This is a genomic window from Actinomyces sp. HPA0247 (genome assembly GCA_000411415.1).
Lineage (GTDB): Bacteria > Actinomycetota > Actinomycetes > Actinomycetales > Actinomycetaceae > Pauljensenia.
Genome location: KE150452.1, coordinates 36,069 through 93,103, shown reverse-complemented (window position 1 = coordinate 93,103; position 57,035 = coordinate 36,069). Strand labels below are relative to the sequence as shown.

Sequence of the window (57,035 nt, the reverse complement as noted above, 5' to 3'; positions counted from 1 at the left end):
ACGGGGCGAGGCGCCCGAGGGAGGAATCCACCTGAGGCAGCGCCACGGAGCCCCAGGGAAAGCCCGACCAGGGCCACCGGGAGCGCGCGGCATCGACACCGGCCCACGTGAGGGCAAAGAGCAATGCCTGGATGATCGGACCACGCGCCCGTGCCCACAGCTGCGTCCACCTCGCGAAGAGCGCCCAGGCCATCAGGAACAGCGTCTGCACAAACGCAAGCACAAACCACGGGGGCGTCGTACCAACGGCGAGCGGAATCCAGTCGATGAGCGGAATCCAGAAACTCATACCGAACACAAACGTGACCGTCAACGCCCGTGGTGCCCTGGCCTCGTCGATGCGCGAGATGTACAGCGCCAGTGCGGGTACCGACAGCCACCACCATCCCACCGGCGCAAATGACGCGTACAGCGCGAGGCCCGCGACCGCAGCGATGAGCGAGTCACCGCACACGTGCGCAAACGAGGCGCGCTGCAAGATATCGTGATGCCCCACAAGCCCTCCAGCTCTCTAGATAGTCGACCAGGCCACGATACCGCGACCGATACGGTCCTTCGCAGCCTCGGCCTTGCGCGTCAGTTCGTTGCTCGACGCGGCGGACGCGATCTGCCCGAGACAATCCATGACCTGGCGCATCCAACGGACGAAATCGCCGGCCTGAATCGGCGTTGCATCGATCGCCGTGGCCAGCGTCGACCCGTGCGCCCAGGCGAGCGTCGCCGCCATGAGACCCGCGTCCAGGCTCGGGGTAAGCTCGCATCCGCATGCTTTCTCGACACGATGCACGCGCTCAAGGATCGCGAGGCTCTCGTGCCAAGCCTCCTGAAGGCGAATGCCAACCCCTGAGGGTGCGAGCTGCTGAGCATCGTCGTCGGAGCGAGAATCGTAGACAAGCGCGGACACCATTGAGGCAAGCTCTGCCTCATCGAGCTCGTTCCACGTGCCCTCATTCATCGACATGGCCACCACCAGGTCACGCTCGCCAAAAATCCGACGTAAGCGCTGGCCCGCATCGGTGACCTCGTCGCCAGTGAGGAAACCGAGGCGTTCGAGTACACCGCAGACGCGGTCAAACTGAGCTGCGACCGACCCTGTCTGGGAGTCGATGGACGAGCGGAGACGGTCAATCTCGCGCGCCACGCGTGCCCACTGGGCTCCCGCCCGAGCGTGTTCCTCACGATGCGGGCAGCGGTGGACCGGATGCTGGCGCATCGCAGCGCGCAGCGCGCTCACCGGATCAGAAGCATCCGGCGAACCGGTAGGGATCTCATAGAGTCCCTTGGACAACCCGGAACGCAGCTCACCGGCGATACGCGTACGTTCCTTCGTCCGGCGCAGCGCGGAGCCCCCCGGGATCGACATGTGGCCGACGACGACAATCGTCCCTCTCACGTCTTCGGGAGCAAGGGCGCGCCACGTGGAATCCTCACCGATGACGGATACTTCCACACGGCCCGAGGCGCTGGTGGCCTTCGCGCCGACAACGCACAGGCGGGACTTGCGCCCTCGCGTCAGGGCGAGAACATCTCCCGGGCGCACCCCGGACAGGACGCGTCGAGACTCGTCGCGCGCCTCGCGCTTGCGCGCTCGTGCCCCCGATTTTTCTGCCTGACCGAGCTGGTCACGCAGGGTGAGGTACTCGCGGACGTCACCGTGCGTGCACGACAGGTCCTCGACCATCGCGTCTCGCTGCGCCTCCAGCTCGGACAGCCGCGACGCGAGCGCAACGACGGCGGAATCCGCCTGATACTGCGCGAAAGACGACTCCAACACTCTGCGTGTTTGGGCGCGCGTTGAGCGTGCGAGCAGATTGACGACCATGTTGTAGGTCGGCGTGAACGCAGAAATCAGGGGGTACGTGCGCTTGGAAGCGAGGGCAGCGACTTCCTCAGGTGCCACTCCCCCGCGGTGCGAGACGACCGCGTGTCCTTCGGTGTCGATGCCGCGGCGGCCCGCACGTCCGGAGAGCTGCGTGTATTCACCGGCAGACAGGGAGACATGCGCCGAGCCGTTCCACTTCGTCAGCGATTCGATGACGACCGTTCGGGCGGGCATGTTGATGCCGAGCGCCAGCGTCTCAGTCGCGTACACCATTTTGACGAGGCCCCGCGAAAACAAATGTTCGACGGTCTCTTTCATGAGGGGCAGCATGCCGGCGTGGTGGGCTGCGATGCCACGCATCAGACCACGTTTCCAGGACTCGGCTCCCAGCACGATGGCATCCTCGGGCGGCAGCAACGCAATGACCTCGTCGACGTAGCTCTCTATCTCAGCTGCCTCGGAACGCGTGGTGAGGGTGATGCGGGTGGAGAGGATCTGGCGCACGGCATCCTCGCATCCCGCCCGCGAGAAGATGAACGTGATGGCGGGCAGCAGCTGCGCACGGTCGAGCGAAATCAGGGTCGAGGGGCGCGACTCGCGACGCACCCGGACCTCGCGGTTCCACGAGCGTGAGCCGCGCCCGCCGCGCATCCCGGAGTCTCGCGTTGCCGCCACGAGCTCGGGATTGAGCTTTCCTTTACCGGTGGGCGCGTACAGGTCAAAAATGTCCTCGCCGACGATCATGTGCTGGTAGAGCGGGACGGGGCGCTTCTCCGAGACGATGATCTCGCAGGTGGAGCGAACCTCACGGATCCACGCGCCGAACTCCTCGGCGTTCGACACCGTGGCCGACAGCGCGATGATCGCGACGTGAGCGGGCAGGTGGATGATCACTTCCTCCCACACCGGGCCGCGCATCTTATCCGCTAGATAGTGGACCTCGTCAAGGATGACGACGCCCAGGTCGGTGAGGGGCGTGCCCGCATAAATCATGTTGCGTAGCACCTCGGTTGTCATGACGACGATCGGCGCACTGGAGTTCACCGACGTATCACCAGTTGCGAGGCCGACGTTGTCCGCACCGTACAGGTCGCACAGCTCCAGGTACTTCTGGTTCGACAGCGCCTTGATGGGAGTCGTGTAGAACGCGCGCATGCCCCGCTCGAGGGCGACGTATGCACCGAACTGCCCGACGATGGTCTTGCCTGCACCGGTGGGTGCGGCGACGAGGACCGAATTGCCGGCTTCGACGGCATCCAATGCCTGAACCTGGAATGGATCAGGAGTGAAGCTGAGCGTCGACACCCATCGGGCACGCAGCGAGGCGGCCGCCTGAGCATCGGCTTTGTAGGCGGCGTAGCGCTGGGCTGCGCTGCCCACCCCCAGGCCGACTTCCTCCTCGCGCTGTGCCATGCTGTGCGTATCACGGGTACGGTGTCGACGTCGTTTCGGGCTCACGATGCATCCTCTCGGGTCCACTGCGACAAGACGGTGCGCGCGTACTGCGCGGCGGCCGAACGCATATCCGGCGTGACAGTGCGCAGGTGTGGGGCGATGTCAATGAGGAGACTCAGGCCCCACTGTTCATTCCAGACAGGCAGGGTGATGCGGGCTCCCCCACTGGTAAGCTCTGCCGTGATGCGACCGTCATATTCATCGGCGATCCAGCGTGCGTCGCGATCAACCTCGAGCGTCCAGGTCGGTGCTTCTTGACGCACACGACGAGGCTCCTCAACGCGTCGACCTTCCCCGCGCACGTCACTGATCGACGCGACAGCGAAGCTACGCGCCTGCCCAGCACGCGTACACCAGCCGCGCAAGAGCCATCCGGTCGCGGTCGCCTCGAGCGACCACGGATCCACGACGCGCCGCGTCTGGACGCCCGAGGCAGACACATAGGTGAAAGACACGCGTTCTTCGCGCATGAGCGCATCACGCAGGGTCTCCAAGCTCGCACTCGACGACGAGGGAGAGGAAATCGCTTCCAGGTATTGTTCCCCGTCCGATTCCTTCAATCCGCCCAGAGCACAGACAACGAGGGCGGCGTGAGGGACGTGGGCGGCAAGATCGGCACCCAACAACGGTGTCATCGCAGACAGACCGATCAGGAGAGCCTGTGCCTCAATCGCGGACAAGCGCAGCGGGGCTGAGGCACCCAATGTCGAGCGAAGCGTCACACGTTGTTCTCGCTCGTAGAGCTCCCAATCCACCTCAAAGGAAGCGCCGGGCAGCGAATCGCCGACGGAGGCGAGATACTCGACATCGCGACGCACCTGTCGGCGGGTGCGGTGGAAGTGCGCAGCGATCTCATCGACGGTCGAGCCGGAGTGCTCGCTCATCCAGGCCACCATCGACGCCAGACGGACGACTGCTAGCTGAACGTTCTCAGGCATGGTCGTCCCCCCACGCGGCGGCTGCGTGCAGGCGCGTGAAGACGGCCTCGCGCAGAATCTGTGGAGAAATGACCACGACGTCGGCAGCCAGTGGGAGAATCCGAGCGATCCACGTGCCCAGCTCGGCGCCTTCCAGGCAGACACACTCCCAGCCTCGCCGAGGCAAGCCCCCTTCCTCGGGCTCTCCCCCGGCCTCGTAGCCGTGAAGAATCGTCCGTGCGGGGCAGCCCGCGCGTACGTCGACGACGGGAGAGACGAACGAAGAGACACGAGGAGGGGTACGCCCCTCGGGAGGAAGCGATGCGTCCCCCGACTCCCCCACGAAGGACACCTGTGAGCGGATGCGTGAGACGCGGAACGTACGCTCGGCGTTGCGGTCGAGGTCCCAGCCCCACAGGTACAGTGCTCGGCCCTGAACCGACAGTGCCCACGGGTCCACCGAACGCTCCGTCAGCTCCCCAGACCCCGGGTACTCGAAGCACACCACTCGGCGTTCACGGATGGCCTGCGACAGAGTGGTCGCAGCTCCGAGGCCAGTGAGCCCAAGGCGAATCATGGGAGCGGAGACATCTTCGGAGGAAGCAGCAGCAGCTTTTGCGTCGATGGCGTCGGCGAAAAACTCGCTGCTATCCCACGCGCGCGCGGCCAGTGACATGAGAGCACGGTCGGCGCTCGTCACTTCAATTCCGGGCGCGAACGAGTCCCACGCAATGGAGTAGCGCTCCCCCGCGTGAATCGTCATGTGGGCGCCGGCGTCGCGCAGCGCATCCTTATCGCGCTGGAACTGGGTCTCAAACGCGTCGTCAGCAAGTCCCTGATAGCCCGGAAGGGCCCGCAGCTGTGTCTTGGTACGCCCGGGACGCGCGCCGAGGAGCTCCACGAAAAGCTCAAGGACGCGCACGTTGGCGTTGACGGCGGTACTCACCTGCCTACCCTACGTGACACGCGCGCGTCCCGAGCATACGGCGCACCGGTTAGGACTGAGGCGACGGTGAATCGTCGGCGCTCACGTAGTCGTTAGTCGCCAGGGCTGTCGCATCCACCGACCCCTCGAGCTCACCGAGGGAGGCAAGGAAGGACACCATCTGCGCCCACGTGGCGAGATCCTGCTTGCCCGTCGCGCGGCCGGTATCGCCCAGCCAGAGAGGAACGGTCGCGGTCAGAACAGCGTTGGCTGCGGACAACGTGGACTCATCGGTCAGCGAGGTGTCCCACGGCTTCGTCGCCTCGATGGCGATCTGTGGATCCGCGGCGATATCGTTCATCGCCTTGGTCGTCGCCGCAACGACTGCGCGAGCCTGATCCGGGTGCTCCTGCGCCCACTTGTGCGTCGTGATGAAGGAGGCGCTCACCAGCGGCGTCGACGTGGGATTTAACGTGATTTCGCGGATCTCGAGGCCAGCAAGACGCATCTGCACGGCGTCATTATTCGTAAAGCCCACAACCGCATCGACCTGGCCGGAAGCGAGGGCGGCCTGCTGCGTGTAGCCGATCGGCGAGATCGTCACGTCCGACTCACTGAGTCCAGCTTCCTGCATAGCGGCGCGCGTCGCGTAGTAGTTCGCGCCGTGCTCGCCCGGGATGCCCACCGTCTTACCCTTCAAATCAGCGAGAGAATTGATGTCGGAATCAGCCGGAACGATAACAGCGCCGGGATAAGACGCGTAATACTGGCCAATCGACACGATATCGAGGCCCTGCGAAGCGGCGACTGCTGCCTCGTCGCCCGAGGCGATGACGACGTCCTCCTCACCAGCTAGGAGCGCCGTGAAAAAGCCTTCGTGGGATCCGTGGTGACGAATCGTCGCACTGATACCGTTATCCGCGTACGTTCCCTGTGCGTCCGCAACGTACACGGGAGAGAACTGGATGTTGGGAATGTAGGTCAGGCCGATGGTGACGTCCGATTGACCAGACGTACCAGACTGGTTGGCCGACTCACCCTGCGTGCATGCCGCGAGGACAAGCGAGGCACACGCGCCGACGACCGCGGCACGAACAATGGTAGAAAGCTTCAAGAGATTCTCCTTCACTGCGTGATCTCATAACGCTTCGACCGCTCGATCCTGTACACGATCACGTACAGGAGAGTCGCCATCGAGCACAAAATAATAATGATGACGAACATGCCGGCGGTGTCTACGTTGTTTCTCATCTGAGTGAGTACCTGCCCGAGCCCGGAGCCACCCATGACCATCTCCCCGACAACAGCGCCCGTTACCGACAGGGCGAAGCCATTACGCAGACCACCCAGGATCGCAGGTGCCGCCAGGGGAAGCTCCATGTACACCGCCATCGTCCATCCCGTGGCCCCGTCCAGTGCAGCAGCTTCGAGAAGCTCACGATCGATATGGCGCAAGCCAACGACCGTCGAGACGAGGATCGGAAAGAAAACCATCAGAGCGCACAAGACGACGATGGACATGAATCCATAGCCGACCCACAGCACCAAGATGGGCGCGATAGCGATCGCGGGCAACGCCTGGGTCGCCCCGAGGAAAGGCTCGACGGCAGCGGCCAAAAGACGCGAACGATAGATCACATACGCGGAGGGCAAGGCGACAAGCGAACCGAGCAAACACCCGGCGACGGCCTCGGCACCCGTCACCGCGACCTTATGCCAGGTTGACGGAAGTGCCAGGATCACCGAACCCTTGGAGATGACAGACATGGGGTTTGGTAGGCGCCAGGCCTCGATGCCGGTCAGCGCGGTCGACAGCCACCACCCCGCCAGCAACAGGGCGAGGAAGATAATCGGTGCCGCGACGGTGAGAGTACCGCGAGGCTTGTTCCGAGTTGCCACGACTTACTTTCCGACACCGGGGGTACGCGCAGCACAGCAGACGCACGAATGCGCCTCATGCACTCCTCCCATCCGGACTTTCACCGTCGGTGCCGGAATTTCACCGGCTCAACCGTCCTCGTTCTGTGAGGGCGGGTCGCGGACTATCACCGCCGGTTCGGACTTTCACCGACCCCGGAGTACTCGTGTGTCATTGTGCCACCGCCGGGCGCACCGCGCGAGGCGTATCCGCTAGAGAAGAAAAGAGGCGGCCGGATGGGACCTCATCCCATCCGGCCGCACAGTGCTGTCGGTCAGTGGCTATGCGCGTTGGCGAGTTCACGCAGCACCTCAACCTCGTGGTGCGCGTCTTCCGCGCGGAACACTGCGGAGCCCGCGACGAAGTTGTCGGCACCGGCCTCGGCCGCTCGCTCAATGGTCGCGCGGGAAATGCCGCCGTCGACCTGGATCGAGACCTGAAGCCCTGCGGCATTAATCGCCGCACGCGTTCGCTCAATCTTCGGAATCATCTGTTCGATGAAGGACTGTCCGCCGAAACCAGGCTCAACCGTCATGATGAGAATCATGTCGAATTCGTTCAGGATGTCCACGAAAGGCGCGATATCGGTTGCTGGTTTCAGCGCAAGGCCGGCGCGCGCACCGATGCGGTGCAGCTCGCGCGCGAGGCGCAGTGGTGCCGCAGCTGCTTCAGCGTGGAAGGTGACGGACTCGCAGCCGACCTCCGCGTACTGCGGCGCCCAGCGATCCGGATCCTCGATCATGAGGTGTGCGTCAACAGGCAGGATGCCGGACTTTACGACGGCTTCCGCGACGGGCAGACCCCACGAGAGGTTGGGGACGAAATGGTTGTCCATGACGTCGACGTGAGCGATATCCGCTCCTGCGATCTTGGTGAGCTCACCGCGCAGATTGGCGATATCGCAGTTGAGGATCGACGGGCTAATTGTGGCGTTCATAACGCATATGCTAGCGCCTGCGCAGGCAAGCCACAAACATAAGATCCGTACCGAAACGGTGGTCCCACAGCTGCAGCGTACGGCCGTCGTAGCCCTTGATGATACCCGCAGAGGCCGGTACATCCAGCGCCTCGGGTGCGCATTCGTTAGCCAGCGCGACGGTGTCAAGCAGCTCGACCTCACCGCTTTCCAGTAGACGCGCGACCTGGTCACGTGTCTCGGCTGCATGGGGCGAGCACGTGATGTAGGTGAGGACGCCACCGGGGCGCGTCAGGGCGACTGCCCGGTCGAGCAGTTCGCGTTGGAGGACCGTTAGTTCTTCGACGTCTGCAGGGGTGCGATTCCACCGGGACTCCGGACGGCGACGCATGGATCCCATGCCCGAGCAGGGCGCGTCGACGACGACACGGTCGAAGGACGCCAGCGGCCATGCGCTGCGACCCCCGCCGAAAGTACGACCGTCGCCGCTCACGACCTCGATGGAGTCGAATTGGCGCGTCGTGCGCTCCACGAGGCGGGCACGGTGCGGGTGGACTTCGTTAGCGGTCACGCGCGCACCCACGCCGGAGGCGAGGCCAGCCAAAAGCGCGGCCTTGCCGCCGGGGCCCGCACACAGGTCGAGCCAACGTTCGTCAGACCCGCCCTCCAGCGGTGCGGATGCAGCGATAAGCGCCGCGAGCTGCGAGCCTTCATCCTGGGCGCCAGCGCGTCCATCACGAATCGAGGGCAGACGCGCGGGGTCGCCGGATTCGAGGAGGACCGCGTACGGAGACACGGCGCCCAGGGCAACGCGGGTGTCGAGGATATCCTCGGCCTCGTCTGCGAGCTCGTCAACGCTCATCAGCGACGGGCGGGCCACCAACGTGACCGTGGGAACCGCGTTATCGGCCACAAGGACGTCGATAAGCTCTTCCTCGGGATATCCGTGGGCCTTGAGGGCGTCGCGGAACGCGGCGACCATCCACGCCGGGTGTGAGTAGCGCACGCCGAGAGCCTCGTCCTCGTCGGCGATCGCATCCATGGCCGCCTCGCGCTCGCCAGGATCCTCGCGGGTGATTGAGCGCAACACAGCATTGACGAAACGGACAGGGCCGTCCGTCAGATGTTCGCGCGCGACATCCACGGTTGCCGACACAGCCGCGTGGTCGGGCACACGCATATCGAGAAGCTGGTGAGCACCCATGCGCAGGATGACGAGGGCGCGGGGATCGAGATCTGCAAGAGGACGATCGATGTGGCGTGCAATCACCCAATCGAGGCGCCCGATCGCGCGCAGTGTACCGTGGACGAGCTCGGAGGTGAAAGCGGCATCGCGGTCAGAAAAATGTCCGTCGCGCCGGGCCTGGCGCAGTGCCTTCGGCAAGATGATGTTCGCGAACGCACCCTGCGTCGCGACCTCGTGCAGAACCTCGTAGGCAATGCGACGAGGTTCGTCGGCTTTGCGTAGCTTGCGGTAGCCGTCCGCGTAGCGCCTCTCACTCATCGCTGATCCTCCAGGTCTCCACCGAGGCGCGCGTCGTCGGAAGGCCGCGCTCCCCTGGCCCAGGCGGCAGCGTCCATCCAGGACTTACCGGCTGGTGCCACCTTGCCGAGCACGAGAGCACCGCTCGTGCACCCCACGGTGACCTGCTTCTTCGTGACTTCAAGCTGCCCGGGTGCCAGATCATCTCGGTCCACGGGTGTTGCCTTGTCGAGCTTCATGCGGGCCCCACCGGGCAGCACCGTGTAGGCCCCGGGGTTTGGAGTCACAGAACGCATGACACGATCCTCGTGCGTGGCATCGTGCGTGAACGACACATAACCGTCGACGTGCTCGAGGCGACGCGCGTGCGTCACACCTTCCGAACGCTGCGCAGTAGCGGTTGCGCTGCCGTCAGCGAGCGCATCGACGACACTGAGCACCTGGGGCGCTCCAGCCTCGGCCATCGATGTGAGCAGCTCTCCCGCGCTCTCGTGTCCAATCGGAACTTCGACGCGTGAGTACACGTCGCCAGTGTCCAGTCCCTCCTCGAGATTGAAGACGCACGAGGCGGTCGTCGTATCACCTTCGCGGATCGCCCACTGGACGGGCGCCGCACCACGCCACCTCGGCAGGTCCGAGAAATGTAGGTTTACCCAGCCATGCGTGGGCATCGCCAGCACGTTCGGAGGAACGAGGCCGCCGTAGGCGACGACGACACCGAGGTCAGCCTGGACGCCCTCGATGCGCCGCGCGATGTCGGGAGTCTTGAGCGTGGTTGTCTCCAACAGTTCAACGCCACACGCTGCGGCTACTTCCGCCACCGGTGAGGGGTACATCGTCTTTCCGCGACCGCGTCGAGCCGGCGGACGCGTAATAACGAGAGCGACCTCGTGGGACGACGACAACAGGGCCTTCAGCGTGGGGACTGCGGCCTCCGGGGTACCAGCAAAAATAATGCGCACGGCCGCCAGTTTACGGCACTGGGCAGGCCCTCACTCAGAAGAGCTCCGGTGGGTTCACGCTCATTTTGACGAGCGGAACCTTACGTGCGCTGCGGGAACGTCGAATATCGGCAAGAACAGCTAGCATCGCCGGAGCTCCAGCCAACGGGGTACGAACGAGCGTGCGCACCTCGTTCTCCTCGCCCTCGCGCGTCGCCGGGCGCACGACCGTACCCACCAGTTCCGCGCCGCCCTCACGAATAACTTGCTCGGCAACTTGGCGTACCTGAGCTGACGGTCCGTCCAGAGCGACCATCGTCGTGGCCGGGAAGAAGCCAAGTGCCTCACGCTCATCGAGGAGCCGGTCAGCGTAGTCAGTGGGAGCCCAGCGCACGAGCGCCTGACCCAATGCGTCGGGAATCGTCCCCACGACGAGGCCGGGGTGACCTGGCCGGACGAGGGACAGCGCGTTGAGCCAGCGCCGAGCGGCCTCCTCCGGCGCCCATAGCTCGGTACGACCGGCAAGGGCATGGGCATCAAGGATGATGGCGGCAGCGTATCCCCCATCAACGTCTGGCTCAGCACCCGGTGTCGCAACGACGACCGTCGGACGTTTCGGCAGCTGGCGGCTGATCCTATGCGCGGCAGAGGATTCGAGCACGGAGGCATCGGGAAGGTTGCGTGCAATCTCCTCAGCTGTGCGCGTGGAGCCGACACGGGCTGCACGTAGCTCCGTGCCGGAGCAGTACGGGCAGCGCCACGAGACGGACGCGCGCGCACACCACGAACAGGTCACCTCTCCCCCGCGCACCACGGCGAGAGGGCCGGAGCAATGGCGGCAGCGTGCGCGCTCGCCGCAGCGGCGGCACACAACCGTCGGCCAATAGCCAGATGCAGCGACCTGGATGAGCACGGGGCCTTCGCGCAGACCCTGACGGATAATGCGCAGGGCGGCCTGGGGGATACGCAGATGGCCGCTCGCCCCCTCGCGTGCAGCCTCGGTCACCCCGTGCAGGTGGACGCGTGGCGTTGCGTCGCGCAGCGCATGCGGGAACGGATCGAGGCTGACCGCCCATCCGGAGCGAACAAGGGCCTGGGCCTTGACGGAACGAGCGTACGAGGTGACGAGAAGTCCCGCGCCCTCCACAGCGCAGCGCTGCACAGCAACATCAAGGCTGTCGCAGCGCGGGAACCGCCGCTCACGTAGTCGATCATCACCATCATCGCAGATGATGATGAGTCCGAGCTTCGTGCACGGGACCCACACTGCGGAGCGCGTACCGACGACGATGGGAACATGACCGAGTGTTGCGGCTGCGTGGATACGGTAACGCTCTTCGGGCGTGACTTCGCCGCCCGTCACCGCGACAGGCACGCCGAGGTCCTCCTCGAGATTTCGGGCGTATCGTGAGGCTTCCTCACCGGTGGACGTGACGATAATGACGCTACGACCTGACGAAACCGTCGCTGCAACGGCATCCGACAGACAGCGGCGCATGAGAGGGCGCAGAGCGGTCACGACCGCGCGAGGCGATTGACCAGACGAGAGCCGGTTCAGCAGGGCCTGGCCAGCAGAGTATGCTCCCCAGCCAGCGGAGACTGACGGAGCCTCCAGAGAAGGCCATGGTGGGGGTGTTTGCTCCAATACGTGCTTTTCAGCCCGTGCGTGCCGCGGAGGAATCGCGAGAGAAAGAACCTGCGAAGTCGTGGCAAGGAAACGCCCGGCAATACGCCGAGCAGTCTCATAGAGTGCGGGCGTCAACACCGGTATCGACGAGGCGACGGACTCAATATGGGCACTATCGTCGAGCATCTCGCGCTGGGTGCGCTCAACGATCCAGCCGTCAACGCGCGCGCCGGAGAAGCGCACCCGAACGAGTTGCCCGACCGTGGCCTCGTCGATCAACGTGTCCGGGACGACGTAGTCGAGCGGCCGGTCCATGTGAGGCAGATCGACGTCAACGAGCACGCGTGCGATCTCCACGCTGCGAGAGCGCGGCGGATCGAAACCGTCAAGCATGCCCTGTTGGGAAGTCATGATCCTAGTGAATCACGGCCCGCACTCATCTGTGTCCCGCGCTCAGCCGAGAAGCTTCAGGCCGTACTTCGCGACCACCATGGCGAGGACACCGAACACGATGAGACCCCATAGGGCCCAGTCGAGTCCCTGGGCGACAGCGCGCCGCAGCCCCTCGGGCGCCTGGATGACGCCGTCACGGATATTGATGCGGGTAATGCCGCCAAACACGAGCGTCGTCGTCAGGGTGATGAGCAGGCACCACGGGCACAGCACTTGAATGATGAAATACGACTGTCCGAAGAGCCAGAACGCGAAGAACAACGCGACCGTATACAGCAGGTTCGTGCCCAGCATGTACCAACGCGGAAACTTCACGCCGGAAAAAATCGCTACCGAAATAGCGAGAACAACGGCCTCGAAAAAGATGCCAAGGAAGGCGTTCGGGAAGCCGAGGATACGAGCCTGCCACGTCTGAGCAACCGTCGAACACGACAGGACGGACGAAATGTCACAACCGAAGCGCGTCGATGAGTCGGCGGCAAGCTGCCACGCCTCGATCGACAGAACGAAAGACGTGAGGAGACCAATGCAGCCAGAGATGATCATCTCCAGGCTTGTGCGCCGACGCCATGCCCGGCGAGCGTCCTCGGTCTCGTACGAGGGCAGGTAGTCCTCGGCTTCCCATGCCTCGCTCATGCGAGCGCGGCCTTGAGCTGCTCGACGCGGTCGGTGGCCTCCCACGGGAACTGGCCGCGACCAAAGTGACCGTAGGCAGCAGTCTCGCGGTAGATCGGACGCAGCAGATCGAGGTCCTCAATCATGCCGAGGGGACGCAGGTCGAAGACCTCGCGGATGGCATCCGCGATGCGTTCCTCGGGCACCGAAGCGGTTCCAAAGGTATCGACGTACAGGCCAATTGGGCGGGCACGCCCGATCGCGTATGCCAGCTGAATCTCGCAGCGCTGGGCGATACCTGCGGCCACGACGTTCTTGGCGACCCAGCGGGCAGCGTAGGTTGCGGAACGGTCGACCTTTGACGGATCCTTGCCGGAGAATGCGCCGCCTCCGTGGCGTGCCATGCCACCGTAGGTGTCGACGATGATCTTGCGGCCAGTGAGACCGGCATCTGCCGCGGGGCCTCCCAGGACGAAGCGTCCCGAGGGATTAATGAGAGTATTCATCGAACCCGTCGCAAGCGCGAGGTCCGACTCCTCAACGACGGGGGTAATGACGTAGTCACGCACGGCATCGTAGATCGCCGACTGAGACAGGGCTTCGTCGTGCTGGGTGGACACAACGATTGTGTCGATGCCTACCGGGCGGCCGTTCTCATAGGCAAGAGTCACCTGAGTCTTGCCGTCGGGTCGCAGCCCCTCAACGATGCCCTGCTTGCGCACGTCGGTCAGGCGCTTCGCAAGGCGGTGAGCGAGCCAGATGGGGGCAGGCATGAGATCGGGGGTGTCGGAGGAAGCGTAGCCGAACATGATGCCCTGGTCGCCTGCGCCGAGGCGGTCACGGGGATCGCCGCCCTGGGTACCGCGCACCTCAAGGGCTTCGTCGACGCCACCGGCGATGTCAGGGCTCTGGCCATCAAGCGACACAGAGACGCCGCAGGACGCGCCATCGAAGCCAACGCGCGACGAGTCGTACCCGATCGAGAGGATCTCGCGGCGCACGATCTCAGGGATCTCAACGTACGCCTCGGTCGTCACCTCACCGGCGACGTGAATGAGGCCGGTAGCTGCCATCGTCTCGACGGCGACGCGCGAGCGGGGGTCAGCCGCTAGCAGCTCGTCAAGGATTGCATCGGAAATGCGATCACAGACCTTGTCGGGGTGACCTTCGGTAACGGACTCAGAAGAAAAAAGCTGTTGACTCACCGCTTTAGATTATCAAGGAATGAGGCCATATGGCCGACGAGACCTGCGGCTACTTCATCCTTCGAGCCGACGTAACGGCCGACGATGTGACCGTTGGCATCGAGGATGTGGATGTCGTTCGAAACATCGCCGAACCCGACGCTCTCCCCCACCCGGTTCAGGCAGATGAAATCGGCTCCCTTACGCGTCGCCTTATCTGCACCGTACGCGAGAATCTCCTCATCTGTGCCGGTTTCAGCCGCAAAACCAATGACGAGGGGTGGGCGCTTCTTGCTGTGTCCGATTTCAGCGAGGATGTCGGGGTTGCGCACCAGGCGAATAGTGGGTGCTTCCTCGTTTGTTGGGTCTTTCTTGATCTTTGACTGCGATGCGGCTTCGGGACGGAAGTCAGCGACGGCGGCCGTCATGACGAGAGCATCGGCGTCTGCGACCTGGTTGACCGTCGCTTCTCGCATTTGCAGGGCGTTACCCACACGAGTGACCTGTACGCCTGACGGAAGTCCGGCGAGGAGCGCCGACTCGATATTGGCAGCAATGACCCTGACCGCAGCCCCAGCTCGTGCTGCCGCCGATGCGATTGCCAGCCCCTGCCGACCTGACGACTGATTTCCCAAGAAACGAACAGGATCAATCGGCTCGCGAGTACCACCGGCCGTGACAACGACGGTGCGACCGGCAAGCGCGTGGGATGCCTGTTCGTAGGCAGAGAGCACCTCTAGAGCCTGGTGTGCGATCTCCTCAGGATCCGGAAGGCGACCAATGCCGCTGTCACCCGAGCCAAGTGCACCAGAGGAAGGATCAATAACATGGATGCCGCGCTCACGTAACGTGCGCACGTTGGCCTGCGTGGCAGGCGCCAGCCACATGTTGGAGTGCATCGCCGGGGCAACGACGACGGGCGCATGGGACGCGAGAACCGTCAGCGACACCATGTCGTCCGCGAAGCCAGCGGCAAGACGCGCCAGGGAATTCGCGGTCGCAGGCACAACAATAATGAGGTCGGCAATGCGGGCGAGCTCCACGTGCTCGGCACGCCCCTCGCCCGCGATCTCCACGGCGACAGGGCGCGACGTGATGCCCTCCCAGGTCGAACGGCCGACGAACTCTAATGACGCGCGCGTTGCAGCGACATACACGTCGTGGCCCGCGCGTTGACACTCGCGGACCACGATGGGTGCTTTGAAAGCTGCAACGCCGCCGGTCACTCCGACGACGACAGTTGCCATGTCAGGCCTCGGGGTTGGCTTCGAGAGAGAGGAGGCCTTCGTTGATCTCTCGCAGGGAAACCGCCAGCGGCTTCTCATCCGGCTGCACGTCGACGACCGGACCCACGAACTGGATCATGTTCTGCTGAAGCTGCAGATTGTAGGAGTTAATCTGGCGCGCGCGCTTCGCAGCGAAAATCACCAGCGCGTACTTGGAATCGACGTGCTCCAGCAGATCGTCAATGGGCGGGGACGTGATGCCGACGGGCTGGGCAACAATTCCGGACATGCGTGTTTTCCTCTCAGTGGCGGATTCAGATAGATATTACTCCAGGCCAATGAGCCGGGCCAGCTCATCCACCGCGCGCTCCACATCGTCGTTGATCACAACATGATCGAACTCCGAGGCAGCCTGCAGCTCGACGCGAGCAGTGGCCAGGCGTCGCGCCTGCTCCTCCGGGCCTTCAGTGCCGCGGCCGATGAGGCGGCGCTGAAGCTCCTCCCACGAGGGAGGCGCAAGGAAAATAAACTGGGCATCGGGCCTGTTGGCTCGTACCTGCCGGGCGCCCGCCAGGTCGATCTCGAGGAGAACGGGGTGACCGGCGTTGAGAGCCTCGTCGACCGGGCCGCGAGGGGTCCCATACTTGTTTTTCCCATGAACAAGCGCCCACTCCAACATGTCTCCCCGTTCGATCATCGCATCGAACTCTTGGGGGGAAACAAAGTAGTAGTGGACGCCGCTCAGTTCACCGGGTCGAGGATCGCGAGTCGTTGCTGAGACCGACACCTTCAGTGCCGGGTAGCGCTTCGTCAGCGCAGCGACAACAGTTCCCTTTCCAACGGCCGTGGGTCCAGCGAGGACAGTCAGTTGAGCCTTAGTCATGACTCAAGTGTGCCACGCTTGGACGCGTCACCCGAAACGCTCGACGAGCGCCTTCCGCTGGACGGGGCCAAGGCCACGCACGCGCCTGCTCTGGGCGATCTTGTACTCGTCCATCAGGACAGCGGCCGTATTCGTGCCGACGCGCGGCAGCGACTCCAGTAGCGAAACGACTTTCATCTTCGCCACGGCCTCGTCTGAATCAGCGAGTTCCAAAACCTCAGACAGGTTCATCGAGCGCGCCTTCAGCGCGTTCTTCACTTCGGCGCGACGCCTCCGTGCCTGCGTTGCCTTCTCAAGAGCTTGTGCCCTCTGTTCTGGCGTGAGATCAGGTAGTGCCATTCTGATCATCTCCTCCGTTGGGATCTTCGGTAAATAAACTATGTCACCTTCCCGACCATTAATGCCAGACCAAAACGCTGCTTCTTATGTAACGGAGCAGATTATTGCAGCGAATCGACGGTCGCACGATAGGCGTCTCGAAGGCCGGTGATGGCGGGGCCCGAACGCAGAATTGCGCGCGAGGATGAGGCAAGGACAGCATCCGTCGCTCCGGCGAAAACCTCCCTGACCTGCGCTGGACCGGCGCCCTGTGCGCCCACTCCTGGCGCCAAAAAAGCGCCATTGAGGGCGGCTAGGTCAATGCCCAATCGCTTGACAGCATCGCCGACGGTGGCTCCCACGACGATGCCAGCAGGGCCAAGGTGTTGTTTATCACACTGACTGTTAAAGTCCGCCAGTTGGGACACGACATGACCGGCAACGCTGACTCCATCAGCGCCACGGGCATGCTGAACGGACGCTCCCTCGGGGTTCGAAGTGAGTGCAAGGACGAACACACCCCTGCCAGTCTGACGCGCAAGCTCGAGTGCGGGGGTCAGAGAACCCACACCCAGATAGGGTGACAGAGTCACCGCATCGCCGGCAAGCGGTGACGAATCGGAGAGGAACGCGTGCGCATAGCCATCCATCGTCGAACCGATGTCGCCGCGTTTGGCGTCCACGATGCAGAGCGTACCGACCTCGCGACAGGCCGCAATGACCTCTTCGAGAACGGCAACACCACGCGAGCCATGCCGTTCGAAGAAAGCAGCCTGGGGCTTGAAAGCAGCGACGCGCCCCCCGAGGGCCTCGATGACGCGGAGGGAGAACTCTCGCACACCGTTTGCGTCGTCGTCAAGTCCCCATTCCTTCAGCAGGCCGGCATGAGGGTCGATACCCACGCACACCGGTCCATATGTCCGCATGGCGGTGTAGAGACGATCGCCGAAGCCGAGAGAAGATGCGGGTTTAATGACAGACGTAGTCATCGTGTTTCCTTCGATCGGATGGAATCCCATTCCTGCAGGGATCGCACGGAATAGGCTCCGCGCATACGAACTTCGATGGCCTGCACCATCGCGTTAAACGCTTGGAGCGTTGTGACCGCGGGGCGGTCCTGTGACGCTGCCGCGGCACGGATCTGGTAGCCGTCATTACGCGGCGCACTGCGCTGCGGCGTGTTGACGACCATATCGACCGACCCCTCGTTGATGAGGTCGACGACCGTCGGCTCTCCCCCATCGCCTCGGCCCTCAGAGGACTTACGGACGGCCTGTGCTTCGATACCGTTGCGGCGCAGAACGGAAGCCGTCCCCGAGGTCGCCAAAATCTTAAAGCCCATCTCGTGCATACGAGCCGCCGGCAGAACAATTGCTCGTTTGTCAGTATCGGCAATCGAGATGAAGACAGTTCCCGAGGTCGGCATGTCAGTTGAGGCGCCAAGCTGCGACTTGGCGAACGCTGTCGGGAAGTCACGGTCGATACCCATGACCTCGCCCGTTGAACGCATCTCGGGGCCGAGGACGGTATCAACAATCTCGCCGCCTGCGGTGCGGAAGCGCTTGAAGGGCAGGACGGCAGCCTTGACGGCAATCGAGCCACCGTCGTGAATCTCGCGGGCGTCATGGGTGGGCAGCAGCCCCTGCTCGCGCAGCGATGCGATCGTCGCGCCCACCTGGATGAGGGCTGCAGCCTTCGCCAGCTGCACACCAGTTGCCTTCGACGCGAAGGGCACGGTGCGCGACGCACGCGGGTTAGCCTCAATCACGTACAGCGTGTCGGAGAGCAGCGCGAACTGGATGTTGATGAGGCCGCGCACACCGACGCCGCGAGCAATGGCCTCGGTCGAAGCGGTGATGCGCTCGAGTTCGCGTGCGGACAGCGTCATGGGAGGCAACACGCAGGAGGAGTCACCCGAGTGGATGCCCGCCTCCTCAATGTGCTCCATGATCGCGCCCATGAAGAGTTCGTCGCCGTCGTACAGCGCGTCAACGTCGATCTCGATGGCTGCGTCCAGGAAGCGGTCGATGAGGAGCGGGCCGCGGGAGAAGAGCAGCTCGGAGTCGTGGCTGGCGAGGTATTCGCGAAGCGCAGGCTCGTCGTTGATAATCGCCATGCCGCGTCCGCCTAGCACGAACGAAGGACGCACGAGGACGGGGTAGCCGACCTTTTCGGCGACGGAAATGACCTGCTCAGGCGTGTGCGCCGTGTCGTGCGCGGGTGCCGGGCAGTGGGCCGCCTCGAGCACCTTGCCGAACTCCTCACGGTCCTCGGCCAGGTCGATGGCGCGCGGGCTCGTTCCCAGGATTGGCACGCCGGCGCGCTCGAGGTCGGCAGCCAGCGACAGCGGGGTCTGTCCGCCCAGCTGCACGATCATGCCCTTGACCGGGCCTGCCTCGCACTCGGCACGGTAAATCTCCAGCACATCCTCGAGGGTCAGAGGCTCGAAGTACAGGCGGTCCGAGATGTCGTAGTCGGTCGAGACCGTCTCGGGGTTGCAGTTGACCATGATGGTCTCGTAGTGGTCGCGCAGCGACATGGCAGCGTGCACGCACGAGTAGTCGAACTCGATGCCCTGGCCGATGCGGTTGGGGCCTGCACCCAGGATGATGACGGCCTCGCGCTCGCGCGGGCGGACCTCGTTTTCCTGGTCGTAGGTCGAGTAGTGGTAGGGCGTGCGGGCAGCGAACTCTGCGGCACAGGTGTCAACGGTCTTGAAGACTGGGTGGATGCCAAAGGCGCCGCGCACCTCGCGCACCGTGTCCTCGGACAGGCCGCGCATGGCAGCGATCTGGCGGTCGGAGAAGCCGTGGCGCTTTGCCTCGGCGAGCACGTCGCCCGTGAGCGCGTCGGCTTCGCGAATGCGCCTTGCGACCTCGTCGAGGAGGAACATCTGGTCGAGGAACCACGGGTCAATCTTCGTGGACTCGTGGAGCTCCTCAAGCGTCGCACCGCCGCGGATCGCCTGCTGAACCTGGACGAGACGTCCTTCGGTGCCAACCGCCGCAGCCTCTACGAGCGCGCGGGTTTCCTCGGGGGTGGGTGCCTCGCCGTCCCAGTGGAACTGCACGCCGCCCTTGTCGATCGAGCGCAGGGCCTTCTGGAGGGCCTCGGTGTAGGAGCGGCCGATCGCCATGGCCTCGCCGACGGCCTTCATCGACGTGGTCAGCGTCGGGTCAGCGGCAGGGAACTTCTCGAAGGTGAAACGCGGGACCTTGACGACCACGTAGTCGAGCGTCGGCTCGAACGAGGCCGGGGTCGAGCCCGTGATGTCGTTCGGGATCTCATCGAGCGTGTAGCCGGTGGCCAAGCGAGCGGCGATCTTCGCGATCGGGAAGCCGGTAGCCTTCGAGGCCAGGGCGGAGGAACGCGAGACGCGGGGATTCATCTCGATGACGATGATGCGACCCGTCTCCGGGTGGATGGCGAACTGGATGTTGCAGCCACCCGTGTCCACGCCAACCGCGCGAATAACGGCGATGCCGATGTCGCGCAGTCGCTGCATCTCGCGGTCGGTCAGGGTCAGGGCCGGAGCGACCGTGATCGAGTCACCCGTGTGCACGCCCACAGGGTCGACGTTCTCAATCGAGCACACGACAACGACGTTGTCCGCCTTGTCACGCATCAGCTCGAGCTCGTATTCCTTCCAGCCGAGGATCGACTCTTCGAGCAGAACCTCGGTCGTGATCGAGGCAGCCAAGCCTTGGCCGGCGATGCGCTCGAGGTCCTCGGGGGTGTAAGCAAAACCGGAGCCGAGGCCGCCCATTGTGAAGGAGGGACGAACGACGAGCGGGTAGCCGAGCTCGGCGGCGGCCGCGTGGCACTCCTCCATCGTGTGAGCGATGAAAGAGCGAGCAACCTCGGCGCCCGAACGCTCCACGATCTCCTTGAACTCCTCGCGGTCCTCGCCGGCGCGGATCGCGTCAATCGACGCGCCGATCAGCTCGACGTTGAAGCGCTCAAGAACGCCCATCTCGGACAGGGCGACGGCCGTATTGAGGGCCGTCTGGCCACCGAGGGTGGGCAGGAGGGCGTCGGGGCGTTCCTTCTCGATAATCGAAGCCACGACCTCCGGGGTGATCGGCTCGACGTAGGTGGCGTCGGCGATACCCGGGTCGGTCATGATGGTGGCCGGGTTGGAGTTGACGAGGATGACGCGCAGGCCCTCCTCCTTCAGGACGCGGCATGCCTGCGTGCCCGAGTAGTCAAACTCGCACGCCTGGCCGATGACAATGGGGCCCGATCCGATGACGAGGACGGACGACAGATCGTTCCTGCGGGGCATCAGTGGGTCTCCTTAGCGGCAGTCATCAGGGAAATGAATCGATCGAACAGCAGCTCGCCGTCGTGCGGGCCGGCAGCTGCCTCGGGGTGGTACTGGACGGAGAAAGCGGGGATGTCCAGGGCGCGCAGGCCCTCGACGACGCCGTCGTTGAGGCCGATGTGAGAGACCTCGACGCGGCCGTATCGACCCGAATCGAAGGGGGCGACCGACGGCTCCCCCACCGGGGCGTCCACCGCGAAGCCGTGGTTATGGGCAGTGATCTCCACGCGGCCCGTGGCGACGTCCTTCACCGGCTGGTTGATGCCGCGGTGACCATAGTCCAGCTTGTACGTACCGTAGCCGAGGGCGCGGCCGAACAGCTGGTGGCCGAAGCAAATACCGAAGTACGGGATACCTGCATCCAGGACGGCGCGCAGGACGCCGATCTCACGGTCGGCCGTGGACGGGTCACCGGGACCGTTGGAGAAGAACACGCCATCCGGCTTCAGCGCCTCAATGTCGGCGAAGGACGCCGTCGAGGGCACCACATAGACGCGCACGCCGCGCGCCGCCAGATGGTAGGGCGTACGCGACTTAATGCCAAGGTCAACGGCCACAACGCGCGCAATGGGTTCCTTGCCTGCGAAGTCACCGAGGGGCTCCACCACGTAGGTCTCGTCAGTCGACACCTCGGCCGCCAGCGCTTGGCCGCTCATCGCGGGGGAATCGGCGACGATACGCACGAGCGAGGCCACGGCCTCCTCCCCCAGGTACTGCGCGCCCACGGGCAATGCGTCGCCCGAGAAGATGCCGGCGCGCATGGCGCCGCGCTCGCGGATGTGGCGGGTGATCGCACGCGTGTCAACGTCGGCGATGCCGACGATCCCCTGAGCGACGAGCTCGTCTTCCAGTTCGCGGCGTGCGCGCCAGTTGGAGGCCCGGCGGGCCGCGTCGCGCACGACGAAGCCAGCGACCCAGATGCGCGAGGACTCAGGATCCTCGTCGTTCACGCCGGTGTTACCGATGTGCGGGGCCGTCATCACGACGATCTGACGGTGGTACGACGGGTCGGTCAGCGTCTCCTGGTAGCCGGTCATGCCGGTCGAGAACACGATCTCGCCGAGCGTGCGGCCCCTCGCGCCCCATGCGCGTCCCTTGAATACTGTGCCGTCCTCCAGGACGAGCAGGGCAATATCGGACGTGGTCATCGGTCCTCCTTGGCAATCGGGGTGGCGTCGACGACCGTCGGGACGCCGTTATAAATCGTGTAGCGCACCTGTCCGGGCAGTTCCATACCGCGGAAGGGGCAGTTCGTGGAGCGAGTCCACTGCTTGGCGGGATCGACCGTGACGCGCACGGTCGCATCCACGAGGGTGACGTGCGCGGGCGCGCCGACGACGAGGCCCTGGCCCTGCGACTCAACGCGGCCGATGCGAGCGGGAACCGTCGACATGACGCGAGCGATGTCCGCCCAGTCCATGCGTCCCGTGTTCACCATCGTTTCGATAAGGATCGGCAGTGCGGTCTCCAGACCGGTCATGCCGAAGGCGCCGGCCTGCCACTCGCAGTCCTTCATCTCGAGCGGGTGGGGTGCGTGGTCGGTGCCGATGCAGTCGATGGTGCCGTCGGCGAGGCCTTCGCGCACCGCCTCAACATCCTCCGCGCGGCGCAGTGGCGGATTCACCTTGTAGAGCGGATCGTAGGTGGCGGCAAGCTGCTCGGTGAGCAGCAGATGGTGAGGCGTGGCCTCGGCCGTGATGTCCACGCCCTGCGCCTTGCCCCAGCGCACGAGGTCAACCGAGCCCGCGGTGGACAGGTGGCACACGTGCAGGCGCGAGCCCACGTGCTTGGCGAGCAGGATGTCGCGGGCGATGATCGCTTCCTCTGCGACTGCGGGCCAACCGGCAAGACCGAGCTCACCGGACAGTGCCGATTCGTTCATCTGTGCACCCTCGGTGAGGGCCGGATCCTGGCTGTGCTGGGCGATGACGCCGCCAAAGCCCTTGACGTACTCCAGGGCGCGACGCATGAGAACGGGATCGGAGACGCACTTGCCGTCGTCGGAGAAGACGCGAACCTTCGAGCGCGAACGGGCCATGGAGCCGAGGGAAGCTAGATGCTTGCCCTCCAGACCCTTGGTGACTGCGCCGACGGGGCGCACCTCCACCCAGTCAGCCTCCTCGCCCAAGCGCAGCACCTGGTCGACGATGGCAGCCGTGTCCTGCGTGGGCGTCGTGTTTGCCATTGCGTGAACGGCAGTGTAGCCGCCGACCGCAGCGGCGCGGGTGCCGGTGAAGACGGTCTCGGCGTCCTCGCCACCGGGCTGGCGCAGGTGGGTGTGGATGTCAACGAGGCCGGGCAGAGCGATGAGCCCCTCGGCGTCGATCACGCGAGGGTCGCGCACACTGTCGCGGGCATCAGTGCCAATAGCAACGATCGTGCCACCTGACAGCGCGATATCGGTGGGTTCCCCGCCGAGGAGCGACGCTCCGGTGATCAGGATGTCGCGGGTCTGTTCAGTCATTGCTGTGTCCTTCCGAAGCGAGGAGCAGGTACAGAGCGGCCATGCGGATGCACACGCCGTTGGACACCTGTTCGACGATGACAGATTGGTCTGAATCTGCGGCCTCAGCGCAGATTTCGAGGCCTCGGTTCATGGGGCCGGGATGCATGACGACGGCGCTGGGTGCCAGCGTGGCAAAACGTGCGGGTGTCAGTCCGTACTCAGCGTGGTAGGCACCAGGCGACGGGAAGAAACCCCCACCCGCGCTCGACATGCGTTCGCGCTGCACGCGCAGCATCATGACAGCGTCGGGTCCGGTGGCCAAGGCCTCGTCAAAGTTGTAGGAAGTGTCGCAGTTCCAGGTCTCCACGCCGATCGGTAGGAGCGTCGGGGGTGCGACAAGGGTGACGCGAGCACCCAGGAGCGTCAGAAGATCCACGTTGGATCGCGCGACGCGCGAATGGAGGACATCACCGACGATAACGACGTGCGCGCCGTCGAGGCCAGATCCGGGAGTGGGGGTGCCGTCCTCACCAAGCGACGGAGCGTAGTGGCGGCGCAGCGTCATGGCATCGAGAAGTGCCTGCGTCGGGTGCTGGTGGGTGCCGTCACCAGCGTTCAGTACCGGCAGATTCATCCAGCCGGCGTGCGCGAGACGGTGAGCAGCGCCCGAGGACGAATGACGCACAATGACGGCGTCCGCACCCATGGCCTCGAGCGTCAGGGCGGTGTCCTTGAGTGACTCGCCCTTCGAGACGGAGGATCCACGCGACTGGAAATTGATGACGTCGGCGCTCAGGCGCTTCGCGGCCGTCTCGAAGGAGATGCGGGTGCGCGTCGAATCCTCGAAAAAGAGGTTGACGACCGTCTTGCCCTGGAGCGTGGGAAGCTTCTTCACGCCGTGACTTTGCGTTGCGGCCATCTGCTCCGCCGTGTCGAGGATGAGGATCGCCTCCTCGCGCGTCAGATCGCGGATCGAAATGAGGTGATTCAAGCTCATCGTTTACAGGCCTTTCCCGAGAAGGACGCCGTCGCGCCCATCTGTTTCGTCGAGCAGGATAGTGACGGTCTCGTCGCGGGAAGTCGGCAAGTTCTTGCCGACGTAATCCGGACGAATGGGGAGCTCGCGGTGTCCCCGATCAACGAGGACGGCGAGCTGAACGGCCGCAGGTCGGCCGATACGGGTGAGAGCATCAAGCGCCGCTTTAATGGTGCGGCCCGTGTACAGGACGTCGTCGACGAGGACGACGGTCTTGCCGTTAATACCGGTGCGAGGCACCAGGGTCTCTTTCGGAGCCCTCAGCGGCTGCGAGGCGAGGTCGTCGCGGTACATCGTCGTGTCGATGATTGCGAGTTCGGCATAGGTGCCGGAAACCTCTTTGATTCGATTGACAAGCCGTCGCGCGAGAGTCGCACCCCGCGTCGGGATACCTGCGATGACGAGATTGTTGCTGCCGCCATTGCGTTCAACGATCTCATAAGCGATGCGTGTCAGGGAGCGTGCGACGTCGCCAACTCCTAATACTTCTTTGCCGCGCGATGCGCGATCTGCGTGCACTTCGGCCACGCTTACTCCTTCCCCGCCTCACAGGACGGTCATTAAAGGATTTCTCGTGCTTCCATCCTACGCCCCTCGTGAAGTGCCGGTGTGACCCCTCCACGTGTGAAACCCCACGTGGGAAGCAGGAATGGATGCCAGTTCGGCGGGGTGGTTGGTCTGTGCGGGCTGTCAGGAAGGACGCTCGCTGATCGGCTTCGAACTCGGATGATACCTGGTAGGGGTATGATGATATACCCCTACCAGGTATGGTGTGCTCCAGTGCGAGACGTGCCGACGTTGGCACTGCAATGAAAGGGGTTATCCCGGTAAAATTCATTGAGCGCCGTCGGCGCCTATGAATAGTGACGATAGAAAGGCCTCCCATGACCATCGAACAACTGCCCCAGCCCGAGGTTCGCGGCGGCGGCTGCGGCTGCGGCGAGCACGATCTCCCCGAGCCGACCATTGATGCGACCGCTATCCCCCACCGTCTGCGTCATGCGGCCGTCCTCGGCGCTGCCCAGTCGATGAACGCCGGCGAGTCCTTCATCATCCGCGCTCCCCACCTGCCCCGACCGCTGCTCGCTCAGATCGCGCAGCTGCCCGGCGAGTGGACCTTCGAGGTCATCGTCGACGGCCCCGAGTTCTGGGATGTGCGAACCACGCGTCTCGCTCTCTGAGAGCCAGCAGTAAAGGGGGCAGGATCGTGGCGATCCTGCCCCCAACTGATATGCCCAAGATCCCATCGAGACGGCCATCCTAGTCGGCAGTATCTGCACTCGTCGCGGGCATTGAAGGAAAAAGTGGGGCCGACTCTCGCGAGAGAGTCGGCCCCACCAGGCATGTTGAGCGAGCGCTCAGTACTCCTCGAGGAGTTCATCGAGCTCGTCTTCGACGCTGCCGCCATCGAGCGGCTTGGCACCAGCAGGCAGAGACCGTGCGGGCGCTTCCTGCGCGGGCAGCTCATTGTCAGATGAGGACTCAGTCTCCTCGGGGGCGCGCACATCCTCCTCATCGGAGCTGCGACGCGACCACGCGGGTGACGCGAGATCCTTGCGGATTGCGTCGAGGACCGCGTTCACAAACGACGGCGACGTGTCGGTCGAGATCGATCGGACGATCGAGATTGCCTCGTCGATAACAATGATCGGCGATACCTCGTCGTTCTCGAGCATCTCCCACACCGCCACACGCATAACCGCGAGGTCGACGGCGGCGATGCGATCAAGGCCGGGTACGCGTGCGTGCGCCGAAATCAGCGAATCGATGCGACGCAGATTGTCCGCCACACCGGCGATGATCTGGATTGAGAACTCCGGGAGTGGAGTCTGAGCCGCGGTGATGACGCGACGCTCGCGCAAGAGGTCGCGCAGCACGTCGGGGTTGGACCCCATGCCGCGCTGGTCGGCCTCGTAGACAACGTCGGCCGCTCGCTTGCGGGCCTTGGTGCGCGAGGTGAAGCGGTGTTGCTTCGACATTACTCGGTCACGCGACCCGAGTACGAGCCGTCGCGGGTGTCAACCTTGACGCGGGTGCCTTCCTCCATGAAGAGGGGGACCTGGATCTCGTAACCGGTCTCGAGGGTCGCGGGCTTGGTGCCGGCGGAGGAACGGTCGCCCTGCAGGCCGGGCTCGGTGTGGGTGATCGTCAGGACGACGGTCGCGGGCAGCTCGACAAAGAGGACGGTGCCGTCGTGCTGGGAGACGATGACGTCCTGGTTCTCCACCATGAAGTTGCGGGCATCGCCCACGGTCTCGGCGGGAACGTTGATCTGCTCGTAGGTGGACTGGTCCATGAAGACGTAGTCGGTGCCGTCCTGGTACAGGTAGGTCATGTCGCGACGGTCAACGGTCGCGGTCTCGATCTTCAGGCCCGCGTTGAAGGTCTTGTCGACGGTCTTGCCGGACAGGACGTTCTTGATCTTGGTACGCACGAAGGCCGGGCCCTTGCCGGGCTTGACGTGCTGGAATTCGACAACCTGCCAGAGCTGGCCGTCGATGACCATAACCAGGCCGTTCTTCAGATCATTGGTCGTTGCCACAGGGGTACCTCACTTGTGAAGGAATCAGTAATCAGAGGCCAGTTTACACGCGCGCGCTACCAATTCCGCGACTTCTTGCGGGGTGCGCTCACTCGTATCGACTGTTGCATCGGCCACGGAGGCGTATGCCTCCCGTGCTTGCTTCATCAGCTGGGTGAGCACGGAGCGGGGTGCACCAAGGCCAACGGAGCGAGGGGCCCCAAGGCCTTCTCGGCGCGATACTGCGGAAAGATCGGCGCTCAGCTCGACGACGATCGCGCCGTTTGCGCGTGCTCGGTCGATGGACGAGGCAGTGGCCGGGTCGAGCGGTTGAGAGGCGCCGAGCGTGACAATGCCCTCGTCGAGGCTGAGGAGGCGGTCGGCCTCCTCACGCGCCGTATCGGGCAGACGCGGATCGCGCTGGACAATGAGGCTGTGCATGGATGCTCCGAGGCGTGCTTCGACAGCCGCGTCGGTTTCGAGGAGGGCGAGGCCATATCGCTCCGATAATTCCCGAGCGACGGTGGATTTCCCCGATCCCGTTACCCCAATCAGGACGATCAGGCTCATGCGCCGATACCGATCTGCGACGCGGGTGCCTGCAGCTCCTGCGGATCGACGGAGACCGTCCCGGGGTTCGCGATGCCGTCAAGAAGGACGAAACGCAGGATACCGCGGCGGACCTTTTTGTCCGACAGCATGATGCGTGTGAGCTCATCGAGGGTGCTTCCCTCGTAGCGCGTGGGCAGTCCGACGCGGGAGAAGAGGTCGTCGTGGCGGGCAACATCCTTGGCGCTGAGCTGCCCACGGGCATGAGCGAGTCGCGCGGCGAAGCAGCAGCCGACGGCCACGGCGTCACCGTGTCTCCACGTGTAGTCGTTCGCGCGCTCGATCGCGTGAGCAAGGGTGTGTCCGTAGTTCAGGATCTCGCGCAGGCCACCTTCCGTCAGGTCCGCTGAAACGACGCGTGCCTTGACTGCGATTGCTCGGGTCGTGACTTCTGCAAGTTGTGGACTGTCGGCACGGAGCAGCTCCTGCGGATCGGTCGATTCGACGATTCTCAGAATCTCAGGGTCAGCGATAAATCCACACTTGATCACCTCGGCGGCACCCGCTGCCAGATCGGGCGCGGGAAGGCTCTCGAGGAGATCCATGTCGGCAACCACGGCGGTTGCCGGATAGAACGAACCGACGAGGTTCTTCCCAACGGACGTGTTGATTCCCGTCTTACCGCCAACGGCCGCATCAACCATGGCGAGTAGCGTCGTCGGTACGTTGATGAGGGTGATACCTCGCAGCCACGTGGCGGCGACGAACCCCGCCATATCGGTTGTCGCTCCCCCACCCATGGCGATGATGGCATCCTTGCGCCCGAGTTGGAGGCGTCCGCACTCATCCCACAGGGACGCGACGACCTCAATCGACTTGCCAGCTTCCGCATCGGGATGATCAGCGGTTGACGCCTCAATGCCCTGTTCATTCAGATACTGCGCCAGGGCCTCGGCACGAGCAGCGAGAGGACGTGCGTGAACGATGAGCACCTTGGTCGCGGCCTCATCGAGGGCCTCACGGATCGGCTCGAAGCCGAGCCCATGTCCGACAGTGATCGTCGAGGGGTGTTCCCCGGTGACCTGGATGGTTGTGCTCATGAGTGCTCCAACTGCTGTGCAATGGCGGTGACGACGTCATCGACGGGGCCGGGCCCCGACTCAACGACGATGGTGGCGACAGATCGGTAATGAGGTTCGCGCTCGGTGCGCAGCCGCGCGAGCGTCCCGGACGGATCCTCAGCCAGCAGCGGCCGATGCGTCTTCGAGGCGGTGCGACGAACGAGTTCTTCGTGGGGAGCATCAATGTAGACGACCGTGTGCCCAGACAGGAGCTCCCGAACGGCGGGAGTTGCTGCCGCTCCCCCGCCCAGGGACACGACGGCCTCGTGCGTGAGCGCCTCGGCGACTGCTTCGGTCTCCATCACGCGAAAGGCTGCTTCGCCGTCGGTGGCAAAAATATCCGCAATCGGACGGCCAGCGCGTTCGACGATGAGTGCATCGGTATCGATGTGGTCGATGCCCAAGTGCCCGGCGAGGAGGCGCCCGACCTTGGATTTGCCGGCGCCGGGCAGGCCGACGAGAACGATTGGACCGCGCACGCTCATGCGCGTTCCCCCACGGCGGCGAGGTAGGACGCCAGGTTCCTGCGCATCTCGGTCACCGACCGGCCACCTGCGTGGTCCGACAGGGCATCTGCGAGCACCAGGGCCACCTCGGCCTCAGCGATCACAGCGCCGGGTACAACCTGGCACGTATCGGAACGCTGGTGCAGGCCAACGGCCTCCTCACCCGTTGCGAGGTCGATGCTGCGCAGCGCGTGTGGAACGGTCGAGATCGGCTTGAAAGCAGCGCGCGCGACGATTGGCGCGCCGTTGGACGTGCCGCCTTCGATGCCTCCGGCGTGGTTGGAAGTGCGCCTCAGGTGTCCATCCTCGCCTCGCACGATCTCGTCGTGGGCCACGGAGCCGAGCAGTGCGGCCTGGGCGAAACCGTCGCCAATTTCCACGCCCTTAACCGACTGGATCGACATGAGTGCGGCGGCCAGCCGCGCGTCAAGGCGCTCGCGAGCGGTCACGTGAGTGCCCAAGCCCACCGGAACGTCGTATGCAATGACTTCTGCAACACCGCCGATCGTGTCGCCCGCCTGTTTCGCTGCGTCAACTGCCGCCTCGAAGCGAGCGTTATCCTCCGGATCAAGCGTGCGCATCGATGCCTCGCACAGCGCCGCTTCGTCGGCAGGCGTGGGAGTCGATGAGGCCGTGGCGCGCTGTGACCCGACGGAAACGACGTGGGAGACGAGGCGAACGCCGGCGACCTGCTCCAGGAGAGCTTCAGCGAGTACACCGAGTGCAACGCGCGCTGCAGTCTCGCGGGCACTCGCGCGTTCAAGAACAGGGCGCGCCTCGGGCAGGTCGTAGGACAGCATGCCAGGAAGATCCGCGTGACCGGGACGAGGCCTCGTCAGCGGTCGGTTTCGAGCGATCTCACGCTCGTCGCCCGTTCCAGCGTCGATCAGCAGGGCGGAAGGATCCACAGGATCCGCGCTCATCACCGTCTCCCACTTGGGCCACTCGGAATTACCGATGCGGATGGCAACAGGGGCGCCGGTGGTCACGCCGTGACGGACGCCGGCCAGGATTGATACCTCGTCGGCCTCGAACTTCTGCCGCGCGCCGCGGCCATATCCGAGACGGCGACGTGCGAGGCCTCGTCGCAGGTCCTCGGTCGTGACACGCAAGCCCGAGGGAAGTCCCTCAATCGTGGCGATCAGTGCGGGGCCGTGCGATTCTCCGGCGGTCATCCATCTCAGCATGTCTCCCAGTGTCCCACACGCCGCGATGCTCATGCCCGGCGGCTCTCACGGGATGGGCGATCAGGACTGAGGTGCGCTATCCCCTGCTGTCGAGGTGCCGGGCTCGGTACCGAGGATATCGATGACCACGCAGAGCGTGTCATCACCCGCAGCGAGGTCCGGTGGAATTGTGATCGCCAGGCGCGAGCCCACCTTCTGATCGACGAGCGCGTTTGTCAGGCCTTTCATCGCGGTGTTGAGATTCACCACGGCCGGCACGCCTGTTTCCCACGTGTTGACGCGGACGACTCCGTCAGTCCAACCGAGAACGGTGAACTGGGCGACAACCCGATCACCTTCGTGAACCTGAACGCCGTCACCCTTGATGAGCACCTGCGTCGTCACTCCGCCAGGGAGCGTCGCAATGTGACTGATAAGCGGTCCCTCGGGGCTCATCTCGACGCTCATCGGACCGACGGTGGCATCGACCGAGGTTCCTGTGGCGATGGACGGCAGGATGTCGACGACGTCAATTTCCCTGGTGTTGGGAGAGCCATCCCCCATGGCTACAGTACGAAACGCGAGGATACGGGACCCTTCATGCTTGCCGGTGACCAACATGGCGAGGTCCGAGCTGATCTGATCCGAGCCGACGATCCCGAGGCTCATCTGCGGGCGGCCAGACTCAGAGAGCATGCGCCCGCTCGTCCCATCAAAGGCAGTCACTGAGACGAGGACGGGAGAACCTTCCGTAATCTCACGACCGGTGCCTTCTTCGATGACGCGAGCCTTGAAGCCATCAACGTCGAGCGGCGCCTTGATATCAATCGTGGGTGTCGCGCCGACTCGTCCGGAGACCGTCACGCGGTCAAACAAGGGAAGCGTCGTTGACTGGGCAGTCGCGTCGGCGCCTGGCGTCGTCTGCGTGGTCGGAGCGGGGACGCAAGCCCACCACGTGAGGCCACCACCCGCGATGAGCAGGGTGAGAGTGAGGCCGATACGGAGGAACAGCCCACCGCGCGAGGCACCTTGTGACCGAGAAGCACGCGCGGCGGCGCGCTGCGATGAGCCCTTCACACGGTGCGTGGAGGGTGAATCGGGCGATGACGGCTCGGTGCTCATGCGGGAATCGTAGGAGACGAGGCGTCAATCTGCGCGATGAGAGCATCCACGCGCGGATCGACCGTGGCGAGGGGGTCCTGCAGGGACAGCGGGATCGTCTGGGATTCGTCAAGGCGCACGTGCACCCAGTCGACGCTCAAATCGGCTCGCGCATCCTCGGCGGCGGCAATAATACGTCCACGCAGGCTCGCCCGCGTCGTCGCCGGCGCAATTGTTTGAGCACGACGCACGGCATCGGCGGTTGTCAGGCGTCGCATGAGACCTGCACTCTCCATCCGGTCGCGTAGGCCATCCGCCGTGATCTCGGAGTAGGACAGTTCGAGTCGCGCGACACGCGGATCTGCGAGCGTGGCACCGCTGCGTGCGCAGTAGGAGCTCAGCAGTTTGCGCTTAATTGCGATGTCGAGCTCTGTGTCGATACCACTCCAGTCTCCGCTGGCGATCGCATCGAGACCCCTGCCCCACAGATCGACAATGTAGGCGCGCATCGGGTCCAGCTCGGAGACCGGAATCCGGGACAGTACACGCTCACGGATGTCACGCTGCATAGCGACAGCGCTCGTCATCCTGCCGGTTGCGAGCTCAATGGCTGCCGATCCGCTCAGGTCGGCATTCACCTCGCGAATAGCGCGCATCGGATCGGCGAGGGCCAGGTCTTCGATCTGGAGGCCGTCCTCGATGGCATGGATCAGGAGTTCGGTCATACCGACCTTGAGGGCGGTGGTGGGTTCTGCGACGTTCGTGTCGCCGACGATCACGTGCATGCGGCGATAAGCACCGGAATCAGCCAACGCCTCGTCACGGGTGTTGATGATCGGGCGCGAACGGGTCGTGGCGGAGGAGACGGCATCCCACATCTGATCGGCACGCTGGGAGAACTGCAGTCGCGGGGTGGCCGCGCCCGTGTTGATCCACCCGTTTCCGACCAGGATCTGACGCGTCACGAAGAATGCGACCAGCGCATCGGCGACCTGGCGGAAGTCGCGTCGCCGGTGCAAGAGGTAGTTTTCGTGGCATCCGTAAGAGTTGCCCTGCGAGTCTAGGTTGTTGCGGAAGAGATGCAGACGCAGATCGGTGCCGAGCTCGGACAGAGCACTGTCAGCCTGCGTTGCAAGGTCTGCGAGCATGGTAGAACCCGCGCGATCCTGCTCGAGCAGATCCTCAAGCCGATCACATTCGGCGGTCGCATACTCGGGGTGCGCGCCGACATCAAGGTACAGGCGGCCGCCATTGCGCAGGAAGAGATTCGAGGAACGGCCCTGGTGCAGGAGCGGCTCAAACAGCTGGCGTGCGGCGTGCTCGGCGTCCATCGGCTTGGCGCCGCTGGGCGATGCTGCGGTGAGCCCGTACTCGGTTTCGATGCCGAAAACTCGACGCCTCACCTCACTGGCCACCCTTCTGGACGAAGCCCTGAACGAATGCTTCCGCGTTTGTTTCCAGAACGGAGTCGATTTCGTCGAGGAGAGAGTCGATCGACGAAGTACGGGCCTGGATCTGGCCAGCGGCCTCGGTCACGTCATCCTCGGGGGTGGGACCGCCTGCGAAAATCTGATTCGACATAGTTCGTTCTTCTTTCTTTCGTTAATTATCGGGTGGACGTGTCGCGTGCATCTGCAATCGGGAAACGGACCAAGTCCCCTTCACCGGGGTCAAAGACAAGAGAAGTCCACGAGGCCTTTACAAGATCGCCGCGGTTGGCGACTGCCCATCCTCGCACGTGGGCACGCGTGTTGGTTGGCGCGACGTCGGCAGCGCGTTCGACCTCCTCATCTGTGACAAGGCGTGTCACCATGCCTGCCTTCGCCAGACGATAGACGAGGCCGTGGCTGGGACGCAGGTCTGACCACTGCAGGTCAATCGCAGCGAGACGAGGATCGCTCCAGTCGAGGTTCGCGCGTTCCTTCTGACGTTTGATGAGCTGGTATTTACCCACCCACTCGACCTCGGTGGCCACGGAGAAAAGATCGGCGCGCATACGATCGAGGACCGACTGCCACAGGGTGAGAATCTCCTGGTCGGCGGCTGTGGGCGTCGTTCCCGTTTCCTCGAAGGTATCCAGCACGAGGTCCAGGTATACCTGCTGAAGTTCGGCTGCCGTGTAGGCGCCGCCAGCCGTTCCAACCTTGTAGTCGAGATCGGGGTGGTGGGACACGTTCCAGGTCTCTTGGACAGGATCGTCCATGACGAGCGAATCCCAGCGCAGATCAGTGCCCTGCTCGATCGCCCACAGGACGAGGGAGGTTGTGCCAAAACGGAGGAAGGCTGACACATCGAACATGTTGCCATCGCCGCCGATCACGTGGAGGCGGCGGAATTGCGCGGGGTTCGCGTGGGGCTCATCGCGCGTATTAACGATTGGACGGTTAAAGGTCGTCTCGAGGCCGACCTCGTTTTCGACGAAGTCCGCGCGCTGCGACATCTGAAAACCGGGTACTTCGCTCTTCTGTCCGCGTCCCACGCGGCCGGTGCCGCAGATGACGGGACGGGTCACCATAAAGGGCGTGAGACCGCGAACGATCGCATCGAGGTCGGTAATACGCGGCATCTGGTAGTTCTCGTGGGTGCCGTAGGCGGCGCCCTTACCGTCGGTGTTGTTCTTGACGAGGACGATTGGTTCCTCGCCCTGTTGCTCCAGGCGTGCCATCACGCGCTGCGCGATCACTTCGCCCGCGCGATCCCACAGCAGTGCATCGCGTGCACCGATCGTCTCGGGGGCGGAGTACTCGGGGTGAGCATGGTCGACGTACAGGCGTGCACCGTTCGTCAAGACGGCGGTAGTGGCAGCCGGAAGCGCCAGCTCCTCAGCAGTGGGACGAGCAACGCGCTCAGAGCCTCCCGATGGTGCGAGGTGGTACGGATCGTCAGTGAGAAGCGAGGGATCAACGGCCGCACGCGACATACGCATGCCGCGCAGATCGTTGAGGGGATCCTCACCCGTATAGTCCCACCGCACAACACCTGCGCCCTGGGCGGGAGTGCCCGTGCGGCTGATCTCACCGTAGGTCGTCACAACCTTCGTCGACAGAGCAATCGGATTTGCCCACGCGTCGCCGGGACGGTAGACGCCATACTCGGTTTCGGTACCGATAATGCGTTCGCTGCTCATTTCACTGTTCCAATCGGCTTCACATTCACGATTTCGGGAGCGAGGCCACTCGTGCGGGCCCAATCTTCCGGAGATGATGTGGCGGCAAGCTCCAATGACTCGTTCATCTCTTCATGGACACCACGCAGCAGGTGCTCCATGCTCAGCCCGGAGGGCGCGCCCATCAATGCGTCCTTGATCGCATACTTCTTGGCACGCTCGACGATCCCTGCGATGAGAGCGCCGGAGACGAGGTCAGAGAGGTAGATGCGCTTGTGATCGCCATTGACAAGAGTCGCGAGGAAGAGCGCGGTTGTCTCGTTACGGGCGTAGAGGGCATCGACGGCACGTTCGCTCATCCCAGCCACGGCCTCGTCGATACCGCCGAAGCGTGCGATCTCGGAGGCATGGATGGGCACCTGCGGGGTCAGGTACTTCGAGAAGATATCGAGCGCTCCCGCGCGATCGGGACGATCGACGCGGATCCGCACGTCGAGTCTGCCGGGGCGCAAAACAGCGGGATCAATCATGTCCGCACGGTTGGAGGCTCCGATAATCACAACGTTATCAAGCGACTCAACGCCATCCATCTCCGCAAGAAGCTGCGGTACGATCATCGTTTCAACGTCCGAGGACACGCCCGTGCCACGCGTGCGGAACAGCGCCTCCATCTCATCGAAGAAGATGACGACGGGAGTATCACCGGCCGCGAGAGTGCGCGCTCGAGCGAAAATCGCACGAATCTGACGTTCGGTTTCGCCGACGAACTTGTTGAGAAGCTCGGGGCCCTTAATAGACAGGAAGAACGTCGAGGCGCCTCCGCGCTTGGATAGTGAGTTGGCCACTGCCTTCGCGATGAGGGTCTTGCCAGATCCCGGAGGACCGTACAGGAGAATGCCCTTGGGCGGACGAAGCCCAAACTGCCGATAGAGCTCGGGGTGATTGAAAGGCATTTCGATCGAGTCGCGCACCTGCGCGATCTGATCGTCGAGACCACCGATATCTTCGTACGTGACGTCGGGAACCTCGGGGGTGAGCAGCTGCTCGACATCCTCACGCACGATGCGTTCAAACGCGATCCCGGCACGTGCATCCACGACGAGGGAGTCTCCGGGGCGTAGGTTGCCGTGACGCAGCGGGCCGGCAAGCTCAAGAAGAGTTTCGGCGCCGCCCTCTGTGGCGACGAGAACACGATCCTGGCCGACCAATTCGAGGATGGAGACAACCTGTCCACTGCGGGGAAAGTCATCGGCAGCGACGGCGATCGACGTGTCGTCGAGACGCACCCACTGTCCGTAGGATAGATCCGTCACGTCGAGCTTCGGCGACACCGCCACACGCATACGCTTGCCACCGCTCACGACCTCGATCTGACGCGACGATGGGAAAGCACGCACAAAAGTCGCCAGCGTCTGCGGGGGACGCGATACGTCGGCCAGCTCCCCTTGCAGGCGGATTAGCTCGGTGCGCGCTGTTGTGAGCGCGCTCGTCAGGCGTCCGTTCTTCTCTTCCAGGGAGATCAGACGTCGCTGCAAAGACTCGCGATCAGTAGCCTCACTCATCGCTAGCCGCCTCGCGTCCTTCTGACGCCCACGTGTCCGCCTGTGCGACGACGTCGCGGCGGACCTTGCGCACCTTTTTCTCAGAGTTCACGCGCTGGCCGACTTTCTCGAGGCTCCAGTCCTCCTCGTCGTCCCACGCGCCGCCCTGGCCTTCAGCAGCCTTTGCGGGCCGCGTCGAACGTTCTTGCGGGGTGATGCCGGGGGCGAGAAGGCGGGCGATGACAAGGAACCCGGTGTGGGCGACCATGCGGTGTTCCGGGCGCACGGCAAGGCCATCAAGGTGCCACTCGCGGCGCATGTCCTCCCACGCGATCGGATCGGTGAAACGCTCGGATGCACGCAGATCCTCGACGAGACGGGACATCTGCGTCACGGTCGCAACGTAGCACACGAGGACGCCGCCCGGGATAAGGGCGTGCGTGATGGCCTCAATGTTCTCCCAGGGCGCCAACATATCGAGCACGATGCGGTCAACGCTGCCAGCTTCAGCCGACCAGAGGACCTCATCGACGTCTCCAACACGCAGATCCCATGCCGGGTGGCGTCGACCGAACCAGAGGTCGACGTTGGCGGCTGCAATGTCGGCGAAGTCCTGGCGACGCTCCACGGAGATGAGGCGTCCCTGCGGGCCGACTGCGTCAAGGAGAGCCATCGACAGGGCACCAGAACCCGCACCAGCCTCGATAACCGTCGCGCCCGGGAAAATGTCGCCCATGTGGGTGATCACGCCGGCATCCTTCGGATAGACGACGGCAGCACCACGGGGCATGGACATCACGTAGTCGACCTGGAGAGGGCGCAGAATCTGGAACTGGCGGCCTTCTTCCGTGATCATCACCTGACCGTCGGGGCGGCCAATAACGTCGTTATGGTCAAAGCCACCGCGGTTGGACTGGAAACGTCCACCGCTGACGAGGATTACCTGGTGGAAGCGTCCCTTGGGATCACGAACCTGAACGCGGTCGCCCTCGGCAAGCGGGCCTCGGCGGGTGGGCTGGCCAAAATCGGTGGCCGATATCGAAGTATTACGCTGAATAGACATTACGTAAAGGATACCGCGTACGACCTGCTGCGCCCATGGCAGGACACAGATGAAGGCGGCAGGGGTTAGCGTGGTATTCATGACAGACCTGATTGCCCCCTCGCCCGAACCCCGCACGTGGGAACCCGCGCTTTCCGCATCGCGTGCGAAAGAGTACGAGCGTTGTCCGCTGCAGTACCGGCTCCATGTCCTTGATGGGTACCGGGAGCCGGAAACGCGCGCGAAAGCCTTGGGGACGGTCGTCCACGCGGTGCTTGAGGAGCTCTTCGCCCTCGATCCATCCGAGCGCACACCCCAGAACGCACGCGCGCAGGTCGTGCCCCAATACGAGGCGTTCGCGGCGAAGAACCCCGAGATTGCCGCCCTGTTCGCCAACGACGCTGACCGAGAGGCGTGGCTCGACGATGCCCGCTCGCTCATCGACGGCTACTTCGCGATCGAGGCTCCCCAGTGGATCGCTCCAGCGGCGCGCGAGCAGAGGGTGACCACGACGACCGAGCGTGGCGTGCGCCTGCTCGGCTTCATCGACCGGGTCGATCAAGCTCCGGACGGACGCCTGCGCGTCGTCGACTACAAGACCGGTAAGGCACCCGGACCGCGCTATGTGGGAGAGGCACTCTACCAGATGCGTTTCTACGCGCTCCTGCTTGCACGCACACAGGTTCTCCCCTCCCGCATGCAGCTCGTGTACCTGCGTGCCGGGCAGGTGATCACGCTGGATCCCACGGCAGACGAAATCCACGATTTTGAGCGCCACATCGATCAGCTCTGGGACCGCATCGAACACGATATTGAGCACGATTCCTTCACGCCCCGCAAGAATCCGCTGTGCAACTGGTGTGGCGTGCGCTCACTGTGTCCATTATTCGGCGGAACCACTCCCCCAACGCCGCGCCAACACGCGCAGTGGCTAGCGCGGACTCGGCTAGGCTAGAGGCATGGAACTGAAGCAATGCGGACGTAGCGGGCTCTATCTGTCCGCACTCGGTTTGGGCACCCTCACGTGGGGGCGCGACACCGATGGACCCGAGGCCCACGACATGCTCAAGGCTTTCGTCGATGCCGGCGGCAATCTCGTCGAGTGCTCCCCTGCACACGGCGACGGGATGTCCGTTGATGTCCTATCAGAGGGACTGTCGAGTATCGGCCGACACCGCGTCGCACTCGTCTGGCGGGGCGCGGTTCGACGTGCCGGAGAGGGCACGTGGGTCACCGCTGCGGGCCGCGGCGATCTGCTGCGCAGCCTCGACGATGCCCTGGCCAGGCTCGACACAGATTACGTCGACGTATGGCTCGTCGAGCCACGTCCGGAGGTTCCGCTTGAGGAGACTCTCGAGGCCGCGACGCTTGCGCAGCGCTCCGGCCGCGCCCACTATGTCGGATTGTCGCGGGCATCCCACTGGGAACTTGCAGAGGCCGTGACACGCGGGATATTGGGTGCATGCGCGCCAATCACCGTTGTCGAAGCCCCCTTTTCGTTGGCGAATGCCTCAGCAGCCCAGACCATTGCCGAGCTGTCGGGCCGAGGTGTCGGTGTCATCGCGGCCTCTGCATTGGCCGGGGGTGCGCTGACGGGCAAGTATCGTCACACGACCCCCGCAGATTCGCGCGCCGCATCGCCACATCTGCGACACATGGTCGAACCCTACCTGGAGGGTCACCCGAGGACCGTCATTGAGGCCACCTCTCGTGCTGCGGCCGGTTTGGAACGGTCGACCGGTGACGTCGCGCTGGCATGGGTGCGTGACTTCCCCGGCGTGAGCGCCGCACTGATCGGGCCACGCACCCGCCGTCAGCTCGACACTCTTCTCGGTTATTCGGAGCCGCTGCCGGCTCCGATCCGCCAAGTCCTCGCTGAGGTTGCTGGTCCGTCGTGCGTGGCGCGCTGAGCGGCAGCTGACCTGAACAGACGGGTGGGGCCCGAACCGCATGGTTCGGGCCCCACCCCTCTATCTGAGCATCTGGGACGACTCAGTCGTCAACTTCGATGAAATCGTCGTCGTCATCCTCATCGGTTGCTTCGTCATCCTCGAAGTCGGAGTCGTCGTCCTCGTAATCCGAGTCATCGTCCTCATCATCCTCTTCGGAGTCGTCGAGGATGTCGAACGGCAACTCGACCCCGAGCTGGGTGAACAGAATGTCGTCATAGGTGAAGAACGCGTCACGCAGCGCCAACTCGGCTGCTTCGAGCGCGGCATCATCGGCCTCGTCTCCATCGCGGGCGATGTCGAAGTGGTTCTCGAAGGCGTTCAGCAGGCGCGTCAGCGCGCGGCGAGGATCTCCAGTCATGGCATTCATTCTACCGTGAGACGGCGCACTTTATCAGGGAAGGTTGAGCTGCGAACGAATAACGGACACCATGAGATCGGTTCCCTTGATCTCGGCGGTCTGATCGGCGCCCAAGATGCGGGTCTGGCCGTCTGCGTCGAGCAACTGGGAAGCACCCATGTTCGGTCCGAGAGGCAGGATGACCCATTCCTTGGTGGGCTCATACAGGGCGTCAGGTGTCTCGCCCTCGATCTGCGCCGTGATGTTGGCGATGACGACGCGTGCCTGCTGGCGTGCCGCATCAGCACGCTTGGATTCACGCACGTCGGTCAGGTCACCCACGGCGTAGACATTCGGGTGGTCAACGACCTGCATGGTGCCGTCGACGCGAATCGTGCCGTTCGGGTTCATGACGGACTCATACTCGGAGCCAATCAGGAAGCCGGTGTTAGCGCGTGCACCGTAGCACTGGAACCACAGGTCCGCTTCGACAACCTCGCCATTCTTAGTCTGCACCATGAAGTGTCCCAGGTCGCCGACGTTCTGCGGTGGCAGGTAAGCGAGCTCGGAACCGGTCACGACGCGTACGCCGAGCGTGGCCAGCTGCTCGCTGATCTCTTCGCGGAGCGCGTCTGTGTAGCCGGGGGTGCCCAGAATCTGGTCCGAGGACTCGACGATGGTGATGTCGAGGCCCGGGAAGGCGTTGGCGAGCTCGCCGGTCAGCTCGATGCCGACGGTGCCGCCGCCAACGATCATGACGGAGCGGGCTCGGCTCAGGTTCTCGTGCAGCTGCTCGAGGCGCGCCTTGGCAACGGAGGAACGGTACGAGGAGTACTTCGCCGGGAAGGGGTAGGTGGATCCGGTGGCGAAGACAACGTAGTCGGCTTCGATCGGATCGTGCCCGAAGACGTGGACTGTCGTGCCGTCGACGCGCGAAACCGTGCCACGCACGACCTCGCCGCGGCTCAGGAGATTCGTGTAGGGCATGAAGATTGCATGCTCCCACACCGTATCGACAGCGGCGCGCAGGGCCGCTGCGTGGTGGACGAACTGGTCCTTCTGTTCGATGAGAACGACGTCCGCGAGGGGATCAAGTCCCTTAGCGACCGTGACGCCTCCGTATCCTCCGCCAATGACTGCGACGCGTGCCATGTCTTTCCTCCTTATGAGTGGACCGCGTCTATTGTGTCACCTGACGGGCACGAACGCGCGTGCTAGGGACTTTAGTCCGAGTCGGACGAGTTCTCCTATTCGTCGATCCCGAGGCCACGGGCAACATTCGGCGGGAAGAAGTTGGGGCCCTTGAGTACCTTCCCGTCCTCGCGGAGCTTGACAGAACCATCGGGCATCAGCTTCGACAGGTTCGAGGCCTGGACCTCAGCGAGCACCGAATCCAGATCCATTCCTGATTCGATCGCCATCCCGAAAATAACGTAGACGAGATCCGCAAGGGCATCCGCAGCCTCGATAACATCGCGCTCTCCGTCATCAGCAGCTGCGGCCTCAGCGGTGGCGGCCTCGATGATGGCGCGGGCGCGCTTGCCGTACACCGCTCCGACGAGCTCAGCGAACTCTTCGGCAATGAGGCTCATGCGCAGATCGAGGCGCTCGTAGGACAGCGTCGGATCGTCGAAAGGACGAATCGGGACCGAGTAGGTGCGGTGGAACTCCATCACGAGATCCATCGGGCTGGGCGCTCCCCCAGTCGTGTTCGAGGCGGTGGTGGTCTTCTCGCTCATGCGTGGTCCTTTCGAGACTGTTCCCAGGCGGTGGCCAGGATGTTCGTGAATGCGGTCGTGGTCTGATGCCCGTCGACGAGGAACTGGGCGTCGAAGACGTAGGTGGGGACGGCGGTGACGCCCATGTGCATCGCCATTTGGAAGTCCGAATAGACGCTGGAAGCCCATTCTTCGTCTTCGATGGCCAGTGCCGCTAGGTCTGCCGGCATGCCAACGTCCTGGGCACACCCGATCAGGACGTCCGGGTGGGAGATGTCGAGTCCCATTTCGAAGTGGGCACGCATAATTGCCTCGGCGACCTTGAGCTGGCACGAGGACGGGCCCGCCACCGTATCCTCGTCAATATCCGCGTCATGGGCTGCAGCTATCACGCGGTGCGCGCGTGACGTTGGGGCAATGATCAGATTGTCGAAGTCAAAACGAATGCCCTCGCGAGCGCCGAGTGCACGCATGCGTTCGTCCGATTCACGCACCTCTTCGAGGGTTGCGGTGCCGGATTCGACGAGGGCAACGACTCGTGGCTTATCAATGGGCGCGTCGAGATCGGGATCGAGAAGAAATGCGTGCAGGTAGACCTCAACCTCGTCACGGCGGCCGAATTGCTCGAGAGCTGCGCGAAGGTGTCGCAGCCCCAAGTAACTCCAGGGATCGCAGGTGTCGAGCCACATGTCAATACGCACGGCGCCTCCTCGTCGGTGATATGGAAAACCCCGGAGCCTTTCGGCCCCGGGGCATCTCGTGCGCGGAGGGGGACTTGAACCCCCACCCTCGTAAAATGAGGACTAGCACCTCAAGCTAGCGCGTCTGCCTATTCCGCCACCCGCGCAGGTGAGCGATGCGAACCGTTGCGATCCGCAAGCGAGTAGAAGCTTAACACGATGTGGTCGACATGCGCCAATCGAAACTAGGATTCTTTTTCGTCGCCCCGCAGACGCGAGTCGAGAGTCGCGAAAACCTTTGCAATCGCGTCGATATCTTCGTCCGTCATGCCATCGAGAAGATACTCGCTGACGGTCTGCTGATGCAGTTCTGTGGCAGCTAGCACAGTTTCAATGCCCTGTGTTGTCAGGCACGCGTCGTATCCCCGTCGGTCCGTCTGCGACGGAATGCGCTCCACCCAACCGTCACGCGACAGGTTCGACACGAGGTAGGTGACACGCGAGGGAGAATAGACGACCCGCTCAGCGAGCTCCCCCATGCGCAGACGGTGGCCGGGGGCCTCCCATAGCGCCAGGAGAATGTTGTAGTCCGGCATAGAGACGCCGTAGGTACGCTTGAGACGCGTCTCGAGAATGCCCTGTAGGCGCCCGGACGCCTCGAAGAAGACTCGCCATGCGGCGGCGCGTGCACTATTGGCCTGAACGATCGGCGTGAGTCGTGCTCGTGACTCCATGTCTCCCTCCTCGTGGTCGTGTCGGATGCTTCTCTCGGGATAATAGGGCATAGTGACTAAGAAAGCACCAACAACGCGAGGGAATCACGTGTCTTTATCCATTTCTGTTGTCCTTTTTGACGTCGATGGAACGCTCGTTGATTCCGCTCCGGCCGTCATGAGCGCGTTCCGTGACGCACTGTCAGACTACGATTTGCCAATCCCCGACGATCAGCGCCTACGTACGTATGTTGGCCCGCCGCTGTGGTATTCGTTCGCAGACCTGGGGTACGAGGGAGAGCTTCTGGCTGGCCTCGTGACTCGCTACCGCACTCGATACCAAGCTCACTATCTCGATCCTGAGCCCTTCCCGGGAGTCATCGACCTGCTGCATGATCTCCACAACGCGGGTATCCCCTTGGCCACCGCGACGTCGAAGCAGACGCCGATGGCTGTGGCGCAGATGGAACAGCTGGGACTGACCAGCATCTTCGACGTGGTCGCGGGAGCTACACCCGATCCGTCTTCGAATAAGGCGAGGGTCATTCGTGAGGCCTTGACGCGCCTGGAGGCGGTGGGAGCTGATATCTCCCACCCCGTCATCGTGGGAGACTCCATCTGGGATGTCCGTGGCGCACAGGAGGCTGGCATCCCAGTGGTTGGAGTCGGCTGGGGATATGCGACAGAGGATGGCCTCGACGATGCGGACGCCGTGTGCGAGACGGTCGAAGACCTGCGTGCATTCATCCTCGATGGGGTAGCGAGGGCAGCGTCCCAGAGCGGACGCTAACGAAAGTCCCGGGACTTCACGTCGACGGGAAGCCCGACAGGCGTGATCCTAAATGCTTGCACGCTAATCGCGCCGTCTCCCCACTCGAGCGTCCCACGTACGAGCAGCGCACTCGACTCGAGGCACACGCGCCGGAACTTTTTCCACGCACCCACCGACACGGAGACGTTGACGAGGCCGGTCTCGTCTTCAAGGGAGAGGAACGTGACCCCTGCGCCCGTGTGAGGGCGTTGTCGGTGGGTGACTATTCCTGCGACGTCGACGATGCGTCCAGCCAAGTGATGTCCGAGATCACCCGTCCGCAGGACTCCTTCAGGCAAAGCGGAACGCACGTACGCGAAAGGATGCGTCCCTACAGTCAGCCCCGTCGAGGCGACATCCAAGCGCATGTGCCCCTCTTCTGAGAGTGGAGGGAGATCGGGGACGACGGAACCCACCTCCGTGCCGGGAAGAAACGGTTGCCACTGGCCGGCCCGTGCGGTGGGTTGGGCGAGTGCTCCGGCTGCCCACGTCCCCTCTCGTCTGCCCACTCCCAGGCACTCGAGTGCTCCCGCCATCGCAAGTTTTTCCATGTCGGAGGCACTCATATGGGCACGCCGGGCCAGGTCCGCCTGATTCGCGAAGGGGCCCTCGTGCCTCGCTTCGACGATGCGCGCAGCAGCCGCGCCCAGGCCTCGCACCTGAGAGAGCCCGATGCGTACCGCGAGGGAGCTATCGACATCGAGGGGAACGAGGCCTCGAGAGGGAAGGCGCTCCGATCGTCCCGCATGGTAATCCTCCCCCGCTTGCTTCCCCACGCGCTGCACGCTGGCGTCAACGAGCGAATCATTCACCGATGGGCCAACGACGCGTACGCCGTGCCTGCGAGCGTCCTGCACAAGAGTCGCAGGGGAATAGAAACCCATCGGCTGCGATGCCAGAATCGCGGCGTAAAAGTGCTCCGGCGCGTGCACCTTCAGCCAGGATGAGGCGTACACAATGTGCGCGAACGAAAAGGAGTGAGACTCCGGGAACCCAAAGTCCGCGAAACCCTTGAGCTGTTCGAAGATGCGCTCGCGCGTGGGGGCGTCAATCCCCCGTTCCTCCATGCCGGCCATCAGGTCTCCTTTGAGGGCTTCCATGCGCTCAGGGCTGCGTTTGGCCCCCATCGCACGACGTAGCTGATCAGCTCGGGCACCCGAAAAACCTGCTGCATCCGTCGCGATGCGCATGAGCTGCTCCTGAAAGAGCGGCACGCCGAGCGTCTGACGCAGAGCCGGTTCGAGGAGTGGGTGCAGGTAGGTGACCTCCTCGCGTCCCGCTCGGCGCCGCAGGTAGGGGTTGACCGAGTTCCCCTGGATCGGGCCGGGGCGTATGAGGGCAACCTCCACGACGATGTCGTAGAAACACCGCGGTTTGAGACGGGGAAGCGTGTTCATCTGCGCGCGCGACTCCACCTGAAAGACGCCAACCGTGTCGGCTGCGCACAGCAAGTCGTAGACCCGTGGATCCTCCTCCGGAAGAGTGTGCAGTCCCAGGGGCTTATCGCCGCGCCCATGCACCACTCGCGGCGCCCAGCCGCGCAGGAGCTTATTCGCTGCCTCTCCAGTACGTGCGTTGCCAGCCTGGAGCTCATCGAAGGCGACGCGCAGCGCCGTCAGCATGCCGAGCGAGAGCAGGTCGAACTTGACGAGGCCCGCATCCGCACAATCCTCTTTGTCCCACTGGAGGACGGTGCGTCCCGGCATCGCTGCCCACCCCACCGGGCAGATGCGCGAGACCGGCTGATCGGTGAGCACCATGCCTCCCGAGTGGATCCCCATGTGTCGGGGCAGACGTGCAAGCGCAGCAGCAGCGTCACCAACAAGGGCTGGTGGTTCTCCCCTGCCCTGGGACCAGGCCGTAGCCGTGCCGGCGGGGTACCCGAGAGCGCGGGCGACGTCGCGGATCGCCGAGCGCGGGCGATACGTGATGACGTTGGCAACCTGTGCCGCGCGATCCCTCCCAAAGGTGTCGTAGACGTACTGAATGACCTCTTCGCGACGGCATGCCTCGATGTCGACGTCGATGTCGGGGGGACCTGAACGCGCATCGGACAAAAACCTCTCGAAGAGCAGGTTGTGGCGCACGGCGTCTACCGCCGTGATTCCGAGGCAGTAGCACACCGCTGAATTGGCGGCACTCCCTCGCCCCTGGCACAGGATGCCGCTGCGCTCACAAAAGTCAACGATCTCCTTGACGATCAGGAAGTAGCCCGCAAAGCCGAGCCGTTCGATAATCCCCAGTTCATGATCGATCGTTTCCCATGCCCGAGGGTGTTGTGCGCGCGTCCCATAGCGCTCGCGGGCCCCCTCGTAGGCACAGTGTGCGAGCCAGCTATCCGGTGTATGCCCGTCGGGAACCCGGGTACGGGGCAATCGCGGAGCGACGAGGCGCAGGTCGAAAGCACAGGAGGCTGCGACGTCGCAGGCGTTATCAAGAGCATGTGGGTGGGCGCCGTGCAGCCGAGCCATTTCGGCGGGTGAGCGCAAGAAGGAACGATGGGCACCCAGGTGCGCGTGCGCCTCGTCGAGGGAGGCGCCCAGTCGGGTAGCGGCAAGGATGTCGCCGAGTGCTTGCTTCGAGGGAGTCGACATGCGCGCGCCGGTCGTGGCAACGAGCCGTGTTCCACTGGCGCACGCAAGCTCCGCAAGCGTGTCTCCAACCTCACCCTCATCCCCGCGCGCGGCCTGCCATTCGACGAGAACCTGGTCGCGCCCAAACGTGTCCACGAGTCCATCGAGGACTCGGCGTGCTGACACCGTTCCTCCAGCTCGCAGAGCACGCATGAGCGGACCGCGTCTGCCTCCCGTGAGGACGATGAGATCCCCTCCGGCCACGCTCAGATCGACGAGGCTGTGGCAGGGGTTTCGCTCCCCCGGCGCAGATAGCGCCCGCTCACTCATGGCCCCCACCAGGTTGGCGTACCCGCCGGGGCTCTGTGCCAATACGGGCAGACGTATCCCCGGATCGTCAGCGCCGGGGGCAAGTCCCCATCCCGGCGCCTGCGTGCCCGGAATGATTCCTCTGAGCGCGTCTGGCGTGAGCGTCAGCTCGGCCCCATACACGATCGGCAGGCCGACGTCGCGAGCTGCCACGGTCGTCTGAACCGTCGAATACATGCCATCAACGTCGAGAATCGCCAGGGCGTCAAGGCCCAGACGCGCAGCTTCGGCCACCATCTGCGCGGGTTCGTCGGTCCCGTCCAGGAAGGTGAAAGCGCTGTGCGCGTGCAGTTCTGCGTAGCGTTGCTCCATGGTCACGCACCCATCATATCGAACAAATGTTCGATGAAGTGGGAGGCTGCCTACCCGCACACGTGCGCATGCGTATCGAAGAGAGGCCACGCTTGTGGTCACAAACCGTATGCTGGGACCATGGAATCCATGCTCGCAGCGTCGCTTCGCTCCCCTGGCGCACTCACTCTCGAGAAACGTCCTATCCCTGCGCTTGGTCCCCAAGACGCTCTTCTCGCCGTGGAAGCAACGACCCTGTGCGGCACCGATCTGCGCATCGCAACGGGACAAAAAACGAACGGCGTGACCCCGGGCGTCGTTCTCGGGCATGAAATCGCCGCGCGCGTATGGCGCATCGGAGACGAACTGACCGCAGGGGTTGACGTTCCCGCTCCGGGCACGCAGGTCGGCCTCGCACCCGAGATCGCGTGCGGACACTGCGACGCGTGTGTCAGTGGCCGGTCCAACGTGTGTGCGCGCATGCGCCTCTTCGGAACGGGCGTGGACGGAGGGCTCGCAGACTTCATCCTTGTTCCCCAGGAGGCCCTTAGCTGCATTACTTCCGTCGCTCGCGAGATCACCCCGCCCCTCCTGGCGCTGGCAGAGCCGCTCTCATGCTGCCTGCGCGCCACCAGGCGTCTGCCAATCGGCCCCGACTCCCGCGTTCTCGTGCTGGGAACCGGTCCGATCGGCCTCATCCACTGCGCGCTCGCGGCCTTCGCCGGAGCCCGCGTGATGGCGTGCGGCCGAGCGGCGCGCCTCGAACCGGCCCGTACGATGGGCGCCGAGACCACGACGACGTCTCAAGGCGACGACCTCGTGGCCAACGTCCAGGAATGGACGGGCGGCGTGGGAGCAGACGTCGTGATCATCGCCGTCGGCGACCCCGGCCTCGTCCCCGTTGCCATCCAGTGCGCGCGCATCGGCGGACATGTGTCATTCTTCGCTGGCTTCCCCGCCGGGGCCACGGCACAGGTCGATCCGAACCTCGTGCACTATCGCGAACTGACTCTCAGCGGCAGCGCCAACGCGACCCTTGACGATTACGCGAGTGCCGTCGACATGCTCTCCACCGGGAGCATCGACCTCTCACAGCTCCTCACGCACGAGTTTGCACTGTCCGACGTGAGTTCGGCCCTCGACGCAGTGCGTACACGCGCCGGACTGAAGATCGCCGTACGCCCGGACGGTATGGTCGGCCGTTAATCAAGAAGGCCGCGAAGGTCCGCCTCGCTCAGGCGAGCGCCCGTACCTGTCCCGTTCATCACCGAGGAAATCAACTGACGTTTGCGATCCTGAAGCTCCACGACCTTCGCCTCAATCGTGTCCGTCGCAACCATCCGATAGACATTCACTTTCTTCGTCTGGCCGATGCGGTGCGCACGATCAATCGCCTGCTCCTCTGCGGCTGGGTTCCACCACGGATCCATGACGTACACATAGTCGGCTTCGGTGAGGGTCAAGCCCGAGCCGCCAGCCTTGAGTGAAATCAGGAAGACCTGGGCGCGCCCCGAGCGGAACTGCTCGATGACCTCAGCGCGACCACGCGTCGATCCATCAAGCTGTACGACGGAGATTCCACGACGCTCCAGCACGTGGCGAATACGTTCCAGGAATGAGGTGAACTGGCTAAACACGAGCGCCTGATGGCCCAACGGCACGATCTCGTCCAGGCGATCAGCCAGGTATTCAATTTTCGCCGACCCAACGTGCGCGTACGAGGACTCAACGAGGGCCGGGTCGAGCGCAAGCTGACGCAGCCTCGTGATCGACGCCAACACGCTCATCCTGTTCGCATCCACATCGCGCAAGAGGTCAAGGATCCGCGCGCGCTCGCGGGCCAGGTATTGGTCGTAGATATGACGGTGCTCCTTACCCAGGTCAACGCGCACGATGTCGACGATCTTGTCGGGCAGATCGGGTGCAACTTCCTCCTTCGTACGACGTAGAACAAAGGGGGAAACATAGGCCGTCAAACGCGTGAGCAGTGCCGGATCCGCACCATTTTCAATGGGCTTACGCACCCGCTGCTGGAATGTCTCCCACGGAGGCAAGAGCCCTGGGCACGTCAAAGAGAGCAATGACCACAGGTCTGACAGCGAATTCTCAATCGGGGTGCCAGACACCGCCAGCTTCCAGGGTGCCTCGAGGTCGCGAAGGACGCGGTACGTCGCGGTGCGGGGGTTCTTCACTGCCTGCGCCTCATCGATGATGACACCACCGAGACGCACGTCCTTCCATTGTTCACCCTCCAAGCGCGCCAGCGTGTAGGAGGTGACAACGACGTCGGCGTTTTCGACCTCCTGCGCAATCGTCGTTCCTCGGCGCGCGGCCGTTTCATTCACGGCGCGCACACGCAGATGCGGCGTAAAAGTGCGGGCCTGATCGGTCCAGACGCCGACAACGGACGTCGGCGCGACGACAAGCACTGGGGCTCTTTCACCCGCAGGCTCCTGCACATGAAGGGCGGCCACGGCCGAGAGGATCTGAACGGTCTTGCCCAGGCCCATATCATCGGCCAGGATTCCACCGATTCCCCGCGCCAGCCGTGCCGTCAACCACGTGTGCCCACGCCGCTGGTACGGGCGCAGGATCTTGCTCAGGCTCGGCACCGGAGGCAACCCATCGTCCCCAGAGCCACCGCGCAGCGGAGCGATGCGTGTTCTCCAGGCGTCGCTCAACCTCACGTGGTCGGATGCGGCGGCGACCAGATCGACCATGCCGACTTGCATGGGAGTGAGCCTCATGTCCTCACCATCCCAGCCCGACAGCGTCCGTGCTTCCTCCAAGAGGGTGGCCAAAGAACGAATGCGTTCCCCGTCCAGGCGCACCCACACGCCACCCACCTCGACATAGTCCTGACCGCTGGCTAGCGCCTCAAGCGCCTCGCGCACGCTGATCGTGACGGTGCCCAGGCGCAGCCGCACATTCAGATCGAACCAGTCGCGCTGGGCAGGATCGACGCTCAGGTCAATGTCACAGCCGTCTTCGCGCACATCAATCGCGCGTACATCGTCCGCAACATCCCACACGAGACCGTCCGGCCCCTCGATGTCGACAACCTGTTCCAAGAACGTAGGAACACGCCATGGCGACAGGCGCCCAGTTCGCGGCGGCGGTGTCCACAGATCCGCGTCCAGCGCGTGCCCCCACGACTCCACGCGCCGCACAATCTGCGCCACAGCCTCGTCGCCCACGCAGTGCGCCACGGGGGTGCGCGAGCGCGACTCGCCCTGCTCATACTCCGCCCACCAACGCACGACGACCGACTCTCCATCGCGGCGCACCGTTCCCACGAGAGAAACGTCGGGCCGCGCCTGGGGATCGAAACTCCCATCGGAGGACGCCATCGAAAAACGCCGCAGAAGCGCCGGCAACCACGTTCCTCGAAACTCAGCGATGTCCGCCGAGGGAATATGCAGGGCACGGTCGAGAGGAAAACCGTCCAGCGTCGCCAGCCCCTCGATGCGCGCGATGGTACGCCCCCCATCCAGCAACAGAACACCCGCGTCGCGGTCGATACGAGGCCTTACCACCACGTCATCTCCGTTACGCGCAACAACTCTGACGTCAAGGCCATCATCACCGGCACGCACATCAATGTCCGCATCCCACGTCGTATGAGACAGCACCACCCGGTCGCGCGCCTCAGGCGAGGCATACAGCTCCACCCCGGCCCTCACAAGGCGCGCAAGCCACGCGTACGCATGCTCACCCAGCGAGCTAAGCGTCACTTCCGTACGCGAATGCCACGAACGCGACTCTCGAGACAAGCGATAACCCTCGCGCATCAGCGAGACATGCGTCGGATCAAGACCATCGGTCACCGACGCCCACTGGGTTGCCGTCAGATCAAGCCACGAGGCGCGCTTCGTCGTCCACGCCGACGAGGAGCCACGGCGAAGAGGAACGAGAGACGGCTCGACGCCGGGATCATGGGCATCAACAACGAGGGCCAAGGGATCACCTAGATGGTCGCGATCCCCACCCAGCATCTGCTCGAGAATCCGGCTCCATTCGGGCACGGCGCGACGCTTCTCGCGAGCATCCTCGCGTCCGACGATAAGCATGGCAACCGCATGCGGACAGTCACCGCGCAGCGGGCACGCGCATGAAAGCGATGGGCGCAGCGCACCCTGCTCGACACGCACACGATACGTGAGTCCTCCCTCTTTCACGCGCGCCTCAGCTCGTTCGCCGACCTCGTCCCAGGAGAATTCGCGCACCGCACCGCTGCGCGCCAAACGCAGACCGTTTGCCCACGTCGCCGGGCCGACGAGGGCCATCACATCGTCATCCGACAGCGAGGCCAGCGTTTCACTCAGCGACAGAGATACCATCCTTTCAGTCTACGGCACGCACCAGCGCCCGTCACCGGGTCACTGGGTCAGCCCCTCCATCGCCCACTCCCCTCCCTGCCAGACAAGGAACACATCCCGACCATCCTCAAGCAACACCCTCATGTAGGCGCGCGGGCGTTCCTTGGCCCACCAGCGTCCCCCCACCGGCCAGGGGCCCTCCACGCGTGTGATCGCGACGCGTCGCCCCCTCCCGGACGTGGATCGCGTTGTGTCATGGGGGTCTATGAAATAGGCGGGCACTGCACTCAAGGCTCCTCGATGGTCGACACGCACATCATCGAAGATGCCCGATTCGCCCACGATCCTCACCCGCACTGGCTCGTCAAAAAGCGTCGCTGGAGGCTGAGCAATACGCCCCTCCCACGCCCCCTCACACGAACGCAGGCGAGACTCGCTGCCCCATCTGGCCATCACCACGCGACTACGCGGATCATAACCACCCTGCACCCGCGGAACGAGGAGCGCATCCGGCCCCGCCATACCCTGGATACGCACGACACTTCGCAACACATCGCGCTCGCGGTCTCCTCGTCCCCACAGCGCAGTCGTCCCATGCCCCTCCCGGGGATCGCATGCGGTGACGCGGATGCTGGCTACGGCACCACTGGGACCATTGACGCCAGACGTCCATCCTGCCAGCGTCCAGCGAACGCGCAGCGCGACATCATCGGGAGCCCACAGATTGCATCCGCTCCACGTGCGAGTGCGTTGCCCGCCCCCTGCGTCTTCTACGTCAATGCGCAGCGTCTGCGAGACAAGCCCACCCTGCGCCAACTTCAGCGCCAGATCTCGAGCAAGGCGCACAATGGGAACCATCATTGTGTCGATGGATTCTCCACCGGCGTCGATACTGCACTCCACCGCAATGTCAGGTTGGATACGATCAGTCGGCGCAACGTTGCCATCTCCACCGGATGCGAGGATCCAGAGCGCGTCACCGACATCCCCGAAACGCTCGCACACGCGACCGCGACCAAGGCCAAGAAAATCCGCACAGGTGCGGATACCCAGGCCCCGCAAGAGTTCGACCGCCTCAGACGCTCTGTCAACCATTGCGGGAGGAACAGAACTCAGAACCTCGCACAATGAGATACGCCCCAGGAATGATTGGGTCTCTGCGGAGGGAACTATACGTCCCTCGCGCGCCGCTTTCACAGAGGCGACTGGACCGTCTGCAATTCCCACGAAACATTCGACTCCAACAGCCTCCTCGATCGCCGACACCAGAGCCGAGGCGGCGGCCTCCTCGCTCCCATGCCAACGAGCCGGGCCTCGTACCCGGCACCTGGCCAAGCCCGGGCGCATGCACTGAACCCCAGCCGCCACCGAGTCGAAGGCGTCGACGACCGCGCTAAAAGCTCTGGCCTCGCGATCGGGGTCGCGCGGCATACAGAGAAGATCGGGGCATAAAAACGTTGCCTCCCGCACGCTCATGCCGCTCCTGACGCCTGCGCGCCGAGCCGCCGCGCTAGCTACCTCGATGCGGTCAGCATGCACGACGGCCCCGACCCCACCCGGAGGCAGGTCAACCACGAGGCAGTGGACCGGCCAGTCGGGCACCCACACCACCATGTCACGCACCTATATCACCAGCCGCATTCGCGGACGTGGAGCGGGGACACGCGAAAGCCCCTGCCAGGAAGAAAGCGTCACGATGGTGCGTCCCATGGAGCGAGCTCGCGCCGCCAGGATCCGCTGGTGTGCACCGGACAGTTCAGGAATATCGAGGCAGATGACATCGCAAGCGTCCACGAGAAGGGCACACAGATCGACCAGCGGGGAATCTTTCTCAGCGTTTAAAACGAGAACACGGTCGAGGTCCATCCCCTGTTGAGCTGCCCACTCCCAGCCGATATCACCAACTCCACACACACCGATCCACCCACCGGTGGGGCACACATCAATGAGTAGACGGATGAGTTCGGACCTGCTCGTCGGTCCCAGGAGGATGGGAGAAGCACCAGTGGACCCGTGCTCAATGTCGTCGCGCGCGCGCAGCCCGACAGCCCGTTCGGCACGGTTCAGCACGTCACGCGCCGCGAGCAGACGCGCGTGCGCATCGGTCATGGCTCCCCTCCCACAAATAGAACATGTGTTCGACATGGGAAGTGTAGAACCACGCTCACACATCTGCGTCCCGAACGCCGATCGAGCGCGAATAGGTCACAATGGAGGCATCGCGAAAAGGAGAAGGCATGAATATCGACCAGCGCCCACTCGCCCCCAGCCCCTACGACGGCCTGAATGTCCCCACGTTCACACTGTCATCGACCGTTCTCACCGACGGCGCGCCGATGCCGAAGTCGGCGACAGCCGACGCAGGTTCCCTTTCTCCGGATCTCGCATGGCATGGCTTCCCGGAGGAAACAGCAAGCTTCATGCTGACCTGCTTCGACCCTGACGCACCGATCCCCTCGGGATGGTGGCACTGGGCAATCCTCGACATCCCCGCATCGATGACTCACCTAGAGGCGGGGGCCGGAGCGTCCGATCTCATGCTGGACGGCCCCGCTTTCCACCTGCGCGGCGACGCGGGCGAGGCCTCCTACTTCGGGGCCGCTCCCCCACCTGGCGACCGCCCGCACCGCTACGTGTTCGCTGTGCACGCCCTGAATACGGATACTCTCGGGCTCGATGACGATGCGACTCCAGCCATGGCCTCGTTCGTAGCGCTTGAGCACATCATCGCGCGCGCGACCCTGACCGTTACTCACCAGGCCTGAGGATTATGCTGCACATTATTTTTTGGGAGCCGGAAATCCCCGGGAATACGGGTGCTGCGATCCGTCTGTCGGCATGTACCGGGTCCATGCTGCACCTGGTCAAGCCGCTGGGCTTTGATATGGACGACGCGAAGCTTCGCCGTGCCGGCTTGGATTACCATGACCTCGCGCACGTCATGGTGCACGAGAGTCTGGATGACGCCCTCGCTCAGGTGCCGGGACGCATCTGGGCGCTCACAGGCCACGCCACCACCATGTACGCCGATATCTCCTACGCCGATGGCGACGGCCTCCTCTTTGGTCGCGAGTCAGTCGGGCTCTCTGAGGAGGCAATGAATCATTCCCGCGTCGAGGATCGCGTGCGCATCCAGATGGTTGACGGCGTGCGCTCTCTCAACCTGGCAAACTCCGCGTCCATCGTCCTGTACGAGGCGTGGCGTCAGCTCGGCTTTCCGGGTGGCATCTAGCCCTCGCCAGACATCAAAGAAGCGAGGCCCAGGTCGGATGAATCCGCCGGGCCTCGCTTGCTACAGGACACTCTCAGTGAGGCCTGAGCTCAGCCAGCCTTCCACGGAGTAGAAGGACGCTCCACCTGCTCCGCGAGGGAGACAATCCTGCGCGGATTTGAACGCCACATCCACACCAGGCCGATAACCGAGACGATGAGGGGCACGTAATAGAAATCCACGCCAAAACCGGTCCATGCAGAACGGGCCGAATTCAGTTCGTCAAGGCCGAGGGAGGCGACCCACAAAATAATAGGGATAGCAATCGACAGCGTAATTGTCACCCAGCCAACCAGACGCATGCGTCGCCCATTGTGTGTCAAAGCCGTCGCTGCAATGAGGTAGTCGACGCCAGCGAGGAGTGCAACGATCCGCGGCCCCCAGGGCTGGCCCTGGGCATGAAAGAGATCGAGGATAGCCGTCACAAAAATCCAAGCTCCCAAGAGCCAGAACAAAGCGATAATAATGCGGCCAAGTCCAAGCGACGGCGGGCGCTGATCGCGCGCACCGACAGCCTCGTTCGTTGCGTCATGTTCATGCACGTTATCGATCCTACCGAGGCCGCGCACACCCCGCATCGCATCAACAAAGCGCCCTCAACAAGAGGGTGTCATGTGGCCTGATACACCGGGATGAAACACCGAGCTTCAAGACAGCATTGCACAAACGTGGGACAATAGGCCTATAAGGACCGTGAGGCCCGCCATGAAAACAACCATCTGAGCTCCGGCTCATCAACGAGGAGTTTTAAACCTTGAGCGAATCGACCTACGACATCGTCATTCTGGGTGCGGGTTCCGGCGGCTATGCGACCGCCCTGCGCGCTGCGCAGCTCGGAATGAAGGTCGCCCTCATCGACGGCGATAAGGTGGGCGGCACCTGCCTGCATCGCGGTTGCATTCCCACGAAGGCGTACCTGCACGCCGCAGAGACGGCCGAGGCTGTGCGCGAGTCCGCCAAGTTCGGCGTTTCCTCCACCTTTAACGGTATCGACATGGCTCAGGTCGGCAAGTACCGCGACTCGGTCATCTCGGGCCTCTACAAGGGCCTGCAGGGCCTGCTCAAGTCCCGCAACGTCGAGGTTATCTCCGGCTGGGGCCGCCTGGCCGACGCAAACACCATCGAGGTGAACGGCCAGCGCATCACGGGCCGTAACATCGTTCTGGCGACCGGCTCCTACTCGCGCTCGATCCCCGGCCTCGAAATCGGCGGCCGCGTGATCTCTTCCGATCAGGCGCTCCAGATGGATTGGGTTCCCTCCTCCGTCGTGATTCTCGGCGGCGGCGTCATCGGCCTCGAGTTTGCCTCCGTGTGGCGTAGCTTCGGCGCTGAGGTCACGATCATCGAAGCCCTGCCCCACCTTGCCAACAACGAGGATGAGGCGATCTCCAAGCAGCTCGAGCGCGCCTACCGCAAGCGCGGCATCAAGTTCCACACGAACACCCGCTTCGCCTCGGCTACGCAAAACGAGCAGGGCGTGCACGTCCAAACCGAGGATGGCAAGGCTTTCGATGCTGACGTCCTCCTGGTTGCCGTCGGCCGCGGCCCGGTCACCGAAGGCCTGGGCTACGAGCAGGCCGGAATCACGCTGGACCGTGGCTTCGTGATCACCAACGACCGCCTGCACACCGGTGTTGGCAACATCTACGCGGTTGGCGACATCGTCCCCGGCCTCCAGCTCGCTCACCGCGGCTTCATGCAGGGTATCTTCGTCGCCGAAGAGATTGCTGGCCTGAACCCGACGATGCAGGCGGATATCAACATCCCGCGCGTGACCTTCTGCGAGCCGGAGATCGCCTCTGTCGGCATGACTGAAAAGCAGGCACGTGAAAAGTTTGGCGATCAGGTGCGTACGGTCGAGTACAACCTCGCTGGTAACGGAAAGTCGTCTATCCTGGCCACGTCGGGCATCATCAAGCTGGTCTCGGTTGAGGGCGGTCCGATCGTGGGCTTCCACGGCATCGGCGCGCGCATCGGCGAACAGATTGGTGAGGGCGAGCTCATGGTGAACTGGGAGGCGTACCCCTCTGACGTCGCTTCCCTCATCCACGCGCACCCCAGCCAGAATGAGTCGATTGGCGAAGCGGCTATGGCACTGGCCGGTAAGCCGCTCCACGTCCACAACTGACCGAAATTTTTTATAGGAGAACACACAATGGCAACTTCAGTGACCATGCCCGCTCTGGGCGAATCCGTCACCGAGGGCACCGTCACCACGTGGCTGAAGCAGGTCGGCGACACCGTCGAGCTCGATGAGCCCATCGTTGAGGTGTCCACGGATAAGGTCGACTCCGAGGTCCCCTCCCCCGTCGCCGGCGTTCTGCTGGAGATCCTGGTCCCCGAGGATGAGACCGTTGAGGTCGGTACCGAGATCGCGCGCATCGGTGACGCATCCGAGGCCTCGGCCGCCCCCGCTACCCCTGCCGCCGCTCCCGTTGAGGCTCCCGCTGCTCCCGCGGCCGCACCTGCAGCCCCGGCACCTGCTGCTGCCCCTGCTGCGTCTCCCGCTCAGGGCACCGAGGTGCGTATGCCCGCTCTGGGTGAGTCCGTCACCGAGGGCACCGTCACCACGTGGCTGAAGTCCGTGGGCGACGCCGTCGATGCCGATGAGCCGCTGCTCGAGGTCTCCACGGATAAGGTCGACTCCGAGGTCCCCTCCCCCGTCGCTGGCTTCCTCGCGGAGATTCGTGTTCCCGAGGACGAGACCGTTGAGGTCGGCACGGTCGTCGCGATCATCTCGTCGTCGGCTCCCGCCGCCACTCCGGCCGCCGAAGCCGCTGCTCCTGCAGCTCCCGCTGCTCCTGCAGCCCCGGCCGCTCCCGCTGCTCCTGCAGCCCCGGCCGCTCCCGCTGCTCCTGC

The 57,035-nt window shown here is 63.9% G+C and carries 53 protein-coding genes, 1 tRNA gene, 1 pseudogene and 1 riboswitch (1 of these 56 only partly in view); of the genes and pseudogenes, 9 read left to right on the top strand and 46 right to left on the bottom strand.

Annotated features, from left to right (window positions below; translation table 11 throughout):
* From lnt to pyrR, 22 genes are all read right to left on the bottom strand, one after another.
* Positions 1-496: the 5' portion of an apolipoprotein N-acyltransferase gene (gene lnt, locus HMPREF1478_RS08525; RefSeq protein WP_016461668.1), read on the bottom strand. Its footprint begins 1,124 nt before the window's first position; 496 of the gene's 1,620 nt are visible here — the first part of the coding sequence; its start codon is at positions 494-496; its stop codon lies beyond the left edge, outside the window.
* Between the two features lie 15 nt (positions 497-511).
* Positions 512-3,235, bottom strand: coding sequence for a DEAD/DEAH box helicase (locus tag HMPREF1478_RS08520; protein ID WP_016461667.1), 2,724 nt, complete (start codon positions 3,233-3,235; stop codon positions 512-514).
* 41 nt (positions 3,236-3,276) lie between these two features.
* On the bottom strand, positions 3,277-4,215 hold the full coding sequence (locus HMPREF1478_RS08515; protein ID WP_016461666.1) for a helix-turn-helix transcriptional regulator: 939 nt from the start codon (positions 4,213-4,215) through the stop codon (positions 3,277-3,279).
* Positions 4,208-5,140 carry a helix-turn-helix transcriptional regulator gene (locus tag HMPREF1478_RS08510; RefSeq protein ID WP_016461665.1) on the bottom strand — a complete coding sequence of 311 codons (933 nt, stop codon included), beginning with the start codon at positions 5,138-5,140 and terminating at the stop codon, positions 4,208-4,210. Before HMPREF1478_RS08510 ends, HMPREF1478_RS08515 begins: the two co-directional genes overlap by 8 nt.
* A 49-nt stretch (positions 5,141-5,189) precedes the next feature.
* On the bottom strand, positions 5,190-6,233 hold the full coding sequence (locus tag HMPREF1478_RS08505) for an ABC transporter substrate-binding protein (RefSeq protein ID WP_016461664.1): 1,044 nt from the start codon (positions 6,231-6,233) through the stop codon (positions 5,190-5,192).
* An 11-nt stretch (positions 6,234-6,244) separates the two neighbouring features.
* Positions 6,245-7,018, bottom strand: a complete 774-nt coding sequence (locus HMPREF1478_RS08500) for an ABC transporter permease (protein ID WP_016461663.1) — start codon at positions 7,016-7,018, stop codon at positions 6,245-6,247.
* A gap of 56 nt (positions 7,019-7,074) precedes the next feature.
* Positions 7,075-7,204: riboswitch (FMN riboswitch) on the bottom strand.
* 107 nt (positions 7,205-7,311) lie between these two features.
* Positions 7,312-7,974 carry a ribulose-phosphate 3-epimerase gene (gene rpe / locus HMPREF1478_RS08495; protein ID WP_016461662.1) on the bottom strand — a complete coding sequence of 221 codons (663 nt, stop codon included), beginning with the start codon at positions 7,972-7,974 and terminating at the stop codon, positions 7,312-7,314.
* 10 nt (positions 7,975-7,984) lie between these two features.
* Complete coding sequence (locus HMPREF1478_RS08490) at positions 7,985-9,457, bottom strand: transcription antitermination factor NusB (protein ID WP_016461661.1); 1,473 nt, start codon at positions 9,455-9,457, stop codon at positions 7,985-7,987.
* Positions 9,454-10,398 (bottom strand): methionyl-tRNA formyltransferase, encoded by a 945-nt coding sequence (locus HMPREF1478_RS08485; protein ID WP_016461660.1) that lies wholly within the window; start codon positions 10,396-10,398, stop codon positions 9,454-9,456. The genes HMPREF1478_RS08490 and HMPREF1478_RS08485 overlap by 4 nt, the downstream gene beginning before the upstream one ends.
* Before the next feature lie 34 nt (positions 10,399-10,432).
* Positions 10,433-12,415 carry a primosomal protein N' family DNA-binding protein gene (locus HMPREF1478_RS08480; protein WP_016461659.1) on the bottom strand — a complete coding sequence of 661 codons (1,983 nt, stop codon included), beginning with the start codon at positions 12,413-12,415 and terminating at the stop codon, positions 10,433-10,435.
* A 42-nt stretch (positions 12,416-12,457) separates the two neighbouring features.
* Positions 12,458-13,093 (bottom strand): vitamin K epoxide reductase family protein, encoded by a 636-nt coding sequence (locus HMPREF1478_RS08475; protein WP_016461658.1) that lies wholly within the window; start codon positions 13,091-13,093, stop codon positions 12,458-12,460.
* Positions 13,090-14,277: a methionine adenosyltransferase gene (metK, locus tag HMPREF1478_RS08470; protein ID WP_016461657.1), complete on the bottom strand. Its 1,188-nt coding sequence runs from the start codon at positions 14,275-14,277 to the stop codon at positions 13,090-13,092. Before metK ends, HMPREF1478_RS08475 begins: the two co-directional genes overlap by 4 nt.
* Positions 14,274-15,503 (bottom strand): bifunctional phosphopantothenoylcysteine decarboxylase/phosphopantothenate--cysteine ligase CoaBC, encoded by a 1,230-nt coding sequence (gene coaBC / locus HMPREF1478_RS08465; RefSeq protein WP_016461656.1) that lies wholly within the window; start codon positions 15,501-15,503, stop codon positions 14,274-14,276. The genes metK and coaBC overlap by 4 nt, the downstream gene beginning before the upstream one ends.
* A gap of 1 nt (position 15,504) precedes the next feature.
* A complete protein-coding gene (gene rpoZ / locus HMPREF1478_RS08460; RefSeq protein ID WP_003792400.1) occupies positions 15,505-15,771 on the bottom strand; it encodes a DNA-directed RNA polymerase subunit omega in 267 nt (88 codons plus the stop codon).
* Positions 15,772-15,807: 36 nt separating this feature from the next.
* On the bottom strand, positions 15,808-16,365 hold the full coding sequence (gene gmk, locus HMPREF1478_RS08455) for a guanylate kinase (RefSeq protein WP_016461655.1): 558 nt from the start codon (positions 16,363-16,365) through the stop codon (positions 15,808-15,810).
* A 27-nt stretch (positions 16,366-16,392) separates the two neighbouring features.
* Positions 16,393-16,704, bottom strand: coding sequence for an integration host factor, actinobacterial type (gene mihF / locus HMPREF1478_RS08450; protein ID WP_007589281.1), 312 nt, complete (start codon positions 16,702-16,704; stop codon positions 16,393-16,395).
* Positions 16,705-16,805: 101 nt separating this feature from the next.
* A complete protein-coding gene (gene pyrF, locus HMPREF1478_RS08445) occupies positions 16,806-17,672 on the bottom strand; it encodes an orotidine-5'-phosphate decarboxylase (protein WP_016461654.1) in 867 nt (288 codons plus the stop codon).
* Positions 17,669-20,968 (bottom strand): carbamoyl-phosphate synthase large subunit, encoded by a 3,300-nt coding sequence (gene carB / locus HMPREF1478_RS08440; protein ID WP_016461653.1) that lies wholly within the window; start codon positions 20,966-20,968, stop codon positions 17,669-17,671. Before carB ends, pyrF begins: the two co-directional genes overlap by 4 nt.
* Complete coding sequence (gene carA / locus HMPREF1478_RS08435) at positions 20,968-22,155, bottom strand: glutamine-hydrolyzing carbamoyl-phosphate synthase small subunit (protein WP_016461652.1); 1,188 nt, start codon at positions 22,153-22,155, stop codon at positions 20,968-20,970. Before carA ends, carB begins: the two co-directional genes overlap by 1 nt.
* Positions 22,152-23,471, bottom strand: coding sequence for a dihydroorotase (locus HMPREF1478_RS08430; protein ID WP_016461651.1), 1,320 nt, complete (start codon positions 23,469-23,471; stop codon positions 22,152-22,154). The genes carA and HMPREF1478_RS08430 overlap by 4 nt, the downstream gene beginning before the upstream one ends.
* Positions 23,464-24,450, bottom strand: coding sequence for an aspartate carbamoyltransferase catalytic subunit (locus HMPREF1478_RS08425; RefSeq protein WP_016461650.1), 987 nt, complete (start codon positions 24,448-24,450; stop codon positions 23,464-23,466). Before HMPREF1478_RS08425 ends, HMPREF1478_RS08430 begins: the two co-directional genes overlap by 8 nt.
* 3 nt (positions 24,451-24,453) lie before the next feature.
* Positions 24,454-25,017: a bifunctional pyr operon transcriptional regulator/uracil phosphoribosyltransferase PyrR gene (gene pyrR / locus HMPREF1478_RS08420; protein ID WP_016461649.1), complete on the bottom strand. Its 564-nt coding sequence runs from the start codon at positions 25,015-25,017 to the stop codon at positions 24,454-24,456.
* Between the two features lie 356 nt (positions 25,018-25,373).
* On the opposite strand from pyrR, the gene HMPREF1478_RS08415 reads away from it, so the two are divergent.
* On the top strand, positions 25,374-25,670 hold the full coding sequence (locus HMPREF1478_RS08415) for a DUF2249 domain-containing protein (protein ID WP_016461648.1): 297 nt from the start codon (positions 25,374-25,376) through the stop codon (positions 25,668-25,670).
* Between the two features lie 177 nt (positions 25,671-25,847).
* On the opposite strand, the gene nusB is transcribed toward HMPREF1478_RS08415, so the two are convergent.
* The 12 genes from nusB to HMPREF1478_RS08355 are packed head-to-tail and all read right to left on the bottom strand — an operon-like array spanning position 25,848 to position 37,163.
* A complete protein-coding gene (nusB, locus tag HMPREF1478_RS08410; RefSeq protein WP_016461647.1) occupies positions 25,848-26,468 on the bottom strand; it encodes a transcription antitermination factor NusB in 621 nt (206 codons plus the stop codon).
* The gene (efp, locus tag HMPREF1478_RS08405) at positions 26,468-27,031 is read right to left on the bottom strand and encodes an elongation factor P (protein WP_009055954.1); all 564 of its coding nucleotides are present in this window, start codon (positions 27,029-27,031) and stop codon (positions 26,468-26,470) included. Before efp ends, nusB begins: the two co-directional genes overlap by 1 nt.
* Before the next feature lie 24 nt (positions 27,032-27,055).
* Entirely contained in the window at positions 27,056-27,580 is a 525-nt protein-coding gene (locus HMPREF1478_RS08400) for a shikimate kinase (RefSeq protein WP_016461646.1), read from the bottom strand.
* Positions 27,577-28,659: a 3-dehydroquinate synthase gene (aroB, locus tag HMPREF1478_RS08395; RefSeq protein WP_016461645.1), complete on the bottom strand. Its 1,083-nt coding sequence runs from the start codon at positions 28,657-28,659 to the stop codon at positions 27,577-27,579. The genes HMPREF1478_RS08400 and aroB overlap by 4 nt, the downstream gene beginning before the upstream one ends.
* Positions 28,656-29,165, bottom strand: coding sequence for a shikimate kinase (locus HMPREF1478_RS08390; protein WP_016461644.1), 510 nt, complete (start codon positions 29,163-29,165; stop codon positions 28,656-28,658). Before HMPREF1478_RS08390 ends, aroB begins: the two co-directional genes overlap by 4 nt.
* Positions 29,162-30,373, bottom strand: a complete 1,212-nt coding sequence (aroC, locus tag HMPREF1478_RS08385) for a chorismate synthase (RefSeq protein WP_034475588.1) — start codon at positions 30,371-30,373, stop codon at positions 29,162-29,164. The genes HMPREF1478_RS08390 and aroC overlap by 4 nt, the downstream gene beginning before the upstream one ends.
* Positions 30,374-30,433: 60 nt before the next feature.
* Positions 30,434-31,474 (bottom strand): FKBP-type peptidyl-prolyl cis-trans isomerase, encoded by a 1,041-nt coding sequence (locus HMPREF1478_RS08380; RefSeq protein WP_016461642.1) that lies wholly within the window; start codon positions 31,472-31,474, stop codon positions 30,434-30,436.
* On the bottom strand, positions 31,471-32,856 hold the full coding sequence (pafA, locus tag HMPREF1478_RS08375; protein WP_016461641.1) for a Pup--protein ligase: 1,386 nt from the start codon (positions 32,854-32,856) through the stop codon (positions 31,471-31,473). The genes HMPREF1478_RS08380 and pafA overlap by 4 nt, the downstream gene beginning before the upstream one ends.
* A 1-nt stretch (position 32,857) precedes the next feature.
* Positions 32,858-33,034: a ubiquitin-like protein Pup gene (locus HMPREF1478_RS08370; RefSeq protein WP_016461640.1), complete on the bottom strand. Its 177-nt coding sequence runs from the start codon at positions 33,032-33,034 to the stop codon at positions 32,858-32,860.
* 25 nt (positions 33,035-33,059) lie between these two features.
* A complete protein-coding gene (gene dop, locus HMPREF1478_RS08365; protein WP_016461639.1) occupies positions 33,060-34,580 on the bottom strand; it encodes a depupylase/deamidase Dop in 1,521 nt (506 codons plus the stop codon).
* Positions 34,577-36,121, bottom strand: a complete 1,545-nt coding sequence (arc, locus tag HMPREF1478_RS08360) for a proteasome ATPase (protein WP_016461638.1) — start codon at positions 36,119-36,121, stop codon at positions 34,577-34,579. Before arc ends, dop begins: the two co-directional genes overlap by 4 nt.
* A complete protein-coding gene (locus tag HMPREF1478_RS08355) occupies positions 36,114-37,163 on the bottom strand; it encodes a tRNA (adenine-N1)-methyltransferase (RefSeq protein ID WP_016461637.1) in 1,050 nt (349 codons plus the stop codon). Before HMPREF1478_RS08355 ends, arc begins: the two co-directional genes overlap by 8 nt.
* Before the next feature lie 79 nt (positions 37,164-37,242).
* Between HMPREF1478_RS08355 and HMPREF1478_RS08350 the strand changes: the two genes are divergently transcribed.
* On the top strand, positions 37,243-38,097 hold the full coding sequence (locus tag HMPREF1478_RS08350) for a RecB family exonuclease (protein ID WP_034475587.1): 855 nt from the start codon (positions 37,243-37,245) through the stop codon (positions 38,095-38,097).
* 4 nt (positions 38,098-38,101) lie between these two features.
* Positions 38,102-39,052: an aldo/keto reductase gene (locus HMPREF1478_RS08345; RefSeq protein ID WP_016461635.1), complete on the top strand. Its 951-nt coding sequence runs from the start codon at positions 38,102-38,104 to the stop codon at positions 39,050-39,052.
* An 82-nt stretch (positions 39,053-39,134) separates the two neighbouring features.
* Here the strand turns inward: HMPREF1478_RS08345 and HMPREF1478_RS08340 are convergent, their stop codons facing one another.
* From HMPREF1478_RS08340 to HMPREF1478_RS08315, 6 genes are all read right to left on the bottom strand, one after another.
* Positions 39,135-39,452, bottom strand: a complete 318-nt coding sequence (locus HMPREF1478_RS08340; RefSeq protein ID WP_034475586.1) for a hypothetical protein — start codon at positions 39,450-39,452, stop codon at positions 39,135-39,137.
* Between the two features lie 33 nt (positions 39,453-39,485).
* Complete coding sequence (locus HMPREF1478_RS08335) at positions 39,486-40,583, bottom strand: NAD(P)/FAD-dependent oxidoreductase (protein ID WP_016461633.1); 1,098 nt, start codon at positions 40,581-40,583, stop codon at positions 39,486-39,488.
* 95 nt (positions 40,584-40,678) lie between these two features.
* Positions 40,679-41,170 carry a pyrophosphohydrolase domain-containing protein gene (locus tag HMPREF1478_RS08330; RefSeq protein WP_016461632.1) on the bottom strand — a complete coding sequence of 164 codons (492 nt, stop codon included), beginning with the start codon at positions 41,168-41,170 and terminating at the stop codon, positions 40,679-40,681.
* Entirely contained in the window at positions 41,167-41,838 is a 672-nt protein-coding gene (locus HMPREF1478_RS08325) for a DsbA family oxidoreductase (protein WP_034475656.1), read from the bottom strand. Before HMPREF1478_RS08325 ends, HMPREF1478_RS08330 begins: the two co-directional genes overlap by 4 nt.
* Positions 41,839-41,909: 71 nt before the next feature.
* Positions 41,910-41,996: transfer RNA gene (locus tag HMPREF1478_RS08320), tRNA-Leu, on the bottom strand.
* A 78-nt stretch (positions 41,997-42,074) separates the two neighbouring features.
* Positions 42,075-42,563 (bottom strand): MarR family winged helix-turn-helix transcriptional regulator, encoded by a 489-nt coding sequence (locus HMPREF1478_RS08315; protein WP_016461630.1) that lies wholly within the window; start codon positions 42,561-42,563, stop codon positions 42,075-42,077.
* Between the two features lie 88 nt (positions 42,564-42,651).
* Here HMPREF1478_RS08315 and HMPREF1478_RS08310 point away from each other — a divergent pair, with 88 nt between their 5' ends.
* On the top strand, positions 42,652-43,332 hold the full coding sequence (locus HMPREF1478_RS08310; RefSeq protein ID WP_016461629.1) for an HAD family hydrolase: 681 nt from the start codon (positions 42,652-42,654) through the stop codon (positions 43,330-43,332).
* Here HMPREF1478_RS08310 and HMPREF1478_RS08305 read toward each other — a convergent pair.
* On the bottom strand, positions 43,329-46,613 hold the full coding sequence (locus HMPREF1478_RS08305) for an error-prone DNA polymerase (RefSeq protein WP_034475585.1): 3,285 nt from the start codon (positions 46,611-46,613) through the stop codon (positions 43,329-43,331). The genes HMPREF1478_RS08310 and HMPREF1478_RS08305 overlap by 4 nt on opposite strands.
* A gap of 123 nt (positions 46,614-46,736) precedes the next feature.
* On the opposite strand from HMPREF1478_RS08305, the gene HMPREF1478_RS08300 reads away from it, so the two are divergent.
* The gene (locus HMPREF1478_RS08300; RefSeq protein WP_016461627.1) at positions 46,737-47,792 is read left to right on the top strand and encodes a zinc-binding dehydrogenase; all 1,056 of its coding nucleotides are present in this window, start codon (positions 46,737-46,739) and stop codon (positions 47,790-47,792) included.
* Here HMPREF1478_RS08300 and HMPREF1478_RS08295 read toward each other — a convergent pair.
* From HMPREF1478_RS08295 to HMPREF1478_RS08285, 4 genes and pseudogenes are all read right to left on the bottom strand, one after another.
* Positions 47,789-50,926 (bottom strand): DEAD/DEAH box helicase, encoded by a 3,138-nt coding sequence (locus tag HMPREF1478_RS08295; RefSeq protein WP_016461626.1) that lies wholly within the window; start codon positions 50,924-50,926, stop codon positions 47,789-47,791. The two genes, HMPREF1478_RS08300 and HMPREF1478_RS08295, sit on opposite strands and share 4 nt — an antisense overlap.
* A 39-nt stretch (positions 50,927-50,965) precedes the next feature.
* Positions 50,966-52,000 carry a DNA polymerase Y subunit UmuC family protein gene (locus HMPREF1478_RS08290; protein ID WP_232207470.1) on the bottom strand — a complete coding sequence of 345 codons (1,035 nt, stop codon included), beginning with the start codon at positions 51,998-52,000 and terminating at the stop codon, positions 50,966-50,968.
* A gap of 117 nt (positions 52,001-52,117) precedes the next feature.
* A pseudogene (locus HMPREF1478_RS10950) lies at positions 52,118-52,519 on the bottom strand (Y-family DNA polymerase); the annotation flags it as partial.
* A gap of 9 nt (positions 52,520-52,528) precedes the next feature.
* Positions 52,529-53,014 (bottom strand): ImuA'/RecA-like NTPase, encoded by a 486-nt coding sequence (locus HMPREF1478_RS08285; protein ID WP_016461624.1) that lies wholly within the window; start codon positions 53,012-53,014, stop codon positions 52,529-52,531.
* A gap of 128 nt (positions 53,015-53,142) precedes the next feature.
* On the opposite strand from HMPREF1478_RS08285, the gene HMPREF1478_RS08280 reads away from it, so the two are divergent.
* Positions 53,143-53,670, top strand: coding sequence for a YbhB/YbcL family Raf kinase inhibitor-like protein (locus HMPREF1478_RS08280; protein WP_016461623.1), 528 nt, complete (start codon positions 53,143-53,145; stop codon positions 53,668-53,670).
* Between the two features lie 5 nt (positions 53,671-53,675).
* Positions 53,676-54,137 (top strand): tRNA (cytidine(34)-2'-O)-methyltransferase, encoded by a 462-nt coding sequence (locus HMPREF1478_RS08275; RefSeq protein ID WP_016461622.1) that lies wholly within the window; start codon positions 53,676-53,678, stop codon positions 54,135-54,137.
* A gap of 89 nt (positions 54,138-54,226) precedes the next feature.
* Here the strand turns inward: HMPREF1478_RS08275 and HMPREF1478_RS08270 are convergent, their stop codons facing one another.
* Complete coding sequence (locus HMPREF1478_RS08270; protein ID WP_016461621.1) at positions 54,227-54,718, bottom strand: hypothetical protein; 492 nt, start codon at positions 54,716-54,718, stop codon at positions 54,227-54,229.
* Positions 54,719-54,930: 212 nt separating this feature from the next.
* On the opposite strand from HMPREF1478_RS08270, the gene lpdA reads away from it, so the two are divergent.
* Both lpdA and HMPREF1478_RS10885 read left to right on the top strand, forming a co-directional pair.
* Complete coding sequence (gene lpdA / locus HMPREF1478_RS08265; protein ID WP_016461620.1) at positions 54,931-56,304, top strand: dihydrolipoyl dehydrogenase; 1,374 nt, start codon at positions 54,931-54,933, stop codon at positions 56,302-56,304.
* A gap of 27 nt (positions 56,305-56,331) precedes the next feature.
* The coding region (locus tag HMPREF1478_RS10885) for a biotin/lipoyl-containing protein (protein ID WP_016461619.1) at positions 56,332-57,035 on the top strand (704 nt) is incomplete at its 3' end.

What these genes read in the sequence shown, in the direction of transcription:
- HMPREF1478_RS08370 (WP_016461640.1), bottom strand. Translation starts at nt 33,034, where the DNA reads ATGTCGAATCAGATTTTCGCAGGCGGTCCCACCCCCGAGGATGACGTG.
- HMPREF1478_RS08295 (WP_016461626.1), bottom strand. Translation starts at nt 50,926, where the DNA reads ATGGTATCTCTGTCGCTGAGTGAAACGCTGGCCTCGCTGTCGGATGAC.
- HMPREF1478_RS08475 (WP_016461658.1), bottom strand. Translation starts at nt 13,093, where the DNA reads ATGAGCGAGGCATGGGAAGCCGAGGACTACCTGCCCTCGTACGAGACC.
- HMPREF1478_RS08280 (WP_016461623.1), top strand. Translation starts at nt 53,143, where the DNA reads ATGAATATCGACCAGCGCCCACTCGCCCCCAGCCCCTACGACGGCCTG.
- HMPREF1478_RS08335 (WP_016461633.1), bottom strand. Translation starts at nt 40,583, where the DNA reads ATGGCACGCGTCGCAGTCATTGGCGGAGGATACGGAGGCGTCACGGTC.
- rpe (WP_016461662.1), bottom strand. Translation starts at nt 7,974, where the DNA reads ATGAACGCCACAATTAGCCCGTCGATCCTCAACTGCGATATCGCCAAT.
- HMPREF1478_RS08515 (WP_016461666.1), bottom strand. Translation starts at nt 4,215, where the DNA reads ATGCCTGAGAACGTTCAGCTAGCAGTCGTCCGTCTGGCGTCGATGGTG.
- aroB (WP_016461645.1), bottom strand. Translation starts at nt 28,659, where the DNA reads ATGAGCACAACCATCCAGGTCACCGGGGAACACCCCTCGACGATCACT.
- HMPREF1478_RS08480 (WP_016461659.1), bottom strand. Translation starts at nt 12,415, where the DNA reads ATGACTTCCCAACAGGGCATGCTTGACGGTTTCGATCCGCCGCGCTCT.
- HMPREF1478_RS08285 (WP_016461624.1), bottom strand. Translation starts at nt 53,014, where the DNA reads ATGACCGATGCGCACGCGCGTCTGCTCGCGGCGCGTGACGTGCTGAAC.
- aroC (WP_034475588.1), bottom strand. Translation starts at nt 30,373, where the DNA reads ATGCTGAGATGGATGACCGCCGGAGAATCGCACGGCCCCGCACTGATC.
- HMPREF1478_RS08275 (WP_016461622.1), top strand. Translation starts at nt 53,676, where the DNA reads ATGCTGCACATTATTTTTTGGGAGCCGGAAATCCCCGGGAATACGGGT.
- gmk (WP_016461655.1), bottom strand. Translation starts at nt 16,365, where the DNA reads ATGACTAAGGCTCAACTGACTGTCCTCGCTGGACCCACGGCCGTTGGA.
- HMPREF1478_RS08350 (WP_034475587.1), top strand. Translation starts at nt 37,243, where the DNA reads ATGACAGACCTGATTGCCCCCTCGCCCGAACCCCGCACGTGGGAACCC.
- HMPREF1478_RS08340 (WP_034475586.1), bottom strand. Translation starts at nt 39,452, where the DNA reads ATGACTGGAGATCCTCGCCGCGCGCTGACGCGCCTGCTGAACGCCTTC.
- HMPREF1478_RS08425 (WP_016461650.1), bottom strand. Translation starts at nt 24,450, where the DNA reads ATGAGCTTGAATCACCTCATTTCGATCCGCGATCTGACGCGCGAGGAG.
- pyrF (WP_016461654.1), bottom strand. Translation starts at nt 17,672, where the DNA reads ATGACTACGTCTGTCATTAAACCCGCATCTTCTCTCGGCTTCGGCGAT.
- HMPREF1478_RS08325 (WP_034475656.1), bottom strand. Translation starts at nt 41,838, where the DNA reads ATGTGGCTCGACACCTGCGATCCCTGGAGTTACTTGGGGCTGCGACAC.
- HMPREF1478_RS08345 (WP_016461635.1), top strand. Translation starts at nt 38,102, where the DNA reads ATGGAACTGAAGCAATGCGGACGTAGCGGGCTCTATCTGTCCGCACTC.
- nusB (WP_016461647.1), bottom strand. Translation starts at nt 26,468, where the DNA reads ATGTCGAAGCAACACCGCTTCACCTCGCGCACCAAGGCCCGCAAGCGA.
- carB (WP_016461653.1), bottom strand. Translation starts at nt 20,968, where the DNA reads ATGCCCCGCAGGAACGATCTGTCGTCCGTCCTCGTCATCGGATCGGGC.
- HMPREF1478_RS08300 (WP_016461627.1), top strand. Translation starts at nt 46,737, where the DNA reads ATGCTCGCAGCGTCGCTTCGCTCCCCTGGCGCACTCACTCTCGAGAAA.
- HMPREF1478_RS08520 (WP_016461667.1), bottom strand. Translation starts at nt 3,235, where the DNA reads ATGGCACAGCGCGAGGAGGAAGTCGGCCTGGGGGTGGGCAGCGCAGCC.
- HMPREF1478_RS08290 (WP_232207470.1), bottom strand. Translation starts at nt 52,000, where the DNA reads ATGGTTGACAGAGCGTCTGAGGCGGTCGAACTCTTGCGGGGCCTGGGT.
- dop (WP_016461639.1), bottom strand. Translation starts at nt 34,580, where the DNA reads ATGAGCAGCGAACGCATTATCGGTACCGAAACCGAGTATGGCGTCTAC.
- HMPREF1478_RS08490 (WP_016461661.1), bottom strand. Translation starts at nt 9,457, where the DNA reads ATGAGTGAGAGGCGCTACGCGGACGGCTACCGCAAGCTACGCAAAGCC.
- HMPREF1478_RS08390 (WP_016461644.1), bottom strand. Translation starts at nt 29,165, where the DNA reads ATGAGCGTGCGCGGTCCAATCGTTCTCGTCGGCCTGCCCGGCGCCGGC.
- mihF (WP_007589281.1), bottom strand. Translation starts at nt 16,704, where the DNA reads ATGGCACTACCTGATCTCACGCCAGAACAGAGGGCACAAGCTCTTGAG.
- arc (WP_016461638.1), bottom strand. Translation starts at nt 36,121, where the DNA reads ATGAGTGAGGCTACTGATCGCGAGTCTTTGCAGCGACGTCTGATCTCC.
- carA (WP_016461652.1), bottom strand. Translation starts at nt 22,155, where the DNA reads ATGACCACGTCCGATATTGCCCTGCTCGTCCTGGAGGACGGCACAGTA.
- HMPREF1478_RS08380 (WP_016461642.1), bottom strand. Translation starts at nt 31,474, where the DNA reads ATGAGCACCGAGCCGTCATCGCCCGATTCACCCTCCACGCACCGTGTG.
- HMPREF1478_RS08430 (WP_016461651.1), bottom strand. Translation starts at nt 23,471, where the DNA reads ATGACTGAACAGACCCGCGACATCCTGATCACCGGAGCGTCGCTCCTC.
- HMPREF1478_RS08330 (WP_016461632.1), bottom strand. Translation starts at nt 41,170, where the DNA reads ATGAGCGAGAAGACCACCACCGCCTCGAACACGACTGGGGGAGCGCCC.
- HMPREF1478_RS08415 (WP_016461648.1), top strand. Translation starts at nt 25,374, where the DNA reads ATGACCATCGAACAACTGCCCCAGCCCGAGGTTCGCGGCGGCGGCTGC.
- HMPREF1478_RS08315 (WP_016461630.1), bottom strand. Translation starts at nt 42,563, where the DNA reads ATGGAGTCACGAGCACGACTCACGCCGATCGTTCAGGCCAATAGTGCA.
- HMPREF1478_RS08400 (WP_016461646.1), bottom strand. Translation starts at nt 27,580, where the DNA reads ATGAGCCTGATCGTCCTGATTGGGGTAACGGGATCGGGGAAATCCACC.
- coaBC (WP_016461656.1), bottom strand. Translation starts at nt 15,503, where the DNA reads ATGGCAACTGTCGTCGTCGGAGTGACCGGCGGCGTTGCAGCTTTCAAA.
- rpoZ (WP_003792400.1), bottom strand. Translation starts at nt 15,771, where the DNA reads ATGTCCGGAATTGTTGCCCAGCCCGTCGGCATCACGTCCCCGCCCATT.
- HMPREF1478_RS08355 (WP_016461637.1), bottom strand. Translation starts at nt 37,163, where the DNA reads ATGTCTATTCAGCGTAATACTTCGATATCGGCCACCGATTTTGGCCAG.